This window comes from Serratia sp. 201, from assembly GCF_037027545.1.
Taxonomy (GTDB): domain Bacteria; phylum Pseudomonadota; class Gammaproteobacteria; order Enterobacterales; family Enterobacteriaceae; genus Serratia; species Serratia bockelmannii.
In genome coordinates, this window is sequence record NZ_JAXCHC010000001.1 from 1,231,876 (window position 1) to 1,289,105 (window position 57,230).

Here is a 57,230-nt window from a genome sequence, read left to right on the forward strand (position 1 = left end):
ACCCCGCCGCGGTGCTGCCCCCGCCGCTGGCGCCGTTAAGCACTGGGTACCAGCCGGCGTCATTACCTTGCGGGCATTGCCCGGCGCTGCAGCGCGCCCAGCCGACGAAGTTCATCGGCGCGCCGTTGCCGGCGTTGGCGAGCGCGATACCCACGCCGGTGGCGACGCTGCTGTCGGTGCCGTAGCCGCTGGAGAGCAGGTAACTTACGCCGCCGTTGGCGCTGACTAACCCGAGCCGCTGCGCCGCGACATAGCTTTCATACGGCACCTGCAGGCCGAGGGCGGTATTGTTGCTGCTGACGCCGGACACGGCGGCGTTGTCACATTCGATATTGAGGGTGAACTGCGCCTGTGAGGTTTGCCCGGCGGTCAGCTGGCTGACGGAGAGGGTCGGCAGGATCACCAGCGGCGTGACGTTGCGCGCCACGCAGGTGGCGGTATAGGTCAATGAGGAGATCGGTGCGGTGCCCATGCCCATCGCGTTCCAGCGCCCGGTGCCCCAGGTGGCGTAGTTGGTGGCGGAGTCGCTGCCGATAGGATCCGAGGCGATGCCGGGCCCCTGAAAGGTGACATAGCCGTTCGGCTGCGTGCAGGTATAGTTCGAATTGCCGGTGGTCGATGCCATGCCCACTAGCGGGTTGCCGGCGCTGTAGCCACAGTAGTTGCTGGCGCCCGCACCCGGCAGCGAACTGATGCGGATCAGGTCGGCACGGATGGCGCTGAAGTCTTTCACCCGGATCTGAATTTTGCTGCCGACGGTGGCGTAGCGGGTAATCGGCGCCGACTGCCAGTAGCGGGTAAAAACCTTGCCGGAATCCAGGTGGGTCAGACGGATGCCGACATAGGGGAAATAGGTGGCGTAGTAGTTGGGGTTGCCGTCCTGGGCCCCAAGATCGTAATAGCCGCCGACGCGATCGTCGCCGTTGGTGGCGAAGACTTCATAGATCTGCCCCGCATCGCCGGCGTCGCACTCATACAGCACCTTGTTTGGATCCGGATAGCGCGTGCCGGAGGTCAGATCGAACACGCTGGTGCCGAGCGGCGTACCGACGGGCTGCAGGTAAGTGCTGGTCAGATTGACCCGGCCCAGCGCCGTGCCCACCCCGCAGGGATCGCAACCGGAATCGATCCAGGGGGCGACTCGGGTGCATTGGGCCAGCGCGGCGGGCGCGCCGAACAGCGACAGAGCAAGCAGCGCCAGGGCGGCGATCGGGTAAGCAATACGTTTCATCGTCTCTCCTGAGAATACGTTTAATGGGCTAGCGACATGGGGCGCTGAGCCGCTGAATCGGGCCGTCTTCCCCGGCGGGCAAGCGGTAATGCAGCGTGCACTGCTGGCTGGGCGCGTCGCCCCAGTTCAGCGTCAGCACACCGGCATTCCGGTCGCTGCGCAGATACACCTGATTGGCCTGGCCGACCATGCCCACGCTGTTGCCTGCCGTGTCAAGGACGTTGGCGCCCATCGGGATCGGTGCGTTATCGGGCCGCTGCGCGGTGATCAGCAGCGCCTGGCCGCGCACGGTGTTGAAGTGCAGGCGCACCGTGGCGCCTGCGTACGGGGCGACGCGGCGCTGGCCGTCTTCCAGTTCCGCTTTGTCGTTCATGCCCTCGGGGTTCAGCGCGACGGTGTTGTAGTGATAGGGCACCAGCGACGGCGCCAGGGCGTAGCCGAAGCGATCGACGCGCGCGCCCTGGCCGTCCATCACCCGTGCGCCGCTGGCGCCGGGCGCATCGATCAGGGCGAAGGTATCGCCGACATACGGCCCTAATGTCACGCCGCCGCGGTGCGTCACCACGGCGCCCTGCAGCGACAGTGAGCCTTGTCGGTACTGGCGCGCGGTGGAGAACGAGCCGGTGACGTTGGCGTAAGGCAGGCGGGTTTGCAGGTTGCCGCCCCAGATGCTTTGTTGGCGATCGTCGTCGGTGGTGAAGTTCAGGCCGTAGCTGACCGGCTGCTCGTCGCCGACGCTGCCCGACAGCGCAGCCTGATAGTTGCCGCCCTGACCCTGGCTGTGGTTGGCCAGCAGCGAGACGCTGGGGGCGGATGACGAACGCCCGAGCGGGAAGCTCAGCGACAGGGCGGTGACGGTTTGCGTGTTCTGCGCCAGCGGCGCGCTGTAGACGTTATCCAACGGCCCGTAGCCGCGATAGTCGCCGTTGCTGTAGCCCAGGCTGCGGGTGCGGGTGACGGAGAGGTTAAGCGCCACGCCGTTGCCGAAGGTTTTCCCCCAGCCCAGCTGGAGCTGATTGTCGCGGCCGCGCTGATCGCGGTAGTCCTGGGTCGAGCCGGACATCGTCAAGCTGCCGAATGCCCCCATGCCCTGATTGACGGCCACCTCGAAACGCGAACGCTGGCGGTAGGAGTCGGACTGCCAGCGTTGGCCGGTGACGGCGGCGCGCCGCACGCCGAGCACGTCGCTGAGATCGCGGAAGCCTTCGGTGGAGTAACGGTAGCCGGCGATGGATAAGGTGGTGTCCGTCGGGCTGAAGGTTCGGCTGTAAGAGAGGTGCAGCATCCAGCCGGAGGCACCGCCGTCCGGCAGGCTGGCGTGGGAATAGGTGGTGTCCATGCCGAAGGCGCCCAGCCAGCTGCTGTACACGCCGCCCAGCATCATCGCCTGGTAGCCGTCCGCCAGCTGGTTGCCGAGGTTGAAGGTCAGGGCGTTGGTCAGGCCGTGCTGCCAGGTCACTTCGCTGAACAGATCGTTGTCGCCGACGTAGCGGGAACGGCCGACGATCGCGGAGTAGCGCGACTGGCCGGGGCGGATGGATTCCGGCACCGCGGCGAACGGCACGGTGAAGGTGCTGACGCTGCCGTCGGCTTCCGTCACCACCACGGTGAGATCGCCGGCGTAGTTGGTGGCGTACAGATCGTTGATGGCGAACGGCCCCGGCGCGACGGTGGTTTCATACAGCGTGCTTTTGCCCTGCAGCACCGTCACGCGCGCGTTGCTTTTCGCCACGCCGCGCACCACCGGCGCATAGCCGCGCTGTGAATCCGGCAGCATGCGATCGTCCGAGCTGAGCTGAATGCCGCGAAAGCCCAGGCCGGAGAAGAAGTGCCCGTCGGTAAACCCTTCGCCCAGCAGCATTTCGCTGCGCCAGGGCAAAATTGCGCGCTGCACGTAGCGGCGGCTGGTGTCCAGATGGCCGCCGAACTCCCGATCGTAGCGGTAGCTGGACTGCTGGCGGTAGCGCCATAGCCCGAGGTTGAACCCGCCGTTCAGGTTGGCGTAGGTCGAGTCGAGATCGCGGGTTTGCCCCTGTCGGTAGCTGACGTGGTACTGGTTGAGGTTGTAATTGACGAAGGCCATCGATTCGCCGCTGTCCAGGCTGGCGGGATTGACGCTGCCGCGCGGCTGGCCGTTCAACAGCGCCTGCGGAATGCCCAGATCCAGCCGCAGCCGCGAGATATCGGCGTTCACCGTAATGTCCTTCAAATCCCGGCCGGGTAGCAGGCATGCTGTTTGGGGTATCGGCGGATTTTTCAGCCCGAAGCGCGTCAGCTGCGGCCGATCGAAACAGGGCAGTACCTGCTTGCCTTCACGCACGAAGCGAATTTGATCGCGCTCGAGAAACTGGCCGTTGAGGTACAGATCGATCTGATAGCTGCCGGGGGCGACGGCGTCCTGTTGGTTGAATTGACTCAGGGCGCTGTTGCTTAGCACGCTGCCGCGTAGCAGCGCGGGATCGAAGGTGTAGCCATCGGCGGCGGCGCAGCCCAGCGGCAGCGCCAGCAGCGCGCAATACCAGCGTGCGGGCAGCGGCGTCGCCTTGCGAGCATCGAACATGAAAACCTCCCTGTCTGGTTTCAGCGCGCGACGTTCAGGGTGCGTGTGATTTCCACCCCATAGTCATTGATGACGCGCAGTGCGACCTGCCGCACCTCCCCGTTCACCGGCCAGCTGGCCTGCGAAAACGGCGGGATCAGATCCGCCTGCGGGATCACGGTGCGTTTCGCGCCGCTGAGGATCGCGGCCTGGCTGACGTTGGCGTAGTAGCCGGTCGGGTTGTCGACGTGCAGCGCGTTGCCGGCCTGGCGCAGGCTGAGCCGATCGATAACGTGGTTGGCGTCACCGGCCAGCCCGGCGGGGCGATAGAACACCTTCAGCCGATTGGTGACCACCAGCAGCAGTTTGTTCTTGTCGCTGTCCGTCTGGCGCACCGCGGGCACCTGCAGGAAGTTGAGGTAGAACAGCGATTCGCGATCGCGCGGCAGCGGTTGGCCGACGAACGACAGCCGCACCATCTGCCCGCTGTGCGGATTCATGCGGAAGATTTGCGGCGAGGCGACAAAGGGCGCATCGGCGTTTTCCGGCGTGGATTTGGGGTTATTGATGTCGAGCCAGATTTGCATCAGCGCCGGGGTGCCGTCGTCGTTGGTGAACTGCAGCGTTTTTTCCCGTGCCTCGGCGGGGTAGATCACGCGGTTGCCGAGCAGCGTCACGCTGGCCGACGCGTGGGTAGCGGCAAAACTTATCAGGCAAAGCGACAGGGCGGCCCATCGGCGGGCGGAGCGGGTTATCTGCGGCATAAACGTGAACCGATAAAGGGAGCGAGTCATTCAGCGCCGCCCGGCGAAGGGCGGCGCTGGCATCAACAGGTATGGCGCCTGACGCCGGCTTATTTGTAGCTAATGGCGAACTGTGCGGTGGCGATCACCGAACCGGCCGCCACGCCGGTGTCTTCCGCGTAGTAGCGGGCCACCAGGTTCTGCGAGGTGGAGGTGGCGTCTTTCGCCAGCGTCATCGCAGAGGTAGTGACGGTCGAACCGCTGGCGAACGACAGCGGCGTGGTGGCGTCGCTGTCCAGCAGTTGAATGGACACTTTGGCCGCATCGCCCGCGTTGCCCAGGTTGCCGTTAACTGTCGGGTTGTTGCCCGCCAGCACGGTTTTGATCGCCGTATCGCTGGTTGCCGCCGCACAGCCCGTGACGTTAACGGTAAAGGTGGTGTCGCCGGCGGTGGCGCCTTTGGTGGCGAGCTGGCTGGCGGCGACGGTCGGCAGCAGAACAACCGGGTTGGATTGATTGCCGTTAATATTCACCGAGCAGGTTTGCGTGCTGACTTCGCCTTTAAATTGCACCGTATTGGACGAAGCGGCCGCACAGGCGCCGGAGAGAGCCAGCATGGATAATGCGACTAATTTAACATTCATGTGAAATGCCCTTTAATTTACTTTGGAGAAAAGCTTTCCTGGCAGTAATAAATTACTGTCGTACGGTTGTTGGTTAATCATGTTGCGCAATTGTTTTTTAAACGCGTCGGCAAACATGGATTTTCATCCTAGCAAACTAAGAATTTTCCCTATAGATGTTTTGAATAAGACAATAAGGCGAGGGTGTTGATTGTTACATTTTCTTTCATTTATGCTTATGTCCTGAGAAATAGAAAATAGATCTATATCATTACGTTGCGTTTTTATTGAGTTGTCAGTTTTTGTGAATGAAATAATTTGAAACATTCATGCCTTTTTTGCGTATTAATCAATGCACTGGCTGTTGCGTGATTATTTGAAAAACATGTTATCAAGATGTTTTATATCGGTGTGCTTTGCAGGCGAATTACCCCAAAAAAGAGCAGCGACAAGCCGCCTGAGGTGTGGAAGCATGTTTTCATGCTGATAAGGAGAATTAAAGTGAGAGTGATTTATATCGACGGTTCGTCGTTGTGCCGGTTAGGTATGAAAACTTTATTGGGCGGTGGGGTGATAACCTTATCCTCTCCCAATATTAATATTATTAAAAATATAAGCCCGGCGCCTGATTTAATTATCATGGATTTTCCCCATGAAATTTATCGGTTCGAAGCCTATTTGACGTTTATTCACCTTTGCCGCGCTGAATATAAAAATGTCCGGATATTGTTCTTCGTCGATAAGACTTCGCCGCTGATCCTGGCATTTATCGCGGCGGCGCAGCCGGATGCGATTTTGCACAAACGGGAAGCGTTGCAGGTGGTGCGGGAGACCTGCGCGGCGCTGAGCCGCCGGGAAAAGGCGGGCGAACGGCGCGCGCTGAACAGGCATCAGGCGGCGGCGATCACGCCCGGCGAGGCGGCGGTGCTGTGTGAAACGGCCCGTACGGAAGATATCCGCCTGACCGCGCGGCGACTGAATTTGCACCCGAAAACCGTTTATTCGCACCTCAACAATGCCGGCAAGAAGTTCGGCATCCGCAATCGGGTGGAATTGCTGAAAATGATTGCGCTGCTGTAGATCACAACGAAGGGGCTTGGCCGACGGCCAGCCGCCATTGCGTCATTTCGTCGGCGCCCGGCCCGGCCGCCAGCGCCAGGTTTTGCGCCGGCAGCGATTCGCCGGTCACGGCATCCACCGCGCGCAGGGTGGCGGGGTGGCCGGTTACGCGGTCAACCACGCGCAGCGGCGGCCCGGCCAGCTCGGACAGATTCCATTTGTCGCCAATCTGAATCATCGCCATCACCAGCAGCCCGAGATCTTTTCCCTTCTCCGTCGGCAGATACTCATAACGAGCGGGGCGCGTTTGGTATTGCCGATAAACGCGCGATTGCGCAGAAGGTCACTGCCCTGTATCAGGACTTTTTGCCGCGCTTTTACGTCAACGTGTTCTTCCACGCGCTGCCGCCAGGTTCGGCCTATCTCGGCGGCGAACCGGCCGATGATTTCGTGCGGGTGACCATCGACCATATCGCACGCGCCATGGACAACGACGCAGAGCAGCAGCAATTCCTGGCGGCCTGCACCCGCATCCTGCACCCCTACATCGCCGCCCGCGGGTTGCGCTGGGAACTGCACGTGGACGAAACGCCGTTCTCGCTGTGGACGATTGACGGATTAAAACCGCCGGCGCCGGGGACGGCGGCAGGCGAGAAGTGGCGCAGCGAGAATCGGCCTTCGGCGTGGGAGGGAAGTTGATGGGGGAGCGGCGGCGGCAAAACGCTTTTCGCCACCGCGAACCGTTATCAGCGCTTAACCTTTTCGCTTAAAGACCTTCTGCCGTAACCAGTGTTTGATCTGGCCCCAATACTCTTTGCCCAGCAGGGCGATGGCAATGACAAACAAGGTTTCACCGACCACAACAAGCGTAGAGACAACGACAATCTTGTAGGGGATGTCGAGGAACGGAATGACAGGGAAGGCAAGCCAATACAGCAGAACCACGAAAAGCATGGAAAACCCGGCTTTTTTCCTACCACTCAGATTCTTGCTGCGTGCCAGCAGGCTAGGCAACTTGCGCAGCCAGTTTTCAAGATCGTCAATCAGGGTATAAACGACAGGGATAACCAGCAGGCTCAGCACGGTGGATGTAATCAATCCTCCGATGACGGCCACCGCCATCGGGCTGCGGAAGCTGGGGTCGGCACTGCCGAAACCCAGAGCCACAGGCAACATGCCTGCCCCCATCGCTAACGTGGTCATGATGACGGGGCGGGAACGTTTGTGGCAGGCATCAATCAGCGCTTCCGTTCGGCTCATGGGTTTATTGAGCACTTCGCCATTCGGACCGATGTGGCCGCGACGTGACTCGATCGCATAATCGACCAGCAGTATCGAGTTTTTGGTCGCAATCCCCATCAACATGATTAACCCGATCAGGGATGACATCGAGAAAGACTGCCCCGCCAACAGTAACCCAACGAATGCGCCGCCCAATGACAGTGGGAGCGCGGCCAGGATGGTGATCGGTTGGAAGAAGTCTTTGAACAGCAGAACCAGCACGATATAGATGGCCAGGATCCCGGCGACCATAGCCGTGCCGAAACCGGCAAACAGTTCCTTCATCATTTCGTCATCACCCTGCACAACCTGGTGCACGCCGACCGGCAGATTCTGGATTGACGGCAGCTTCGCCACCTGAGCGGCCAGATCCCCGAGTTGGGTGTCCGACAGTTCTACGTCAAGGGTCACGCTGCGCGTGCGATTGATGCGACTGATCTGCGCCGGTCCACTGCCTTGCTCAATGTTGACGATCTGATTGAGCAGCACCGGGCCTCTGGCACCGGGTACGGTCAAACGTTCCAGTAATCCCATATCCTCACGGATGTCTTTTGACAGCTTGACGACGATCGGGATCTGGCGCTGCTCCACGTTGAATTTTGACAGGAACTGATCGTAGTCGCCTACGGTCGCAATACGCAAAGTATCGGCAATCGCGACGCCCGATACCCCAAGATCGGCCGCTTTGGCGAAATTGGGTTGCAGGAGGATTTCGCTGCGCGCCAGCCCGGCACTGGAGGTAATGTTACCGAGGCCGGGGAGCTGCCGCAGGTCACTTAATACTGAATCGGCCGCCTTAGCCAGCAGCTGAGGGTCATCACCGGCCAGCACCAATTGGTATTTTTCACCTGAGCCGCCAAACCCCACTTTGCTGCGCACCCCCGGAAGTGCTGCCATTGCCGTGCGTATCTCGCCTTCGATGACCTGCTTCTTCGGACGCGCTTGACGCGCATCCAACAACACCGTCAGCGTTGCCATGCGAACATCGGTTTTTCCGTCGGAAGCCATGACATCGCCGCCCGTTGCGCCGCCACCGATGGTGGTATAGATGTTGCGGATATGCGGGATGGGCGCCAGGCGATGCCGAGCGAGTTCTGCCATGGCCTGGGTTTGTTCCAGCGTGCTCCCTGGCGGCAGCTCCAACGTCACCTGCGTCTGGGAGTTGTCATCTGCAGGGAAGAAGCCCTGGGGCAGCAGAGGGATAAGCATCAGAGAGCCAATAAAGAACCCGCCGGCCAGCGCCAGGGTGAGCCCGCGGTGCCGCAGCGTCCACCGGCAGGCGCGCAGGTAGAGCGCCATCCAGACAGGATCGCGCTGAGGGCGCACATGCGGTTTCATCAGGTAGGCAGCCATCATTGGCGTCAGCAAGCGCGCCACAACCAGCGAGGCAAACACCGCCAGCGCCGCCGTCCATCCAAACTGCGTGAAGAATCTTCCGGCAACGCCGGACATGAAGGCCGTCGGCAGGAAAACGGCGATCAAGGCAAATGTCGTGGCGACGACGGCCAGGCCGATTTCCGATGCGGCATCCATCGCGGCCTGGTACGGCGGTTTACCCATGCCGATGTGGCGTTCGATGTTCTCCACTTCGACGATGGCATCATCCACCAACAGGCCAATCACCAGCGACAGCGCCAGCAGCGTGACGATACTGAGCGAAAAGCCCATCATGTCCATACCGATGAAGGCCGGTAAAATCGACAGGGGCAACGCCGCCGCCGAGATCAGCGTCGCCCGGATATCGCGCAGAAACATGAAGACCACCAGGATAGCGAGAATGGCGCCTTCATAGATCATGTGCATGGAGGCGTCGAACTCCTCTTGCACAGGCCGTACAAAGTCGAAGACCTGCGTGATGTGCAAATCAGGCCGCTCCGTGCGCAATTGCGCCAGAACTTTCTCCACCTTGTTGCCGACCTCGACTTCACCGGCGCCTTTGGCGCGCGTGATCTCAAAGCCCACCACCTTCTTGCCGTTGAGTAGCGCAAGTGAACTGCGTTCCGCAATGGTGTCTTTCAGCGTCGCCACGTCGTCCAGGCGAAAACGTTGCCCGCCGGGCAACGACAGTTCCACCGCGGCTAGTTCATCCACGTTCTTGACGCGGGCGACCAAACGCAGCGGCTGTTTTCCCCGCCCCAGATCGACTCGCCCGCCCGTCGCGTCCATCTGTACATCGCGCAACTGGCGGGAAACCTCGGCAGCGGTGGCGCCAATCGCCTCCAGTTTGACCGGATCGAGTTCGACTTGGATCTCGCGGTTCACGCCGCCCACACGGGTGACCGACCCTACGCCGGCGACGCCTCTCAGACGCCGCGACAGGGTATTGTCCACGAACCAGGACAGCTCATTCTCATCCATCTTGCTGGCGCTGATGGAAAAGGCCAGGATAGGTTTGCCCGTGATGTTGAGCTTGCGAACGATAGGATCACGTAAATCCGTCGGCAACTCGGTGCGAATGCTTTGCACGGCTGACCGGACTTCATCCACCGCTTCCTGAACGGGTTTTTCCAGACGAAACTCCGCTGAGATATCGACCAGCCCGTCCTGGATCGTGGTACGCAAGTTCTTCAATCCCTGCACCGAAGAGACGGTGTCCTCCAGCTTGCGCGCCACCTCCGTTTCGAGCTGGGGCGGCGCAGCGCCCGGAAGAGAAGCGGACACGGTCACCGTAGGCACATCCATGTCCGGGAAGCTCTGGATCTTCATCAATTTGAAAGAATAAAAGCCGGCAACGCTCAAGATGACAAAGAGCAAGATAGACGGAATGGGGTTGCGAATGGACCAGGTAGAGATATTCATGATGGGCCTCTTAGCGCGGTTCCGATGAATGGGAAGCATCGGTGGTGTTGGCCAATTGGACTTTATCGCCCTCATTGAGGAATACGCCGCCGCTGGCGACGATGCGTTCCGCGCCTTGAAGACCGGACAGGATCTCCTGCTGGTCATTCACCAGACGGCCTACCGCGACTTTAAGCGGATGTGCACGCATCTCGTCATCTACGGTGAACACCAGGTGAAAACCGTCGCGCGCCACGACGGCGGATTGCGGCACGGTCAGCCCTTGCCGATCGCCGACCGTAATCAGACCGCTGGCATACGTGCCGGGCCGAATCGGCGAGGCGTTCTTCGCTGTCGATGGAAGGATGTCCACATAGGCAATCCCACGGCGCGAGGTTGAATTGACGGTGGGGGCGGCCAGGCGTACGACGCCTTCCCAGGTGTTACCGCCAGGTGAAGCGATCTGCGCTTTTTGCCCCGGTTGGATTTGCTCCAGCTGCTGCGCCGACAATTCCGCTCGCCATTCAAATTTTCCCTGGCGGATCAGGCGGAACATTTCAGTGCTTTGCATAGGAACTGAACCGATCGTGGCCGATCGCGCGGAGATGATGCCGTCGTCGGGGGCGCGCAATATCGTCTGGTCCAGTCGCAACTGCTGGGCCGCCATGCGTGCTTTCGCCGACTCCAGACGCGCCTGCGCCGTCTTTTCCTGGGTTAACAGTTTTTGGATATCCTGTTCACTCAGGCTGCCGACACCGCGCAGCAATCGCGCGCGTTTTCCATCCGCTTGCGCATTCAACGCGACTGCTTTCGCTTCGTTGAGATCGGCTTTCGCCAGCAGCCAGTCATTCATCACGGAGTCGCGTGTAAATTCCGCCAGCGGTTGGCCCTGGCGCACCACATCCCCTTCCTGCACCAACAGTTTTTGCACGCGCAGCCCATTGGCTTCCGGGCTGATGATCGCCTCTTGCCAGGCCGCAACAGAGCCATTGGCCGTGACGGTGCGGGAAAGGGACTGTCTTGCCGGCGTTGTCAGGGTCACTGTCAGCGTCGGTTTATCTGCCGGTGGGGCAACCTTGTCCGCCGGCGTATCGCAGGCCGATAAGGCGGCGGCAATCGGCATCGCCAGCACGGCTGCATGCAGGGTCCGCAAAGACCAAAAGCGGGGACGCGTGTTTTTAGCTATCAGTTGTGTCATCGGGAGAACCCATAAGGTGAATGATTTGTCGAACCTGTCGCCAGCGGCGCGGCGATGTATTGCTCTGTATTGAATTTCAAACGAATACGGCGCTGTCCTGCAGCGGTTCAGCCTGGCGTTGAAGCATTGCTCGCTCTGACGAAGTGAACAGACGCCGTATCCACTTCCGCACTGTCGATCGCACGCGGCTATGATGCTCATGCGGTTCAGCCTGCCAACCCGCCACACTTTCACCGGGATCGGTATCCACGCGCGATAGATCCAACGTCCAGGGAACCGAATGCTTGGTTGTGTGGCGGTTGATCCCGCTTCCATCGGCAGCGGTCTTGCCACGACCGGCGATTTCCTTCTGAGCAGATTGAGACGCCCGGCGAGGGGGCGTTTGTATCGCCCATTCGAAGGATTCAGGCAATGGCGCGCTTTGGGTAGAGAACGCGTGTTGTCGCCGGCAGGTACGCGAGGCGTAATAGAGGGCCGCAGCCTCTGTCGCAACCAGTTTGCGGGCGTCATTCCATAACGCTTGAACGCACTCCAAATTTGCGCGCGCAACTGGCGTTTTTGCTGCGCGCTCATTCTCTACGTGACTGGGCTTGCCGGCCGGAGCGCGCAAGCGCCGGGCGCCGGATTCATTTCGGGCGGGGGGCCATGCATTCCACACAGACACGTGCGCTGAGCCAGGCAGGGAGGCCCGCCATGTTGTTGGAACATGCTGGGTTCCTGACAAACGGTCTGATGCAGGTGCGGTTGCGCAAGCGCAGAGGATCAAAGACACGCTGAGAATAAGAGAAACGAATATGAGTCGGCGGAGCCTTGGATAGGCCCGTGTTCGCAGCATTTTTAGTTTTGAAACGGGTGGCATGATTGTCGTGTCTTTTTAATGCGTGAGTACGCACTCATTATATAATTAAAAAAAGAAGCTAGATGGCTGTATGAACGTCAGGAAGCTCAATGGCTCGCATCATGGCTTCATAACCTGCGCGTTTGTAAATATCCAGCAGGTGAGGTTTTTGAACGGCCATATCGATAACGCCATTGGCCATTACCGTGCAGATCATGCCCTGAAACTCGCTCGACTGCGGTAAATCCAGCCCCTGGACCAACGGAATACCCAGTTGGGAAATATCACCGAACCGTACGCTTCTTTCCCTCTGCGCGCTGGATAACTTGCCGGAGACCATCAATTTGTTTCCTGTCGCATACGCGGCGGGATTGGCGAGCGCCCAGTCAATGTAGGCATCCCAGGCGGCCTGCATGTGATCTTTACCCGGCAAAACGCCCTGTAAGCTTTGCGTCAGCAGGCACTCCATTTCATCAAGCAGGTAGTCGCAGACTGCGCTCAGCAGTACGTCCTTATTTTCAAAGTAGCGGAACAGCGTGCCCTCCGAGACGCCAGCCTTCCTGGCGATGGCCGATGTGGGCGCCGCTAATCCTTGTTCGGCAAAAATGTCGGTGGCGGCCTGCAAGAGCGCCTGCTGCTTTTCTTCACTGCGGGGACGGGCCACTTTGAGGCTCCTTTAATAAGTGAGTAAACACTCATTATAAGACTGCAACGGAAGATGACAAGCTTTTTCCTGTAGGACAAAGTATCAACACGAGAGCCATTTTTCGTGCAGCGATGCGGATAATGCCGTCATGAAGGGCGCAATAAAACGTACGGCGAAGATCGTTCAGTGGGAAAGAACCGGGAGGGTGAGACAGCGTCCTGGTTGCCAAAACGCAGGCCCTGGAGACAAAAAAAATCCACGCCGAAGCGTGGATTTTTCCGTTTCCGGCAGCGGAGAAAAACGCTGCGGGGAAGGAATTAGACGTTGAACAAGAAGTTCATTACGTCGCCGTCTTTGACGATGTAGTCTTTACCTTCGGAGCGCATTTTGCCGGCTTCTTTGGCGCCTTGCTCACCCTTGTAGGTGATGAAATCGTCATAGGAGATGGTTTGGGCGCGGATAAAGCCTTTCTCGAAGTCGGTGTGGATCTTGCCGGCCGCCTGCGGGGCGGTGGCGCCCACCGGGATGGTCCAGGCGCGCACTTCTTTCACGCCGGCGGTGAAGTAGGTTTGCAGGTTCAGCAGTTCATAACCGGCGCGGATCACGCGGTTCAGACCCGGCTCTTCCAGGCCCAGTTCGGCCATGAACTCGTCGCGCTCTTCGTCTTCCAGCTCGGCGATGTCGGATTCCACGGCGGCGCACACGGCAACCACCACGGAGCCTTCGGCGTCGGCGATTTTACGCACGGTGTCCAGGTACGGGTTGTTCTCGAAGCCGTCTTCGTTGACGTTGGCGATGTACATGGTCGGCTTCAGCGTCAGGAAGCTCAGGTATTTGATCGCCGCCTTGTCTTCATCGGTCAGATCCAGTGCGCGCAGCATGCCGGCGTTTTCCAGGTGCGGCAGACATTTCTCCAGCGCCGCCAGCTCGGCTTTGGCGTCTTTGTCGCCGCCTTTGGCTTTCTTCTGCACGCGGTGGATGGCGCGCTCGCAGGTGTCCAGGTCAGACAGCGCCAGCTCGGTGTTGATCACGTCGATGTCTTCGGCCGGATCGACCTTGTTGTTGACGTGGATGATGTTGTCGTTCTCGAAGCAGCGCACCACGTGGCCGATGGCTTCGGTTTCGCGGATGTTGGTCAGGAACTGGTTGCCCAGGCCTTCACCTTTGGACGCGCCTTTCACCAGGCCGGCGATGTCGACGAATTCCATGGTGGTCGGCAGAATGCGCTGCGGCTTGACGATCTCGGCCAGCTTATCCAGACGCGGATCGGGCATCGGCACCACACCGGTGTTCGGTTCAATGGTGCAGAACGGGAAGTTGGCTGCTTCAATGCCCGCTTTGGTCAACGCGTTGAACAGGGTGGATTTGCCTACGTTAGGCAGGCCGACGATACCGCATTTGAATCCCATGTTGTAATCACCTTAAATATCTTAACTATCAGTCGGTTATATTTAACCAACTGCATAAAGGGCAAAATAATGCCGCCATTATACACGTAATGGGCGTTTATCTCGATCAGACTTGCTTGGCTGGGGCGAGTGCAGCGCGGGCGACCGGTTTTTGATTGAGATTTGGATCACATTTACCCATACTGGCCGTTCCGATTAACCGACAGGAAACGCGCCGGATGTATTTCTTGCCTACGCCACCCTGAGCTGTGCCCGCCAGCAGTCTGCCGCCCCTTGCGGTACCCCATACCCGCTACGCGGGGAGATGATGTCATCTGTCATAAGTGAATAATGCATGTTTAACCTGAGTAACGTCAGGATCGCGGACGTTAAAAATGAAGTCCTGGCGGGCTTTGTGGTGGCGGTTTCGATGATCCCCGAGGCGGTCGGCTTTTCGCTGGTCGCCGGTCTTTCGCCGATCGTCGGTTTGCATACCGCGTTTATTATCGGCCTGGTCACGGCGCTGTTCGGCGGCAAGCCGGGCATGGTTTCCGGCGCCGCAGGTTCCATTGTGGTGGTGCTGATGAGCCTGGCGGCGCAGTACGGCATGGGTTACGTACTGTGGGCCACGCTGTTTGCCGGGGGGATTCAAATCCTGATCGGCGCCTTTCGGCTGGGCAAGTTCATTCGTCTGGTGCCGCTGCCGGCGATCCACGGCTTCGTCAACGGCCTGGCGATCGTCATCATGCTGGCGCAGTTGAAGATGATCGCCGGGCAGGGCCCGCTAATGTACGGCCTGGTGGCGCTGGCGATTGCGGTGGTGGTGCTGTTCCCGCGCCTGACCAAAGCCATTCCGTCTTCGCTGGCGGCGCTGCTGGTGGTCTCGGCGTTGGCGATCGGCCTCAATCTGCATACGCTGCGGGTGGGCGATCTGGCGGACATTTCCGGCGCGCTGCCGCACTTCAGCCTGCCGACGGCGCCGTTTACCCTGGAGATGGTGCGGGTGGTGCTACCCTATGCAGTAGTGATTGCCCTGGTCGGTTTGATTGAATCGCTGCTGACCATGACGGTGCTGGATGAAATGGGCGGCAAGAAGGGGAACGGCAACCGCGAGAGTATCGCGCAGGGCGCCGGTAACGCGGTGTGCGGCCTGTTCGGCTGCTTCGCCGGTTGTGCGATGATCGGCCAGTCGATCATCAACTTCACCTCGGGCGGGCGCGGGCGCATCTCCGGCACGGTGGGCGCTATCCTGCTGATTTTATTTGTGGTTAGCCTGTCGCGCTATATCGGCCTGCTGCCAGTGGCGGCGCTGGCCGGGGTGATGCTGGTGGTGTGTTACAACACTTTCGAGTGGAGTTCGCTGCGCCGTTTGCGTCGTATGCCGAAGGCGGACGCGCTGGTGATGATCGCCGTCACGTTGATCACCATCTTTACCGATCTGGCGGTGGCGGTGATCAGCGGGGTGATTATCTCGGCGCTGGTGTTCGCCTGGCAGCAGGCACGCATCCGCGTGCGCCAGCGGCAGGTGACGGGCGACGTGGCGGTGTATCGGCTCGATGGTCCGCTGTTCTTCGGCTCGGCCGCGGCTTTTGCCGAGCTGTTCGAGCCGCAAGGCGATCCGCAGAACGTGGTGCTGGACTTTGCCGGCACCCGGGTGATGGATTCCAGCGGCGTAGAAGCGATCGATAAGCTGACGGCGCGTTATCTGGCGGCGGGGAAAAGCATTCGTCTGCGCCACCTGAGCGGTGACTGCGTGCGCCTGCTCAAGCGCGCCGGGCCGTTCTGCAGCCATGAACTGGACGATCCGCAGTATTACGTGGCGGAGGAGGGGTTCGCCGCCGATGACCGCCGCGTGGGCGAGGAGACCTTCAACCCGCGCGGCTAAAAGCCGGCAGCGGGCAGGGCGCCCGCTGCGGTAAGGTTCAGGCCTGCGCCTTGAAGCTGTGCAGGCGCTGAACGGTTTTTTCCAGCCCGTCCTTCATCAGCATCTCGGTGCAGCGCAGCGACTCGTCGATCGCTTCGTCAATCATCTTCTGCTCGCTGGCCGGCGGCTTGCCGAGCACGAAGCCCACCACCTTGTTCTTGTCGCCCGGATGGCCGATGCCGATGCGTAGGCGGTAGAAGTTCGGGTTATTGCCGAACTTGTTTTGGATGTCTTTCAGGCCGTTGTGGCCGCCGTTGCCGCCGCCGAGCTTGATTTTTGCCACGCCGGGCGGCAGATCCAGCTCGTCGTGCGCCACCAGGATCTCGTTGGGTTCGATGCGGTAGAAATTGGCCATCGCCAGCACCGCTTTGCCGCTCAGGTTCATGAAGGTGGTCGGCACCAGCAGGCGCACGTCGTTGCCCGCCAGATTCAAACGGGCGGTGTAGCCGAAGAACTTGCTCTCTTCTTTCAACTGCTGATTGTGGCGCTGTGCCAGCAGATCGACGTACCAGGCGCCGGCGTTGTGGCGTGTCTGGGCGTATTCCGCGCCCGGGTTGGCCAGGCCGACTATCAATTTAATACTGCTCACTGGGAGATTCACTATGATCAGGGTAATGGAAAGGGCCTTAGTCTACCTGTCGGGGCGGTGAATGACAAAATCCGATCTCTGCCTTCGGCGTTGGTAAGAAAGACGAATGATTCATTAGCTGAATCATTCAATTTGTCTGCTAATTTTCAGTGGCGTGTTAAGAAGTGTCAATAATTCTTTACCATTTGTGATCGCCTCCGCAATCCCCTTGCCATAACAAGGACTATACTTAACTTATCAAAGTGGGTTAACAAGTTGCAGCGTTATCCCGGTTGGCACATGGCAATCATGGAGGTGGCATATGAAACGTAGAAGCGCGGACAGAATGGGCAACTTTTTTATGGGGCTGGGGCTGGTCGTGATGATCGGCGGCGTTGGATACTCCATTATTGCTGAAGTTTCCCAGTTCAATTTACCGCAATTTTTCGCCCACGGCGCCATCATGAGTATCTTCGTCGGCGCGCTGTTATGGCTGGTGGGCGCGCGTATAGGCGGCCGCGAGCAGGTGGCGGATCGCTACTGGTGGGTAAAACACTTTGATAAACGGTGCCGTAACGACCAACATCGTTCGTCGCATTGATTAAAAAATCAGAAGGGAAGCAAGAGCAGGGCAAGGGAATATCTGCCGTGCATTAAGGTCTGAGGTCATGTTGGACTACGAGTAGAAAACCCGTTGTTGCTCACGCACCAACGGGTTTTTCTTTTTCTGCTGTCGGGCTCGCTATCTTTCCGGCACGGTGGGCGCCGCACCGGAAAGACGACGAATCAATGCTCGAACATCGCAGAGATCGACTCTTCGTTGCTGATGCGGCGGATGGCTTCAGCCAGCATGCCGGACAGGGTCAGAGTGCGAACGTTTTTCAGTGCCTTGATTTCCGGCGACAGCGGAATGGTATCGCAGACGATCACTTCATCAATCACCGAGTTCTTGATGTTGTCCACGGCGTTGCCGGAGAAGATCGGGTGCGTCGCGTAGGCGAATACGCGCTTGGCACCGCGTTCTTTCAACGCTTCAGCCGCTTTACACAAGGTACCGCCGGTGTCGATCATGTCGTCGACCAGCACGCAGTCGCGGCCTGCCACGTCACCGATGATGTGCATCACCTGAGAAACGTTCGCGCGCGGGCGGCGTTTGTCGATGATGGCCATGTCGGTGTCGTTCAGCAGTTTGGCGATGGCGCGAGCACGCACTACGCCGCCGATGTCCGGGGAAACCACGATCGGGTTTTCCAGGTTCTGCTGCAGCATGTCTTCCAGCAGGATCGGGCTGCCGAACACGTTGTCTACCGGTACGTCGAAGAAGCCTTGAATCTGCTCAGCATGCAGATCCACCGTCAGAACGCGGTCAACCCCTACGCTGGAGAGGAAATCGGCAACCACCTTGGCGGTGATGGGTACACGCGCGGAACGCACGCGGCGATCCTGGCGGGCATAGCCGAAGTAAGGGATAACGGCGGTAATACGACCTGCGGAGGCGCGACGCAGGGCGTCGACCATCACAACCAGTTCCATCAGGTTGTCGTTGGTCGGGGCACAGGTGGACTGGATGATGAAAATATCACCGCCGCGTACATTTTCGTTGATTTGCACGCTCACTTCGCCGTCGCTAAAACGACCTACAGCGGCGTCACCAAGGCTGGTGTACAAACGGTTGGCAATACGTTGTGCTAGTTCCGGGGTGGCGTTACCAGCAAAAAGCTTCATATCAGGCACGAGAAGAACCTCAGGCTTGCGTCCAGAGAAGATATTGTCATACGACATCGCCAAGGGGCAGTTGGCGACGCCGGCGCAATATACATACGGGTATGTAAAACTAAAATTGAGACCGCAGGCAGCGCAGGGATAACAGGGCCAGGTGTGCATGACCCTGCGCAGCGAAACGTTGAGCTACGACTCAAACCGCCCGGAACGAATGCGATGTAGTGGGGAGACGTTAACGCCGCGCGCTACAAAACCACACAACCACTCCGGGGCTTGATTTAACACCTGACGGGCGGCGATTTCTGTGTCGAATTCAGCAAACACACAAGCACCTGTGCCAGTCAGGCGTGACGGGGCGTATTCTAACAGCCATGAAAGAAGCTGTTCAACCTCGCGAAAACGTTTTCTTGCGATCGGTTCGCAATCATTTGCGTACGGCGCCTGCAACAGCTCACTTAAGGAGCGAACCGGGGTGTTTCTTTTTAATTCGGGGTCGCCGAAGATAACCGGCGTCGGGATGCCGACGCCAGGATGCGCCACCAGATACCATTTTTCCTGCGGCTCGGCCGGCTGCAGGCGCTCGCCGATGCCTTCGGCGAAGGCGGCGTGGCCGCGCACGAACACCGGCACGTCGGCGCCGAGGCTAAGCCCCAACTCTGCCAGTTGGTCGTCGCCAAGACCGCAGCGCCACAGTTCGTTCAGCGCCACCAGCACGGTGGCGGCGTTGGAGGAGCCGCCGCCCAGGCCGCCGCCCATCGGCAGGCGCTTGTCGATGCTGATGTCGGCGCCGCGCGGCGCGGTCTGCAGGCCGCGCTCATCGCAATAGCGCTGCAGCAGGCGGGCGGCGCGCACGATCAGGTTCTGCTCGTCCGGCACGCCGTCGACCGGCGTCAGCAGATGAATGCGGTCGTCCTGGCGCGGGTCGATGGTCAGGGTGTCGCCGTAGTCCAAAAACTGGAACAGCGTCTGCAACAGGTGATAGCCGTCTTCACGACGGCCGGTGATGTACAAAAACAGGTTGAGTTTCGCGGGGGAGGGCCACTGGCGGATCATTTGAGCGTCCAGTTATCCATCTTCAGCTTGATGCGCTGGTCACCCTGCTGTAGCTCCAGACGGTTCGGCAGCGTCGGCTGCACGTCGTTGCTGTAGCCCTGGTAATCCACCTTCCAGGTCTGGCCGCCTTGCTGATAGGTCAGCTTGTTCAGGCGATATTGATCGTCCAGCGCAAAATCGTTGGCTTCGCCCGGCAGGCCGAGCATCCATTGGCGCAGGTTGTTCAACGGGATCGCCATGCCGGTCAGCTTGCGGATCATCTCTTCCGGGTTGTCGCTGACGTAGCGTTTGCCCTGGTTGTCGGTCAGCTGCACCACGTTTTTCTGCACGTTGAGATCCATTTCCGTGCTGCCCAGCGGGTTGGTCAGCAGCAGGCGGTAGCGCTCCGGCGAGAACTGCTGCCAGAAGAAGCGGGCGTAGACTTTTTTCTGATCAGACAAGTAGGCGAAGGAGCCGCGGGTCTGATAGGTGCTGAGCTGTTGCACCGCCTGCTCATGGGCGCGCCACTGCGGTGAAGTCGGGCTGGTGGCCGGGCCGGTCGGCTTGGTGGTGGTACAGGCGGCCAGCACCAGGCTGGCCAGCGGGATCAGACGGAGCAAACTAACTTTGCGTATTGGCATAACTTTCTCTTGTCCTTTTGTCCTTGCGGGCATGCGCGATGAAACCCGGATTCAGCGCTCACGCTAACGGGGCGGCGGCGGCGCGTCAATTTTTTGCTGCATCGCGTTGAATCTTTCCGCTTTTGCCGGCGCAATGCCAACCCGGTACGCGCGTCGGGGTCGCCATTAAGCGTAACACAATCGCCTAAAGGCGGGGAGGCGCGCCCGATAAGCGGTGCCGGAGTTGCGCAAACGCCGCCGTTGCGTACGCCGAATAGCGTGCGCGTTATCGCAAACTGCGCTAAAATTTAAGCAATCAACCTAGCCTATGACTATTTATCCCGCTGTATTTATTGCTTATTCATTAATTGATGTCATCTATGACAGCGATTGAACGGAAGATGCGGTTGTTACTTTTATTGATCCCGCGCATCAAGTAGAATGCCGTTCAACGAGAACCCGTACCAAGATAAGTATTACTCGAAGCAATGACCCTGCTGGCGTTAGGTATAAATCACAAAACCGCTCCGGTTTCTCTGCGTGAAAGGGTGACCTTCTCGCCAGAGTCCATCGATGAGGCGCTGACCAGCTTGCTCCAACAACCGTTGGTGCAGGGCGGTGTCGTGTTGTCCACCTGCAACCGCACCGAGCTGTACCTCAGCGTAGAGCAACAGGAACACATGCACGAGCAGCTGGTCGCCTGGCTGTGCGCATATCACAACCTGCGCCCGGAAGAGGTGAAGAAAAGCCTGTACTGGCATCAGGGCAACGACGCGGTCAGCCATCTGATGCGGGTGGCCAGCGGGTTGGACTCACTGGTATTGGGCGAACCGCAGATCCTCGGCCAGGTGAAAAAGGCCTTCGCCGAGTCGCAACGCGGCCAGTCGCTGTCCGGCGAGCTGGAGCGTCTGTTCCAGAAATCCTTCTCCGTCGCCAAGCGCGTGCGCACCGAAACCGAAATCGGCGCCAGCGCGGTCTCCGTAGCGTTTGCTGCCTGTACCCTAGCGCGGCAGATCTTCGAATCGCTGGCCGATCTCAACGTCTTGCTGGTGGGCGCCGGTGAAACCATCGAGCTGGTGGCGCGCCACCTGCGCGAACACAAAGTGCGGCACATGATCATCGCCAACCGCACCCGCGAGCGCGCGCAGCTGCTGGCGGACGAGGTGGGCGCAGAAGTGATCACCCTGCCGGAGATCGACGAACGCCTGGCGGACGCCGACATCATCATCAGCTCCACCGCCAGCCCGCTGCCGATCATCGGTAAGGGGATGGTGGAGCGCGCGCTGAAGGCGCGCCGCAACCAGCCGATGCTGCTGGTGGATATCGCCGTACCGCGCGATATCGAGCCGGAAGTCGGCAAACTGGCCAACGCCTATCTGTACAGCGTGGACGATCTGCACGCCATCATTCAAAGCAACCTGGCGCAGCGCAAAGCGGCGGCGGTGCAGGCGGAGTCGATCGTGCAGCAGGAAAGCATCAACTTCATGGCCTGGCTGCGTTCGCAGGGCGCGGTGGAAACCATCCGCGACTACCGTTCGCAGGCTGACCAAATTCGCGCGGAAATGGAGGCCAAAGCGCTGGCCGCCATCGCGCAGGGCGCCAACGTGGAGCAGGTTATTCACGAGCTGGCCCATAAACTGACCAACCGTCTTATTCATGCCCCTACCAAATCCCTCCAGCAGGCCGCCGGCGACGGCGACGTGGAGCGGTTGCAGTTATTACGCGACAGCCTCGGGCTGGATCAGCATTAGTTTTCTCTATTAACAGGGTTTATTACCACGCATGAAGCCTTCTATTGTTGCCAAACTGGAAGCGTTACAAGAGCGCCATGAAGAAGTGCAGGCGCTGCTCGGCGATGCCGGCGTCATCGCCGAGCAAGACCGGTTCCGCGCGCTGTCGCGAGAATACGCGCAGCTGACCGACGTCAGCCGCTGCTTCCTGGAATGGCGTCAGGTGCAGGAGGATCTGGAGACGGCGGAAATGATGCTGGACGATCCGGAAATGCGCGAGATGGCGCAGGAAGAGCTGAAACAGGCGCGGGCGACCAGCGAAGCGCTGGAGCAGCAGCTGCAGGTGTTGCTGCTGCCGAAAGATCCGGACGATGAGCGCAGCTGCTTCCTCGAAGTGCGCGCCGGCACCGGCGGCGATGAGGCGGCGATCTTTGCCGGCGATCTGTTCCGCATGTACAGCCGCTATGCGGAAAGCCGCCGCTGGCGTGTCGAGGTGATGAGCGCCAACGAAGGCGAACACGGCGGTTTCAAAGAAGTGATTGCCAAAGTTTCCGGCGACGGCGTGTACGGTCAGCTGAAGTTTGAATCCGGCGGGCACCGCGTGCAGCGCGTGCCGGAAACCGAATCCCAGGGGCGCATCCACACCTCCGCCTGTACCGTGGCGGTGATGCCGGAAGTGCCGGAAGCCGAGCTGCCGGACATCAACCCGGGCGATCTGAAAATCGACACCTTCCGCTCCTCCGGCGCCGGCGGCCAGCACGTTAACACCACCGACTCGGCGATCCGCATCACCCACCTGCCGACCGGCATCGTGGTGGAGTGCCAGGACGAACGTTCGCAGCACAAAAACAAAGCCAAGGCGATGTCGGTGCTGGGCGCGCGCATTCGCGCCGCCGAGATGGCCAAGCGCCAGCAGGCCGAGGCGTCCACTCGCCGCAACCTGCTGGGCAGCGGCGATCGTTCCGACCGCAACCGCACCTACAACTTCCCGCAGGGGCGGGTAACCGACCACCGCATCAACCTGACGCTCTACCGTCTGGACGAAGTGATGGAAGGCAAACTGGACATGCTGATCCAGCCGATCGTGCAGGAGTATCAGGCCGATCAGCTGGCTGCGCTGTCCGCCGAGCAAGAGTGATGGATTATCAATACTGGCTGAAAGCCGCCGCCGCGCGTTTGACCCACAGCGACAGCGCCCGGCGCGACGCGGAAATCCTGTTGGGTTTCGTGACCGGCAAGGCCAGAACCTTCCTGATGGCGTTCGGGGAAACCCTGCTGACGCCGCCGCAGCAACAGCAGCTGGAGACGCTGCTGGCGCGCCGCGAACGCGGTGAGCCGGTGGCCTATCTGGTGGGCGAGCGCGAGTTTTGGTCGCTGCCGCTGTCGGTCTCGCCGGCGACGCTGATCCCACGCCCTGATACCGAATGCCTGGTGGAACTGGCGCTGACGCGCCTGCCGCCGCAACCCTGCCATTTCCTCGATCTTGGCACCGGCACCGGCGCCATCGCGCTGGCGCTGGCCAGTGAGCGCCCGGATTGTTCGGCTATCGGCATCGATGTGCAGCCGGAGGCGGTTGCGCTGGCGCAGCACAATGCGCACAAGCTGAAGATCGACAACGTCCGATTTCTACAGGGCAGCTGGTTTGCGCCGGTGGCGGGGCAACGCTTCGCGCTGATCGCCAGCAATCCGCCCTATATCGACGCCGCCGATCCGCATTTGTCGCAGGGCGACGTGCGCTTTGAACCCGGTAGCGCGCTGGTTGCCGCCGAGCACGGGCTGGCGGATCTGGCCGCCATCGTGCGCCAGGCGCCGCATTATTTGCAGCCGCAGGGCTGGCTGCTGTTGGAACATGGTTGGCAGCAGGGCGAGAGCGTGCGCGCGCTGCTGCAGGCCGCCGGATTTTCCGCTGTCGCCACCCACCGTGATTACGGCGACAACGACCGCGTGACGCTCGGCCAATGGCCGGGATAAGCGCCCCTCATAATAACGACGCCCGGGCCATTTAAGGGAGCATCATGACTGCATACACCGCGTTGAAACATTTCCATTTGCTGACGGTCGCCATCAGTATTACCTTGTTTGTGCTGCGTTTCTTTTGGCAGTGGCGCCGCTCGCCGATCATGGGGCGCCGCTGGGTCAAGGTAGCGCCGCACCTGAACGACACGCTGCTGTTCGTCAGCGGCATCGCGCTGGTGGTGACGTTCGGGTTTTATCCGCTGCTGGGTATGGACTCATGGCTGACCGAGAAGCTGTTTGGCGTTATTATCTATATCCTGCTTGGCTACGTCGCATTGGGCAAGAAGACCAAAAGTCAGCGGCTGCGAACCGTGGCGTTCGTGCTGGCGTTGGGCTGTCTGTATCTGATAATTAAACTTGCCACGACGAAAATACCGTTTCTGATGGGATACCTATGAGTAGCATTGCTGATTTTGAATTTAACACCTCGCCGCTGAGCGAAGGGGTGATCCTGGTGTCGCAGTCGGTGCGGCGCGATTTTCCCGCTGCCGACGTGGAGCGCAAGCTGCAACAGCTGGTGGATGAAGCGCGTGCGGCGGTGCCGGTCGATATCACTCAGGAGCAGCAACTGGATGCGCTCATCGAACTGTTCTACAAAACCTGGGGATTCGGCGGCGCCAGCGGCGTTTACCGCCTGTCGGACGCCATCTGGCTGGACAAGGTGCTGGAAGGGCGGCAGGGCACGCCGGTCTCGCTAGGCACCATTTTCCTGCACATCGCCAACGCGCTGGATCTGCCGCTGTTGCCGGTGATTTTCCCCACTCAGCTGATCCTGCGCGCCGATTGGCTGGACGAAGAGCTGTGGCTGATCAACCCGCTGAACGGCGAAACCCTGAGCGAGCACCAGCTGGAAGTGTGGATCAAGGGCAACTTGGGGCTGGGTGCCGAACTGGAAGACGACGACCTCGACGAGTCGGAGAACATCATGGTGGTGCGCAAGATGTTGGATACGCTGAAGGCCGCCCTGATGGAAGAAAAGCAGCTGGAAATGGCGCTGCGCACCAGCGAAACGGTGCTGTGCTTCGATCCGGAAGATCCGTACGAGATCCGCGACCGCGGGCTGATTTATGCCCAGCTGGAGTGCAACCACATCGCGATTTCCGATCTCAACTATTTTGTCGAGCAGTGTCCTGAAGACCCGGTCAGCGAAGTGATCAAAGTACAGATCCACTCGATTGAGCCGAAACAGGTGACGCTGCATTAATTCAATGACTCCGTGCAGTTTGCAAGGCGACGGTTACAACCTTAACAAAGGCGAAAGCATGAAACAGAAAGTGGTTAGCATTGGCGACATCGACGTAGCAAACGACCTGCCGTTTGTGCTGTTTGGCGGTATGAACGTGCTGGAATCGCGCGATCTGGCGATGAGCATCTGCGAGCACTACGTCACCGTGACGCAAAAACTGGGCATTCCTTACGTATTCAAAGCCTCTTTCGACAAAGCCAACCGTTCTTCCATCCACTCGTACCGCGGTCCGGGCCTGGAAGAAGGGATGAAGATCTTCGAAGAGCTGAAGAAAACCTTCGGCGTGAAAATCATCACCGACGTGCATGAAGTGGCGCAGGCGCAGCCGGTTTCTGAAGTGGTTGACGTGATCCAACTGCCGGCCTTCCTGGCGCGTCAGACCGATCTGGTGGAAGCGATGGCGAAAACCGGCGCGGTGATCAACGTCAAGAAGCCACAGTTCGTCAGCCCGGGGCAGATGGGCAACATCGTCGACAAATTCAAAGAAGGCGGCAACGACCAGGTGATCCTGTGCGATCGCGGCAGCAACTTTGGTTATGACAACCTGGTGGTCGACATGCTGGGCATCAACGTGATGAAGAACGTGACCGGCGGCCATCCGGTGATCTTCGACGTGACCCACGCGCTGCAGACCCGCGATCCGTTCGGCGCCGCGTCCGGCGGCCGCCGCGCTCAGGTGGCCGAGTTGGCGCGCGCCGGCATGGCGGTTGGCCTGGCCGGCCTGTTCCTCGAAGCGCACCCGGATCCGAACAACGCCAAGTGCGACGGTCCTTCCGCGCTGCCGTTGGACAAGCTGGAGCCGTTCCTGGCGCAGATGAAAGCCATCGACGACCTGGTGAAGAGCTTCCCGGACCTGGATACCAGCAACTAAGCGTTCATCGCCAAAAAAAGCCCGACTTGTCGGGCTTTTTTACGTTTAGGCGCCGGTGGCCGCCAGCGCTTCCGGCAGCGTCGGATAGAACTGCAAGCGGCCCTCGATCGGCTGCACCCGCGCGCGCGCCAGGGTTTTCAGCGGCTGGAACGGCACGTCGGTGATCACCAGTTTCTTGTCCGCCGGCAGCACGTCGATAAAGCGACGCAGGGCGCTCAGACCGCCGGCGTCGAGCACCGGCACCGCATCCCATTGCAGCACGATCGTGCGATAACTTTCGCTGCGCGTCAGCAGTTCGGTAAAGATGCGCTCGGCGGCGGCGAAGAACAGCGGGCCATTCACTCGCAGCACCAGGCGGCCGTCATCGGCGCTCAGTTCGCTTAGCCGCGTCATGCGGGCGATGCGGCGCATAAACAGCAGCGACGCCAACACGATGCCCACGGTAATGGCGATCACCATGTCGAACAGCACCGTCAGCGACATGCACAGCAGCAGTACCAGAATGTCGTCCTTCGGCGCCCGGCGCAGCAGGTAAACCACCTTGTGGGCCTCGCTCATGTTCCAGGCGACCATCAACAGCAGCGCCGCCATCGCCGCCAGCGGCAGATAAGAGAGCCACGGCGCCAGCACCAGCAGCGCCAACAGCACCAGCAGCGCGTGGATGATGGCGGACACTGGCGAGGTGGCGCCGGCGCGCACGTTGGCCGCTGAACGGGCAATTGCGGCGGTCGCGGTGATGCCGCCGAAGAACGGCGCGATGATGTTGCCCGCGCCTTGGCCGATCAGTTCGCTGTTCGAGTTATGCTTCTTACCGGTCATGCCGTCGAGCACCACGGCGCACAGCAGCGACTCGATCGCGCCGAGCATTGCCATCGAAAATGCCGCCGGCAACAGGGCGGAAACGGTTTGCCAGCTCAGGGTGAACGGCTGCCCGCCGCCGCCCGGCAGATCCCAGGGCAGCAGCAGCTGCGGCAGGATCGGCGGAATGCCCTGGCCGCTGCTGCCATCGGCCAGCAGGTAGCTGAAGCGGGAACCGATGGTCGCCACCGGGTGGTCAAACAGCGTCAGCAGCCCCATCAGCGCGGTGCCCGCCAGCAGCGCCGGCAGGTGGCCGGGCACCCGCAGGCCGAGCTTGGGCCAGAAGATCAGGATCAGCAGCGTCACGGCGCCGATCAGGGTATCGCCGAGATCCAGCGTTGGCAGCGCCTGCAGCAGGGCGTACAGCTTGCCAACGTAATTTTCCGGCGTGTGCGCCAGCTGCAGGCCGAAAAAGTCCTTGATCTGCATGGTGGCGATGGTGATGGCAATGCCGGAGGTAAAGCCCAGCGTCACCGGCAGCGGAATGTATTCGATCAGCCGGCCAAAGCGCGCCAGCCCCATCAGCAGCAGAAATACCCCGGAGATCAGCGTGGCGACCAGCAGGCCGGCCAGGCCAAACTGCTGCGAGACCGGATAGAGGATCACCACGAAGGCGGCGGTGGGGCCGGAGACGCTGTAGCGCGAACCGCCGCTGACGGCGATGACGATGCCGGCGATGGCGGCGGTATACAGGCCGTACTGCGGCGGCACGCCGCTGGCGATCGCCAGCGCCATCGCCAGCGGAATGGCGATAATACCGACCGTCACCCCGGCGATAGCGTCTTTCAGCAACCGCGCCAGGCTATAAGGTTCCCGCCAGCAGGCATCTATCAGCGCGCTGAAGGGGCGAATTTTGTTTATTTCATGCGTTTTCATCTACGGTGCGTACCAAATCTTCAAAAGTGAAAGGAATGGCGGGCCCGATGAGGTCCGTCTTGTCACGTGACAGATACCATACGCCTTTTGTTCAGCGGATTACCAGACCTGTGTCAATTTGGCACAGGAAATCAGAGAGTCGTCGTTTTATCCGGCGCTAAATGCCGTTAACAGGTAAGTCAGCCGCAGATTCTGCGGCTGAAAAGAAAGGAATAATCAAGGTTTTGACGGTTAGTGCAGAGCGGGTAGGGATAAGCCAAGAAAGTGGGCTAAAGTGCTTACCAACAGCTGGTGATCTTCCTTCTGCGGCGCGCCGGAAATGCTGATGCTGCCGACGCAGCCGAGGCCGGTCAGGGTGAGCGGGAAGGCGCCACCGTGCACCGAATAGTCGCGCACGCTCAGCCCGTAACGCTCCTCTAGCGACGTTTGCCGCTGCTGCAGACGCAGGCCGATGGCGTAAGAACTTTTGTGAAAATGGTTCACCAGATTGCGCTTGCGCCGCACCCAGTCGGCGATGTCCGGCGTGGCGCCCGGCATGGCGTAATAAAACAGCGTCTGCCCGGCCAGTTGGATTTCGATGGCGATGCTCAGGCCGCGTCGCTCGGCGGCGGTTTTCAGCGCCGCGCCCAGCTCCCAGGCGGTGGTGGCGTCAAAATGGGTAAAGGCCAGCGTCGCTTCCTGTTCGCTGAGCGCCTGCAGTTCATCGTCGATATTCATGCGTTTCTCCCCCGATATACAAAGGACAGAGTAGCCTGAAGCGAGCATCGTGAGATAGACGGCTTGGCGATAAGATAGAACTGCTACTCTATTAATAGACTGTGTAAAATGGCCGCCGCCGAAGCGGAGACGACAGGGATGCGTTATTCAACGTCTTTACATTACCCCTGGCGATCCCGAGGAGCGCGCTGACTATTTATGACTTACATTGCGTCCATTTCCACCCTTTACAGCGACGCTTGCATCACCTATGCCACGCTGTCGGTAAGCTATTTCGTTCTCAGCAAGAATGCCCCGTTTTCCTACCGTTCCGCACTGTGGAAGCGCGTCGTGTTCGGCCTGCTGGCCGGGGTGGCGGTGCTGTATTTGAGTCAGGATCGGCTGGTGTTGACCGATAAGGTACATTACAGCTTTGCGATGATCCCGATGATACTGGTGACGTTCTTCGGCGGCGGCGTCAGCGGACTGGTGAGTTTTCTGTTCGCCATGGCGCTGACCGGCGGTTTCACCGTCGATAACCTGTTCATCGCCTCGATCATCGCGCCGCTGCTGCTGTCGCAGGTGTGGCTGAAAAAATCCCACCGGACGTTTTACCTGACGATCGGCATTATCGCGCTGTATCGCATCGCGGTGGTGTGGCTGCTGGTGGACATGAGCGGGCTGTGGCCGGATGTGTTGCTGTACCAGGCGGTCTCCGCGCTCTGTCTGGCGATTTGCTATCATGCGCTGAATTTCAAAGAGCGCCACATCTACGCCTATTTTGCGATGCGTGCGCGTGCCACGACCGACAGTGTGACCCACATCAACAACCGCGCCAGCGTCGATTATCAGCTGATGCTGCAGCGTGCCGAGCGCCGCCCGTGCGGGTTGATGATCCTCGATTTGGATAACTTTAAAAGCATCAACGATACCTACGGTCATCCGGCCGGTGACGTGCTGCTGGCCAGCGTCGGCCGGCTGCTGCAAAACAGCGTGCGTAACGAGGACTTCGTCGGGCGCTACGGTGGCGAGGAGTTTATGGTGATCACCGCCAGCTACGATCCGCAGGTCATCGGCGGGGTGGCGGAGCGCATTCGCAGCGCGGTGGAAAGTTCGACGTTCTTGCTGAATGCACACGACGAAGCGCACATCACGATGTCCATCGGCGTGTCGCTGTATCTGCCCGGCATGACGTTGGACAAGGCAATCGCCATGACCGACGAAGCGTTGTACGAGGCGAAGCGCAGCGGCAAAAACCGGGTGGTGACCAGCCGCGTGATGCAGCTGGCGCCGCTGGGCGCCGGTTTTCCGCGCGGATAAGCCGCCCCCGTTGTAGCGACGGGGGCGTTGCCTTAGGCCGCCAGCGTGTGTTCGCGGAAGGCGTTCAGCAGCTCTTCGGTGAACGTCAGGCGTTTCTGGCGATCGGCCAGATCGAGCGTGAACTTCAGCTTGCTCGGGCCGTCCAGGCGGTAAACCTGCGGATTGCCCTGCAACAGGCCGATCAGATAACCTGGGTCAACGCGGTTGTTGTCGCCGAACTCGATAAAGCCGCCGCGCTCGTTGCTCTCGATGCGTTTGATCCCCAGCCTCTGCGCATGCAGGCGCAGCGCCGCGCATTGCAACAGGTTGCGCGCCGCATCCGGCAGCTGGCCGAAGCGGTCGATCAGTTCGACCTTCAACTCGTCAAGCTCACCGTCGTTCTTCGCGCTGGCGATACGCTTATACAGTGACAGACGGGTATTGACGTCGGGAATGAAGTCTTCCGGCAGCAGCGTCGGCATGCGCAGTTCTACCTCGGTCTGGCTGCTGGTGAGATCTTCCAACGACGGTTCGCGGCCGTTTTTCAACGCGTCGACGGCGCTTTCCAGCAGTTCCATATAGAGCGAGAAACCGACGGTGGTCATTTGGCCGCTCTGGTCTTCACCCAGCAGTTCACCGGCGCCGCGGATCTCCAGATCGTGGGTTGCCAGCGCGAACCCGGCGCCGAGATCTTCCAGCGACGCGATGGCCTCGAGCCGTTTATGGGCGTCGGTGCCCATGGCTTTCGGGTTTGGCGTCAGCAGATAGGCGTAAGCCTGGTGGTGCGAACGCCCGACGCGGCCGCGCAATTGATGCAGCTGCGCCAGGCCGAAGCGATCGGCCCGCTCGATGATGATGGTGTTGGCGCTGGGGATATCGATGCCGGTTTCGATGATGGTGGTGCACACCAGCACGTTGAAGCGCTGGTGGTGGAAATCGTTCATCACCCGCTCCAGATCGCGTTCACGCATCTGGCCGTGGCCGATGGCGATGCGCGCTTCAGGCACCAGCTCAGCCAGGCGCTGCGCCGCTTTCTCGATATTTTCCACGTCGTTGTAAAGGTAGTAAACCTGGCCGCCGCGCAGCACTTCGCGCAGGATCGCCTCGCGCACCACCAGGCTGTCGTATTCGCGCACGAAGGTCTTCACCGCCAAGCGGCGCGCCGGCGGAGTGGCGATGATCGACAGATCGCGCATGCCGCTCATCGCCATGTTCAGCGTCCGCGGGATTGGCGTGGCGGTCAGCGTCAGGATATCGACATCGGCGCGCATCGCCTTGATGCGCTCCTTGTGGCGCACGCCAAAACGGTGCTCTTCATCGACGATCAGCAGCCCCAAATCCTTCCAGCGCAGATCGCTCTGCAGCAGTTTGTGGGTGCCGATGATGATGTCCACTTTGCCTTCGGCCGCGTCGTCCAGCACCTGTTGCTGCTCTTTGGCGCTGCGGAAGCGCGACATCATCTCGATGCGGATCGGCCAGGTGGCGAAGCGATCGCGGAAGTTGTCGAAGTGCTGCTGCGCCAGCAGCGTCGTCGGCACCAGCACCGCCACCTGCTTGCCGTTTTCCACCGCCAGGAAGGCGGCGCGCATCGCCACTTCGGTTTTGCCGAAGCCGACGTCGCCGCACACCAGGCGGTCCATCGCCAGCGGCTGGCACATGTCGCTCAGCACCGCGTTGATCGCCTGTTCCTGATCCGGCGTGGTTTCGAACGGGAAGCTCTGGCAGAACAGCTGGTACTGCTCGCGGTTGTGTTTGAAGGCGAAACCGGCCTTGGCGGCGCGCTGGGCGTAAATATCCAGCAGCTCGGCCGCCACGTCGCGCACCCGCTCGGCGGCTTTCTGCCGCGCGCGCGTCCAGGCGTCGCCGCCCAGTTTGTGCAGCGGGGCGTTTTCGTCCGCGCCGCCGGCGTAGCGGCTGATCAGATGCAGCGATGACACCGGCACGTACAGCTTGTCCTCACCGGCGTAGGAGAGGATCAGGTACTCGGCCTTGATGCCGCCGGCCTCCAGCGTGGTCAGGCCGACATAGCGGCCGACGCCGTGCTCCAGGTGCACCACCGGCTGGCCGGGATGCAGCTCCGCCAGGTTGCGGATCAGGGTATCGGTGTTGATGGTGCGCCGGTTGTCCTGCCGGCGGCGGCTGACGCGCTCGCCGAGCAGATCGCTTTCGCAGATCAGCGCCCGCCGGCGCAGGCCGTCGAGGAAGCCGTGTTCGGCGGCGCCGACCATCATGTAACGGCCCGCGGTTTCCGCCTGATCGAGTCGTTGGATCAAGGCAGGCGCCAGCTTGATGCGGCCGAGCAGATCCTGCAGCGTTTCACGCCGCCCCTCGCTCTCGACGGAGAAGATCACGCTGCCGTCGAAGCCTTCGATAAAGCGCCGCAGATTATCCAGCGGGGATTTATGCTGCGCCTGCACCGCCAGATCGGGCAGGGCATGGTAATCCAGATTGGTATTGCCGGCTTTGGCCGGCAGCTCATCGGTTTTCAGCGCGATGCGCGGCCAGGCTTTCAGCTCGCCGAACAGCGCGTCAACGCGCAGCCACAGCGTATCCGGCGCCAGCAGCGGGCGCATCGGATCGACGCGGCGGCTTTCGTAACGCTGGTTGACGTCCTGCCAGAAGCGCTCGGCGGCGCCCTCCAGATCGCCGGTGTTGACGATCAGCGTGTTGGCCGGCAGGTAGCTGAACAGCGACGGCAGCGGTTGGCTGAAGAACAGCGGCTGCCAGTATTCGATGCCGGCCGGCCAGGCGCTTTTGCTGACCTGCTGATAGATATGCTCGGCGTCGCGGCGCACCTCAAACTGCTCGCGCCACTGGCTGCGGAACAGCTCGATGGCGTTCTTGTCGGTGGGGAACTCGTGGGCCGGCAACAGATTGATGGCCTCAACTTCGCTCAGCGTGCGCTGGGTATCGACGTCGAAGATGCGCAGACTGTCGATTTCGTCATCGAAAAAGTCGATGCGGTAAGGCTCATCGCTGCCCATTGGGTAAAGATCGAGCAGCGCGCCGCGGGTGGCGAATTCGCCGTGCTCCATCACCTGATCGACGCTGCGGTAGCCGGCCTGTTCCAACTGCGCGCGCAGCTTGTCGCGCGACAGGCGCTGGCCTTTCTTCATCACCAGCGCGTGGCCGTGCAGGAATTCGTGCGGGCAGACGCGCTGCATCAGGGTGTTGACCGGCAGAATGATCACACCACGCGCCATGGTCGGCAGGTGATACAGGCTCGACAAACGATCTGAGATGATTTCCTGGTGCGGCGAGAAGCTGTCGTACGGCAGGGTTTCCCAGTCGGACAGCGTAGTCACCATCTGGTCAGTGAACTGCTGGATCTCGTCGCGCAGCCGCAGGGCGTTTTGCATATCCGGCGCGATCAGCATCACCGGGCCAGGGTGGCGTTCTACGATCTCGGCGCATTCCACGGCACAGGCCGCGCCGGTCAGTTGCCCCAGTTGGCGCAGATCGCCCGCGCGATCGGGCAGAGAATAACGAGGGGATGAAGAACGGTTACGGCTATCGGAAGTGCTCATTCAGGTATCTTTAATCAATGTGTTGGATGGCGTCCCGGCACGGATAACCCAGCGCCTTTATGCTGTTTATAGTAGCCCAGCGGCCGGCAAACTGACACAGCAAAAAGCGCTGCTCATCAATTTTCTGCCGGTTATTTAACCGGTTAATGCCGTCTGTTTTTTGCGGCTGAGGATAAATAACGCGCGAAGCTGCCGCCGTCTCCCTCTTCGCCGCCACGCAATAAAAGGCCGTCGGGTGTTCCCTAAACGAGGGAGAGCCTTTATTATCCATGATCACTTTGCTTAAGCCACGGCTATCAAACGGATTTCATGTATCAACCTGTCGCGTTATTCATTGGCCTGCGCTACATGCGCGGGCGAGCCTCAGACCGCTTCGGGCGGTTTGTTTCCTGGCTTTCCACCATCGGCATTACGCTGGGGGTGATGGCGTTGGTCACCGTGCTGTCGGTGATGAACGGTTTCGAAAAGGATCTGGAGAACAACATCCTCGGCCTGATGCCGCAGGCGTTGGTCACCAGTCCACAGGGATCGGTCAACCCGCAGCAGCTGCCGGCCTCCGAGGTGCAGAAGCTGCAGGGCGTCACGCGCGTTGCGCCGCTGACCACCGGTGACGTGGTGCTGCAAAGCGCCCGCAGCGTGGCGGTTGGGGTGATGCTTGGCGTCAATCCCGACGAGGCCGATCCGCTAACCCCCTATCTGGTCAACGTCAAGCAGCAACAGCTGCAGCCGGGCCAATACAACATCATCATCGGCGAACAGCTGGCGGGGCAACTGGGCGTCAAGCGCGGCGATTCGCTGCGCGTGATGGTGCCGAGCGCCAGCCAGTTCACACCGATGGGCCGCATCCCCAGCCAGCGCCTGTTCACCCTCATCGGCACCTTCCATGCCAATAGCGAGGTGGACGGCTATCAGCTGTTGGTCAACCAACAGGATGCCTCGCGCCTGATGCGTTACCCGGCCGGCAACATCACCGGCTGGCGCCTGTTCCTGCAACAGCCGCTGACGGTCGATACCCTCAGCCAACAGGCGCTGCCGGCGGGCACCGTCTGGAAAGACTGGCGCGATCGCAAGGGCGAGCTGTTCCAGGCGGTGCGCATGGAGAAGAACATGATGGGGCTGCTGCTCAGCCTGATCGTGGCGGTGGCGGCGTTTAACATCATTACGTCGCTCGGCCTGCTGGTGATGGAGAAGCAGGGCGAGGTTGCCATTCTGCAGACCCAGGGGCTGACCCGCCGCCAGATCATGTCGGTATTCATGGTGCAGGGCGCCAGCGCCGGCATCATCGGTTCGCTGCTCGGCACGCTGCTCGGCGTGCTGCTGGCCACCAACCTGAATAACCTGATGCCGATCCTCGGCGCCTTGATCGACGGCGCTTCGCTGCCGGTGGCGGTCGATCCGCTGCAGGTGACGATCATCGCCGTGGTGGCGATGGCGGTTTCCCTGTTGTCCACGCTTTATCCTTCATGGCGCGCTGCCGCCGTACAACCCGCTGAGGCTTTACGTTATGAGTAACCATCTTTTGTTGCAGTGTGACAACCTGTGCAAGACCTATCAGGAAGGCAACCTGCACACCGACGTGCTGCGCAACGTCAGCTTTGCTATGCAGCAGGGCGAGATGATGGCGATCGTCGGCAGCTCGGGTTCCGGCAAGAGCACCCTGTTGCACCTGCTGGGCGGGTTGGACTCACCGACCTCCGGCGAGGTGATTTTCAAGGGCGAATCGCTGAACGCCATGTCTTCGGCGGCCAAGGCTGAGCTGCGCAACCGCCAGTTGGGCTTCATCTATCAGTTCCACCACCTGTTGCCGGACTTCACCGCGCTGGAAAACGCCGCCATGCCGCTGCTGATCGGCGGCGCCAAACCGGCGCAGGCGCAGGAGAAAGCGCGGGAGATGCTGGCGGCGGTCGGGCTGGAAAAGCGCAGCAAACACCGTCCGTCCGAGCTTTCCGGCGGCGAGCGTCAGCGCGTAGCGATCGCCCGCGCGCTGGTCAACAACCCGGCGCTGGTGCTGGCGGACGAACCGACCGGTAACCTGGATAAACGCACCGCGGACAGCATCTTCGATCTGCTGGGCGAGCTGAACGTGCGTCAGGGCACCGCGTTCCTGGTGGTGACGCACGATCTGCAGCTGGCCAAGCGTCTGAGCCGCCAGCTGGAAATGGCCGACGGCCACCTGCAGGCGCAGCTGACCCTGATGGGGGCCGAGTAATGGCGGGAGCCTCACTGTCCTTCCTGACGGCCCTGCGTTTCAGCCGCGGCCGTAAACGCGGCGGCATGGTGTCGCTGATCTCGGTTATCTCCACCATTGGCATTGCGTTGGGGGTGGCGGTGCTGATCGTCGGCCTGAGCGCGATGAACGGCTTTGAGCGCGAGCTGAAGAACCGCATTCTGGCGGTGGTGCCGCATGGCGAACTCGAACCGGTCAATCAGCCGTTCAGCGGCTGGCCGTCGATTCTGCAACGGGTGGAAAAGGTGCCGGGCATTGTGGCCGCCGCACCGTACATCAACTTTACCGGCCTGATGGAAAACGGCGCGCAGCTGCGCGCGGTGGAAGTCAAAGGCGTTGATCCGCAGCAGGAGAGCCGGCTGAGCGCGCTGCCGCAGTATGTGCAGGGCGACGCCTGGGCCAACTTCAAGCCCGGCGAGCAGCAGGTGATCCTCGGCAAGGGCGTGGCCGACGCGCTGGGCGTCAAGCAGGGCGCCTATGTCACGGTGATGATCCCCAACAGCGACCCGGAAATGAAGCTGCTGCAGCCGAAGCGCATTCGCCTGCATGTGACCGGCATTTTGCAGCTCAGCGGCCAACTCGATCACAGCCTGGCGCTGGTGCCGTTGGCCGATGCGCAGCAGTATCTCGACATGGGTGACAGCGTCACGGGCATCGCCCTCAAGATGAACGACGTGTTCGCCGCCAACAAACTGGTGCGCGACGCCGGCGAAGTGACCAATTCTTATATCTACATCAAAAGCTGGATCGGCAAGTACGGCTATATGTATCGCGACATCCAGATGATCCGCGCCATCATGTACCTGGCGATGGTGCTGGTGATCGGCGTAGCCTGCTTCAACATTGTCTCCACGCTGGTGATGGCGGTGAAAGACAAAAGCGCCGACATCGCAGTGCTGCGTACCCTGGGCGCCAAAGACGGTTTTATCCGCGCCATCTTCATCTGGTACGGGCTGCTGGCCGGGCTGCTGGGCAGCCTGAGCGGCGTGGTGATCGGGGTGATCGCCTCGCTGCAGCTGACCAACATCATCCGGGGCATCGAGAAACTGGTCGGCCATTCCTTCCTGTCGGGCGATATCTACTTCATCGACTTCCTGCCTTCCGAGCTGCACTGGCTGGATGTGCTGATCGTGCTGGCGACCGCCATCGTGCTGAGCCTGCTGGCCAGTTGGTATCCGGCGAGGCGCGCCAGCCGCATCGATCCGGCGCGGGTGCTGAGCGGACAATAAAACCCACGGGGAGGCAGCGATGCCGCCCCGTTTTTTTAGCCTGGGGATGGGTTATGTACTACGGTTTCGATATGGGCGGCACCAAGATTGAGCTGGGGGTGTTCGACGACAACCTGCGGCGCATTTGGCAAAAGCGGGTGCCGACGCCGCGCGACGATTATCGGCAACTGCTGGCCACGCTGTGCGATCTGACCCTGGAGGCGGATGCGTTTTGCGGCCGGCGCGGCAGCGTCGGCATCGGTATTCCGGGCCTGCCCAACGACGATGACGGCACGCTGTTTACCGCCAACGTGCCGGCGGCGATGGGGCGTCCGCTGCCGCGCGATCTGGCGGCGCTGATCGGGCGCGAGGTGCGGGTCGATAACGACGCCAACTGCTTTGCGCTGTCGGAAGCCTGGGACGACGAGTTCCGCCGCTACCCGACGGTGCTGGGCATCATCCTCGGCACCGGCGTAGGCGGCGGCCTGATCGTCGACGGCAAGACGGTGCCTGGGCGCAACTATATCGCCGGCGAGTTCGGCCATTTGCGCCTGCCGGTGGACGCGCTCGAGGTGCTGGGGCGTGATGTGCCTCGCGTTGCCTGCGGGTGCGGCCATCAGGGTTGCATCGAAAATTACATATCGGGCCGCGGTTTCGAATGGATGTACGCCCATTTCTATGGCCGGCGCTTGCCTGCCACCGAGATCATTGCGCATTATCAGGCGGGTGAGCCGCAGGCGGTGGCCCACGTCGACCGCTTTATGGACGTGCTGGCGATCTGCCTGGGCAACCTGCTGACGGTGCTGGATCCGCATTTGGTGGTGATCGGCGGCGGGTTGTCGAACTTCGACGCCATTTATCAGGCGTTGCCGCAGCGGCTGCCGGCTCACCTGCTGCGGGTGGCCCGGCTACCGCGCATCGAGAAAGCGCGCTATGGCGACGCCGGCGGCGTGCGCGGCGCAGCGTTTCTCAATTTGGCTCGCCCAACGTAATGGGCGTTGCGGCCAGGCGTGAATATATGCAGCCAACAACGCCGCAACGTCCAGTAAGAAGGGTAAACAGGGAAAAGTAAGGAGAGAGTTAATGCACACTCGCCATCGGCTGTGTCAGTTTCGCAAGAGTAAGCATGTGCTGCATCAGCGCTTTCGTTCACGTATTTTTCACCGTGACACCATGGCGGCGGCAGAGCTGAAAAAGCCGTTTGTGGTGGTGTTGACCGGGGCCGGCATTTCGGCCGAGTCGGGCATTCGCACCTTCCGCGCCGCGGATGGGCTGTGGGAAGAGCACCGGGTGGAGGACGTCGCCACGCCGGAAGGTTTCCAGCGCGATCCGGCGCTGGTGCAGGCGTTTTACAACGAACGCCGCCGTCAGCTGCAGACGGAGGAGATCGTTCCGAACGCCGCGCACCGCGCGCTGGCGGATCTGGAAGAGTGGCTGGGAGACAACTTCCTGCTGGTCACGCAAAACATCGATAACCTGCATGAGCGCGCCGGCAGCAAGCGGGTGTTGCATATGCACGGCGAATTGCTGAAGGTGCGCTGCACCCAGTCGGGGCAGGTGTTCGAATGGCCCGGCGATCTCAGCGTCGACGATCGTTGCCATTGCTGCCAGTTCCCGGCGCCGCTGCGGCCGCACGTGGTGTGGTTCGGCGAGATGCCGCTGGGCATGGACGACATCTACCAGGCGCTGAGCAAGGCCGATTTCTTCGTCGCCATCGGCACTTCCGGCCACGTCTATCCGGCGGCCGGGTTCGTGCATGAGGCGCGGCTGGGCGGCGCCTATGCGATGGAGCTGAACCTGGAGCCGAGTCAGGTGGAAAGCCAGTTCGACGAGAAACACTACGGTCTGGCCAGTGAAGTGGTGCCGCGTTTTGTGCACAAGTTTCTGGTGGGCAAGGTGGCGCGGGCCGACAGGCCCTGAGAAAGGCATCAGGGCGCACTGCGCGCCCTGATGGGATGGCGGGGCGTATTAGCGCCCGGCTTTCAACTTTTGGAAGTAGCTTTCGTACAGCGTGCTGGCGTCGCCGACGTCGTTTTGCCACTCGCCGTGCTCAATCACCGCCTTATCCGGATAGAGTGATAGGTCGTTGGCGATCTCCGGCGACAGCAGCTTCTTCGCCGCCAGGTTCGGCGTCGGGTAACCGATGGTCTCCGCCACCTGCACCGCGATTTCCGGCCGCAGCAGGAAGTCGATCAGCTTCAGCGCCCCTTCGACGTTGCGCGCGTTGGCCGGAATGGCCAGGCTGTCCATCCAGAAGATCCCGCCTTCCTTCGGCCAGACGATCTCCAGCGGCGTGCCGGCCTGGCGCGCCACAAAGGCCGAACCGTTCCACACCATGCCGACGTTGACTTCCCCTTCCATAAACGGGTTGCCCGGGTTGTCGGAGTTGAAGGCCAGCACGTTTGGCATCAATTTTTGCAGTTCGTGGTAGGCAGCTTCGATCTCCTTCGGATCGGTGGTGTTACCGGAATAGCCCAGCTTGAGCAGCGCCATTTGGAACACTTCGCGTGCGTCGTCAGTCAACAGCAGGCGGCCCTTGTACTGCGGTTGCCACAGATCGGCCCAGGCGGTAACGGTAGAGGGATCTTGCGCGTCGCTGTTAACGCCGATGGCAGTAGCGCCCCAGATGTAAGGAATGGAATAGTCGTTGTTGGGATCGAACGGCTTGTTCAGCAGGGTGGGATCGAGATCCTTGAAGTGGCTGAGCTTGCTCTTGTCGATTTTTTGCAGCATGCCTTCCTTGCTCATCTTGGCGATGAAGTAAGTGGAAGGCACCACCAGATCGTACGCGCCGTCTTTGTAGGTTTTCAGCTTGGCGTACATGCTTTCGTTGGATTCATAGGTGGAATAGATCACCTTGATGCCGGTTTCCTTGGTGAACTGCTCCAGCAGCCCCGGCGGGACGTATTCAGTCCAGTTATAGAAGTACAGTGTCTTGCCGTCAGAGGCGTTTGCAGAGCAGAAACTCAGCGCCATCATCCCGGCTGCGAGCAGATGTGACCACTTTTTCATGCAGCGTATCCTTCAGCAGTAGTGAGCCGAACCCGTATGGGCTGCCGTTTTCGGCCGCGCCATACCCCAGAAAGGGGCCATTATAGGGGCCGGGGCGGGGTGGGTAAAGGCGGTTATCCCGTTGGCAAATCAAGGGGTTCGGCGGCTTAAAGCGCATCACAATTTGTGTGTCTCGCGCTGGACAGGCGGTGAAGCGCGTGCGAAACAATAATTTTGGCGAATAAACGAGGGCGGCGATGAATTTCAAACAGGTCTTCAGCCAGGCGGAGCTCAGCAAGACGGATCTGACGATTTTGCACTGCATTCTCGACAACCCGGACGCCTGCATCGACGACGGCATCCGCGCGGTGTCCGCACGCTGCTACAGTTCCCCCTCGACGCTGGTGCGGCTGGCTAAAAAGCTGGGCTTTCGCGGCTATCTCGAACTGGTCTATTTCATCAAGTTCAACCTGACGATGGCGCCGGCCTACCAGGTGGAACGCCCTACGTCGGCGGCACCGCCGGCCCAGCAGGCGCAGTTTCTCGATCTGCTCGACAGCGGCAAGATCCTGATCCACGGCAGCGGTTTTTCACAGCTGGTGGCGCAGTATATGTACAACAAGTTTATGACGCTGGGCGTAGACAGTTACCTGTCGCTGTGGCCGGATTTCGACATTCTTGACCGCGAGACGCGCTTTCGCTTCGACATGGTGATCGTGATTTCAAAGTCGGGCAACAGCGGCTCGGCGCTGAGCTGGAGCGAGGCGGTGAAGCGTAATCACATTCTGCTGGCGGCCTTCTGCGGCGACGGCGACAGCCCGCTGGCGCAGCAGGCCGATATGACCTTTCTGTTTGAGGATCGGCAAAAATACGATCACGATATCTACTATCCCAACCCATTTTTCGGCCACTGTCTGTTGGGATTCGAGAATGTGATCACCGCCTGGTTTGAACGACGCGGCCGCTGACGGCCGCATCGCACCGTTTAGCGCCAGTGCCTGGCATACTGACGGTGGGCCAGCAGGTACTCCTCCACCAGCGTTTTCGCCAGCGAGTAGGAGTTGACCAGCGGGTGCACCATCAGCGCCTTGATGGCCAGTTGGCGGTTGCCGGTCAGGATCGCCGCCACCGCCAGCCGTTCGTACTCTTTCACCTGCGAAATCAGGTTTTTCTGGGTGTCGGGAATATCGCGCATTTTGACCGGCTGAATCCCGGCGCTGCTCAATTCGCAGCTGATTTCGATCACGTCTTCCGGGTGCAGAAAATCGAGCGTGTCGCGGTTTTGCATCGATACCACTACGCGTTTTTGCCGGCCGCTGTTGACCGCCTCCAGAATGTCGATCGCCACCCCGGCATAGCCGCCGCTGTCCGGCTGCTCGATAAACTGTTGCAGCGTCAGCATCTCACGTTTTTTCACCTTGCCCTGGTTGGACTCGCGCTGCATGTAGGAGTTTTCGCGCTGCAGATAATGGCTGAAGTAGACAGAGAAGGCGTGTTCCAACTGGTGGGGGATGTCCAGCTCGCCTAACTCTGACAGCATTTGGCGGTTGATCGCCGCGATTTGTTCGCCGCGGGTCTCGCCGCCCGCGACGATGGCGGCGATCGCCTGCTCACGGTAGTAGTAATAGTAGAGATACTCGTTGAGCATCAAATTGTCTGACAGCGCCACCAGCTCCGGCGAGAAGTATTTCATGCAGGTATCGCGATACAGGCGCGGATCCGCCAGCAACCGTTCCGTGACCGGCTCGCCGTTGACGCGCGCATTGCGGAACCAGGAAAGATGGTTGAGGCCGAAGCAGTCGACGCTCAGTTGGTCTTCGCGGCAGTCCAGCAGCTCGGCCAGTTCGCGGATAAACTCGCTGGGGGCGTCGCAGATGCCGTAGACCCGGCGCTGGAAGCCGGATTTGATGATCGCCTCGGTCACCATGCCGGAAGGATTGGTGAAGTTGAACAGGACCGCGTCCGGCGAGGAAACCTGCTCGATCAGGCGGCAATAGTCGAGGATCGCCGGAATTGAACGCATCGCCATGGCGAAGCCGCCGGCGCCGGTGGTTTCTTGCCCGAGCAACTGGTGATTGAGCGCGATGCGCTCGTCATGGATGCGGCCTTCCTCGCCGCCGATGCGCAGGGTGGTGATGATGTAATCGGCGTCTTGCAGCGCCTGGCGCGGATCGCTGCTGAGGCTGAAAGCAATGTCGCCGCGAATGCGCTGGAATACGCCCTGTGCGAGGGCGCCGTAGATCGCCAGATGGCGCTCATCGGTATCCATAAACACCACTTCGGTAATGCCGATGCGATGGGCGTTATAGGCGATGGATTTGGCGAGGAACGGGGAACGCACGCCGCCGCCGCCGAGAACGGTTAATTTCATTCGATATCTCCCATTAATAAAGCGTTAGAGTGCCGCTAAATATTTCTCTACCTGATTTTTGACCTTGCCGACCGTGACGCCGTAAATCACCTGCACTTCACGGCGATTCTTCACCACGCCTTTGGCGCCGGTACTTTTCAACGCGGCCTCATCCACCCGCGCCATATCCTTTAATTCCACCCGCAGCCGGGTAAAGCAGTTATCGACGGAAATAATGTTTTCCTTGCCACCCAGCGCGCGAATAATGATGCCGCTTGGCTCGTCCGGGGTATTTTTACGGTTCCGGTAATCCTGTTTGGAATAGAGTTTGACGTCCTGATCATCTTCACGGCCCGGCGTTTTCAGATTGAGCTTCAGCACCAGCGTTTTGAACACCAGGTAATACACCGCAAACTGCACCAGCCCGATGACCACATACAGCGGCCAGCGGGTGAGAGAGACCGGCAGCGGCAGGTTGTAGGCCAGGAACTCGACCAGCCCGCTGGCGCCCCAGGGGCGCACCTGGAACAGGTTGCAGGCTACCTGCGAGAGCGCGGTCAACACGGCGTGGATCACCCACAACAGCGGAGAGATAAACAGGAAGGTGAACTCTATCGGCTCGGTGATGCCGACCAGGATCGAGGTGGTGATGGCCGGGATCAGAATCGCCTTGGCCAGCATTTTCTTTTCCGGTTTGGCGGTGTGATAGAAAGCCAATGCCGCGCCCGACAGGCCGAAGATGGTCACCATCCCTTGCTGCGAGAAACGCAGCGCCTCGTTCATCAGCGGCGAGATGCTTGGGTCGCGCATGTAGGCCAGGAAAATCGCCTGCGAGCCGGAGACGGTCTGGCCGTCTTGTACGATCGAACCGCCGATACTGGTGAGCTGGAACGGCGACCAGATAAAGTGGTGCAGCCCGGTGGGGATCAGAAATTTCTCGAAGAAGCCGTAGACGAATACCCCGAGCGAGCCGGCGCTTTTCATAAAGCCGGTAAGCGCGATCAGGCCCTGTGAGATAGCCGGCCACAGGTAGCTGAAGGCGACGGCGTACAGCATGATGATCGGCGTCATGGCAATCAGCACCAGCTTGGCGCCGCCGTAGACCGAGAACACGCCGTTGAGTTCGACGTTGCACAGGCGGTTATGCACCCAGGCAATCGTGACGCCGAGGATAAGACCGAGGAAAATGCCCATATCTACCACGGTAAATCCCAGCAGTTCCGTTTGCCCGGTGCCGTAATACTCACCGTTGATCTTGGCCGCGACGTGGCCGCTGAATTGCAGATAAGACGAATTGGCGCCGAGGAACATGATAAAGCACATCACCGCGACCAGCGCCGCTTCGCTTTTCTTGTCTTTGGCCAGGCCGTAGGTAATACCGATACAGAAAATCAGCCCGAGATTGCCGAATAACGGCCAGAAGGTATCGCCGATCATTTTACCGATAGAGAAGACGGCGGAATGTTCATTGATTAATGTGGCATTGGTAAGAATAGAACTGAGCGCCAGAATCAGACCGATTACCGGCAGGAAAAATATCGGCCCCATCATGGCTTTGGAGAAAAGCTGCAGCTTGTTTAAGATATTATCGATAATACCTTTCATGGCAGTTCCTTTTTATATTTTAATGGATGACGACGTTGCTGAATAAACTCCCTGAAAGCGAGAAAAATAAGGCACCTTGCCTGGATTCAGTTATAGGGGGAAGTTTTCGCCGCTGCAATCGGCGGGGCGGAAATAGGCACCGATGCTCACTGAGTGACAACCGGTGCCGGTTGTGAAGGGGATCACAACCGGGCGCGGCAGCGCCCGGCGGGAAGGATTATTCTGCCTTGGGCGAGCGATCGCGCATCACCCACTGGCTGGCGATCACCAGCACCAGCGACAGCAGCAGCAAAATGGTGGCCAGCGCGTTGACCTCCGGCGAGACGCCGACTTTCACCATCGAGTAGATCTTCAGCGGCAAAATCTCGTAGCTCGGCCCGGTGACAAAGGAGGAGACGACCACGTCGTCCATCGACAGGGTAAAGCTCAGCAGCCAACCGGCCGCCACCGCCGGCATCGCCAGCGGCAGGATGATTTTGCGCAGGATGGTAAACTCGCTTGCGCCGAGGTCGCGCGCGGCTTCCAGCATCTTCACGTCGAAGCCTTTCAGGCGCGCGTAGACGGTCACTACCACGAACGGCAGGCAGAAGGTGATGTGCGAGAACAGCAGCGACCAGAAGCCGAGCGAAATGCCCAGCAGCATGAACAGCACCAGCAGCGAGATGGCCATTACGATGTCCGGCGACATCATCACCACGAACAGCATGCCGCCGACGAACGGCTTGCCGCGGAAGCGGTAGCGGTACAGCGCCACCGCGGTCAGCGAGCCGATCAGGGTGGCGAAGGTAGCGGAGAGCACCGCCATGGTCAGCGAGTGCCCCGCGGCCTGCAGCAGGCTGTCGTTATTCAGCAGCGTGGCGTACCACTTGGTGGTGAATCCTTGCCAGTTGATGCCAAAGCGCGAAGCGTTGAAGGAGTTGACGATCAGGATGACGATCGGGATATACAGATAGGCGTATACCAGCGTCATAAAGCCGCCGCGTAGCAGACGTCCGATCATGCCAGATCCTCCTTCTTGTTCAGCAGGCGGGCGGCCCGGTAATAGACCAGCAGCAACAGCCCCATCACCAGCGTCAGGCAGATGCTGGTGGCCGCGCCGAACGGCCAGTCGCGGATATTGAGGAACTGGCTTTTAATCACGTTGCCGATCAATAGATTCTTGGCGCCGCCCATCAGATCGGCGACGAAGAACAGCCCCATCGCCGGCAGCACCACCAGCAGGCAGCCGGCGATAATGCCCGGCATGGTCAGCGGCACGATGATGCGGATAAAGGTCTGCAGCTTGCTGGCGCCGAGATCGCGCGCCGCCTCCAGGCAGGATTTATCGAGCTTTTCGATGCTGGAGTAGAGCGGCATCACCATAAACGGCAGCAGAATATACACCAGGCCGAGGATCACCGCTTCCGAGGTGTACATGATGCGCAGCGGCTTGTCGATGACGCCGATCCACAGCAGCGCGTCGTTGAGATAGCCGCGGGTGCTGAGAAACAGCTTCAGGCCGTAGATGCGGATCAGCGAGTTGGTCCAGAAGGGCACGATCAGCAGAAACAGCAGCAGCGGCCGCACCTTCTGCGGCAAGCGCGCCAGGATAAAGGCGAACGGATAGCCGATCACCAGGCAGCACACGGTGGCGATCAGCGCCATGTTCAGCGAGTGCAGCAGCACCTGGGCGTACAACGGGTCGAACAAGCGCCGGTAGTTATCCAGCGTGAACACCATCTGCACCAGGTTGGCGTCGTCGCGGGTCAGGAAGCTGGTGCCGATGATCATCAGGTTCGGCATGAACACGAACAACAGCAGCCAGGCGACGACGCCGACGATCACCACATTCTGGAAGACTTTACGCGATTTCTTCATCGGCCAGCACCACCTCCCAGCTTTCGACCCAGGTCACCGCCATCTTCTGGTTGAGCGAGTGATCGACGTCCGGATCGTCTTCGTTGAAGAACTCGCTGACCATCACCGTTTTGCCGTTCTCCAGCTCGACCACCGACTCCAGCGTCATGCCTTTGTAGTTGCGCTCACGCACGTAACCGATCAGCCCGTCGTGCTGCGCGCTGTCGTTCACTTCTTCCACCCGCAGATCTTCCGGGCGCAGCAGCACCTTCAGCTTTTGGCCCGGCTCCACCGGCAGATCGGCATAGATGTCGCACTCGCGGCCTTCGACGTTGGCGCGCACCCGCTGTGGATCGAGGCGCTCCAAAACCACCGCGTCGAAGATGTTAATCTCGCCGATGAAGCTGGCGACGAACAGATTCTTCGGCTCTTCGTAGATCTCACGCGGCGTGCCGTCCTGCTCGATGCGGCCTTCGCGCATCACCACGATGCGGTCCGACATGGTCAGCGCTTCTTCCTGATCGTGGGTGACGAACACGAAGGTGATGCCCAGCTTGCGCTGCAGCGCCTTCAGCTCGTTCTGCATCTGCTTGCGCAGCTTGTAGTCCAGCGCCGACAGCGATTCGTCCAGCAGCAGCACCTTCGGCTTGTTGACCACCGCGCGGGCGATGGCCACGCGCTGCTGTTGGCCGCCGGAGAGCTGGCCCGGCCGGCGCTTGGCGAACGTATCCAGCTGCACCATGCGCAGCGCCTCTTCGACGCGCGGCGTCAGTTCCGCCGCCGGCACCTTTTGCATGCGCAGGCCGAAGGCAACGTTGTCGAACACCGACATGTGCGGAAACAGAGCGTAGCTCTGAAACACGGTGTTGACGTGGCGATGCTCGGCCGCAATGGCGGTGATGTCCTGGCCGTCGAGCGCGATGCGGCCCCGATCGGCGTCTTCCAGACCGGCGATCAGGCGCAGCACCGTGGTTTTGCCACAGCCGGAGGGGCCGAGAATGGTGAGGAATTCGCCGTGATTAATCGTCAGATCCAGATCGGCAATGATGGTTTTGCCATCGAACGCTTTGCTCAGGGCATGCAGTTCAACAAGGGGAGTCGGAGAGGATGTCTCAGTCATTTATCGTATTACTCTATCCCGTGGGCTAATGCAGATAGAACCGCAACTGGAAAAGACTGCCGGAGCTTGCGGGATGCCCGCTGATCAAATGAAGCTCAAACCAGTTACGCCAATGGAAATTTTTCGAGCGCGCATGATAGACGCTGAATGCCGGAATTGAAAGCCGATCCGGCCCAGATGCCGCGTTTTTCATCATGATAGCGACAAATGACCCTGTGATGACAGCATTATTCCTCTCAGAAATCATCACAAAGATTAATGATATTGGCGAATTCTGGTTAAAAATGACCTGACGCAATATTTGATCCTGATCGGTTCCGCATAATGAAACGCGATATTCTGAGGGGCCGCTACCATGGACAAATTACTTGACCGCTTTTTCAACTACGTCTCTTTCGACACCCAGTCCAAAGCGAACGTAAAGCATGTGCCGAGCACCGACGGGCAGTTGAAGCTGGCGCGTGCGTTGCAGCAGGAAATGATCGCGCTCGGCTTCGAGCGGGTGTCGCTCAGCGAACACGGCTGCGTGATGGGCACCTGGCCGGGTAACGTCGCCTGGCCGGTGCCGGCGGTCGGTTTTATCGCCCATCTGGATACTTCGCCGGATTTCAGCGGCAAACACGTCAATCCGCAGATCGTCGAGAACTATCGCGGCGGCGACATTGCGCTCGGCATCGGTGATGAAGTGCTGTCGCCGGTGATGTTCCCGATCCTGCACCAGATGCTGGGGCAGACGCTGATCACCACCGATGGCAAAACGCTGCTGGGCGCCGACGACAAGGCCGGCATCGCCGAGATCCTCACCGCCATGGTGCGCCTGCGCGCGCGCAAAATCCCGCACGGCGACATCCGTGTGGCCTTCACCCCGGACGAGGAGGTGGGCAAAGGGGCGCAGCTGTTCGACGTGGCGGCCTTCAATGCCGAATGGGCTTACACCGTGGACGGCGGCGGCGTCGGCGAGTTGGAGTGCGAGAACTTCAACGCCGCCTCGGTGACGATCAAAATCCTCGGTAACAGCGTGCACCCCGGCAGCGCCAAGGGCGTGATGGTCAACGCGCTGTCGCTGGCCACCCGCATTCATCAGGCGCTGCCGGCGGACGAAGCGCCGGAGACCACCGAAGGCTACCAGGGCTTTTATCACCTCAGCAGCATCAAGGGCAGCGTAGAGCGCGCCGAAATGCACTATATCCTGCGCGACTTCGAGCGCGAGGGGTTCGAGGCGCGCAAACGCAAAATGGTGGACATCGCCCACGAGGTCGGCAAAGGCTTGCCGCGCGATTGCTATATCGAAGTGAGCATCGAAGACAGCTATTACAACATGCGCGAACAGGTGGCGGAGCACCCGCACGTGATCGCGCTGGCGCAGCAGGCGATGCGCGACTGCGACATCGAACCGGTGATGAAACCGATCCGCGGCGGCACCGACGGCGCGCAGCTGTCGTTCCGCGGCCTGCCGTGCCCGAACCTGTTCACCGGCGGCTACAACTACCACGGCAAGCACGAGTTCGTGACGCTGGAAGGCATGGAGCAAGCGGTGGCGGTGATCATGCGCATCGCGGCGCTGGCCGCCGAGCGGGCGCGGTAAACGGGACGCTTGCGATCGGCATAATCGCTTGCCGCAACAAGGCGTTGCTCATAGTGTGGAGGTACATTCCCCACGCATAAGGACCGCATGATGAGCACCGAATACCGTATCGCCAGCCCGCATTTGGCGCAGTTCGTTCAGGCGATTTGGCGCCAGGCCGGCAGTACGGCGCGCGAAGCCGAGCTGGTGGCCGATCATCTGGTGCAGGCCAATCTGGCCGGGCACGATTCGCACGGCGTCGGCATGATCCCCAGCTACATGGCGTCGTTGGCGCAGGGGCAATTACAGCTCAATCAGCACGCCGAAGTGGTGCGCGACGCTGGCGCGGTGCTGACGCTCGACGGCGCGCGCGGCTTCGGTCAGGTGGTGGCCAGCGAAGCGATGGCGCTGGGCATTGAACGCGCCGGCAAGCTGGGCCTGGCAGCGGTGGCGCTGCACAATGCGCACCATATCGGCCGCATCGGCCATTGGGCGGAGCAGTGCGCCCGCGCCGGTTTTATCTCGATTCACTTCGTCAACGTGGTGGGCGATCCGATGGTGGCGCCGTTCGGCGGCAGCGATCGCCGCTTCGGCACCAACCCGTTCTGCGCCATTTTCCCGCGGCCGGGCCGAACGCCGCTGCTGTTGGATTTCGCCACCAGCGGCATCGCCTTCGGCAAGACCCGGGTGGCCTATAACAAAGGGCTGTCGGTGGCGCCGGGCTATCTGATCGACGAACACGGGCAACCCACCACCGAACCGAAGGTGATGCACGAAGCGCCGTTCGGGTCACTGTTGCCGTTCGGCTTGCACAAAGGCTATGCGCTGGCGGCGATGTGCGAGATCCTCGGCGGCGCGCTCTCCGGCGGCCGCACCACCCACGACGCTACGCTGAAAGCCGACAGCGACGCCATCTTCAACTGCATGACGACCCTGATCCTCGATCCTCAGGCCTTCGACGCCCCGCAAATGCAGGCCGAGGCCGAAGCGTTTATCGGCTGGGTGAAGGCGTCGCCGCCGAGCGGCGAACAGCCGATCGCGGTGCCGGGAGAATGGGAAGAGGCCAACCGCGCGACGCGGCTGGAGCAGGGCATACCGATAGACGCCAATACCTGGCGGCAGATTTGCGCGGCGGCAGAGCAGGCGGGCATGGCGAATGAAGCGCTGGCCGGCTTTCGCGCGCAGGCGCGGCAGGCATAAAAAAAGCCACCCGGCAGGGTGGCTTGTTCGCGTACTCGCAATCAGTCGTTAAAGTACCAATAGCCGCTGTTGACCAGCGCGGTCAGCAGCGCCAGGAATGACGGATCGTCCACCGCGTCGCCGAGCAGGGCGGCGTCGACGCTGAAGTTTTGGCACAGGGCGTCTGCGGCCTGCAGTTGGTCGGTGTCGATCAGTTCGCCGTTGACGAAGCAGCGATCGCCGACCCGCAGCACGCGCAACCCGCCCAGGCGCTGCAGCGCTTCACCCTGTTGCAGCAGTTCGTAGATTTCCCCGGCCTGATACGGTGGCTCCGGCGGCGCCAGATCCAGCTCGTGGCGCGATTGGGAGATAAACTCGCCGAACCAGTGCTGGAAGTGTTCCGGCTGTTGCACCAGATCCAGCATCATCTGCCGTAAGGCGTCCACTTCCTGCGGCAGGATCTCCGCCGGGTGTTCGCGCAGTTTAACGTCCGGATCGCCGTAGCGTTTGCTGCCCAGCTCGCGTGCCAGCACGTAATCGGCGAAGCCGCTCACTAGCTCGCGGCCGTTCGGCGCGCGGAAGCCCACCGAGTAATTGAGCGCGTTTTCCAGCGCGTAGCCTTCATGCGGGAAGCCCGGCGGAATGTAGAGAATGTCGCCCGGCTCCATCTCTTCGTCGATGATGGCGTCGAACGGTTCGACCTGCAGCAGATCCGGGTGCGGGCAGTGCTGTTTCAGCGGCGTTTTTTCCCCGACGCGCCAGCGGCGGCGGCCAGTGCCCTGAATGATGAACACGTCGTACTGATCGAGGTGCGGGCCGACGCCGCCACCCGGCACCGAGAAGGAGATCATCAGGTCATCCATCCGCCAGTCCGGCAACTGGCGGAACGGGCGCATCAGCGCGGCGGAAGGCTCATGCCAGTGGTCCACCGCCTGCACCAGCAGCGACCAGTTGTTTTCGCTCAGGTGATCGAAGCTCTCGAAGGGGCCGTGCGCAACCTGCCAACGGCCGTCCTGGTGGCTGACCAGGCGGCTGTCCACTTCGTTTTCCATCGCCAGCCCGGCCAGCTCATCCGGGGAGATCGGATCGATAAAGTTTTTGAAGCCGCGCTTCAGAATCACCGGACGCTTTTGCCAATAGCGTTGCAAAAAATCGTTCCAGTCCAGATCTAATTGATAATCCATGTTCTATTCCAGGATAGAGGAGTGAGCCTGAGTGCGATTATAACGGAAGTTTGGCCCCGTGGATCGGGGCCGCAGCGGCATAATTTACTCGTTGTGGTGGGTGTCGTGCTGGCGGGCGAAGGTGACCTGCATGCGCGCGCCGCCGAGCGGACTGTCGCTGATGACGATTTCGCCGTCGTATTGCTCGATGATCTCCGCCGCCACCGACAGGCCAAGGCCCTGGCCGGGGCGCAGGGTATCCACCCGCTGGCCGCGCTGGAAGATCAGCTGGCGCTTGCTTTCCGGGATGCCCGGGCCGTCGTCGTCGATGACGATGGTGAGATTTTTCTCTGAGTGCAGCGAGGTGATTTCCACGAACTCCAGGCAGTATTTGCAGGCGTTTTCCAACACGTTGCCCATCACTTCCATAAAGTCGTTCTTCTCGCCCATAAAGGTCACTTCCGGCGAGATATCCAGCGTGATCACCACCCCTTTGCGCTGGTAAACCTTGTTCAGCGCCACCACCAGGCTGTCGAGCAGCGCCGGCACCGAGTGGATCTCGCGCGTCAGCACCGTCTGGCCGGAGTTGATGCTGGCCCGGTGCAGGTAGTAACCGATTTGCTGAGAGATGCGCCCGATCTGATCCAGCATGATCGGCTCGGCTTCTTCGATGGTGGTCTGCTTGCCGCTGCGCAGCGAGCGCAGGGTGCTTTGCAGCACCGCCAGCGGCGTTTTCAGGCTGTGGGTCAGATCCGACAGGGTGGTGCGATATTTGGTGTAGCGCTGGCGCTCGTTGCGCACCAGAATGTTCAGATTGCGCACCAGCCCGCGCAGCTCGCTGGGCGGATTCTCATCCAGCTGATCGCGCTCGCCGTTCTCCAGTTCGCCCACCTGATTGACCAGCGCCTTGATCGGCCGTAGGCTCCAGTAGGCCGCCAGCCACAGCAGTGGCACCACCAGCAGCAGGTTGGCCAGCAGCACGTAGCTGAACCACTCCCACACCACGTCTGAGCGCTGCAGCTCCTGCGGAATGCTGTCGACCACCACGATGGTCAACGCCGGCAGCCGCGCCGTGGCGGCATAGGTGTTGACCGCCACCGAGTGCGTCAGCGCGTTCTGATCGGTATCGTCATAATTCTTCAGCTGATCCTGCGCTTTGGGGTTATCCCCCAGCACTTCGCTACTGATGCGGGTATCGGTGTCAATTTCGTAGAAGCCGGACTCTTCCAGCCATTCCTTGTTGATCAGCTTCTCCAGCTCCGGCACTTTGCGCTGGCTCCAGAGCAGGTTGCCCTTATCGTCGTAGATAAAGACCAGCGTCGGGAAGTTGAGATCGATATCGGGGGGGATGGCGATGGTGAGCTTGTTGTCTTTCCACTGCGCCAGGCTGAAGAACAGGTTGCTCTCGCCGCGCAGCAGGCGGAAGGCGGTCTTGTCGAAGCTGACGATGTAGCCGACGACCGCCACCAAACCGTAAGAGAGCGACAGCGCCAGGATCACCCCGGCGGTCGCCATCAGGAAGCGGGCGCGCAGCGAAAACGGTTTTTTATTCTTGTTGAACATCATGTTCACTTCGCGTCAAAACGATAACCCTGGCCACGTACCGTGGTGATCACTTCATGCGGGTATTCCGCCTGCACCTTTTTACGCAAACGTCCCATCAGCACGTCGATGGTATGGCTTTCGCGCAGCTCGGCGTCCGGGTAGAGCTGCAGCATCAACGAATCCTTGCTCACCACCTTGCCGGCGTTGCGGATCAGGGTCTCGATGATGGTGTATTCAAAAGCGGTCAGCTTGATCTGCCGATCGTTGACGCTCAGTTCGCGGCGCGACAGATCGATCTGGAACGGGGGCAGCACGATCACCTGCGAAGCCAGGCCGCTGTTGCGGCGCATCAGCGCCTGCATGCGGGCGATCACTTCTTCCAGGTGGAACGGCTTGGTGACATAGTCGTCGGCACCGGCTTCCAGCACCGCCACTTTGTCCTGCCAGCTTTCGCGGGCGGTCAGCACCAGGATCGGCAGTTTGGTCTGGTGCGCGCGCCAACGGCGGATCAGGCTCAGGCCGTCTTCGCCCGGCAGGCCGAGATCGACGATGGCAATATCCGGCGCGTGTTCCTGCAGGAAATAATCGGCTTCCTTGGCGTCTTCGGCCGCGTCGACCTGATGGCCCATCTCGCGCATCTGAACGGAAAGGTGGTGGCGCAGCAAACCATTATCTTCAACAACCAGTACTCGCATGGCGAACTCCTGTGACTGTGCGGGTGAACGTCCTGTCACCCACGCGATAAAAGGGAACACGCTCTGCGGCGTGTCAGGGGATAACGCGGCCACCTGAACCATTTTGACAAAAAGTGCTGAGGCTATGGTAGGTATAACCCGCCCGGCTCGCAAGAGAACCGAAGCAATGTATTAAAATAAGCGTTATCAATTTGTTCGCCGACATTATCGACAAGTTCTGATAAACGTCGGATAAACAGCGACGGGGCAACGTTAAACGCAACTTAAACGCGCCAGGCATTGTCGCGAAAGCAAAATGTGAACCGGGGCGCTTGATAAGCTTTAAAGGTACTAATAAGGTATTATCGAGGTATCGGCATATTTTCTCAGGAGCGACGGATGAAGCAGTTAACCCAGGCAGAACGCATAGCGGGCGCACTTTACGGACAGATGCTGGGCGACGCGCTCGGCATGCCTTCCGAGCTGTGGCCGCGCGAGCGGGTTAAGCGCCATTTCGGTTGGATAGACGGTTTCCTTGATGGGCCGGCGGAGAACTCGGCCGCCTGCTACTTCAAGGCCGGGCAATATACCGACGATACCGCGATGGCGTTAGCGCTGGCCGATGCGCTGCGGGAAGCGAAAGGCGAGGTGGTGCCAGAGTTGATCGCCCGCAATGTGATCCGCTGGGTGGACAGTTTTGACGCCTTCAACAAGAACATTCTCGGCCCCAGTTCCAAACTGGCGCTGAGCGAGCAGAAAGCGGGAACGCCAATCGCCGAGTTGGAAAACAACGGCATCACCAACGGTGCGGCGATGCGCATTTCGCCTTTAGGCTGCGTGCTGCCGTCTGCGCCGCTGGAGGAGTTCTGTCAGCAGGTGTGGCTGGCCTCCAGCCCGACGCACAAATCTGACATCGCCGTCGCCGGGGCCGTCGCGATCGCTTGGGCGGTTGCGCGGGCGGTGGAGGGCGCGGACTGGGCCTCGATTCGCCTGGCGCTGCCGGGCGTGGCGGAGTATGCCCAGCGCCGTCAGGAGACGACGTTCAGCCCCTCGTTGGCGGCGCGTATCGAGCTGGCGTTTCAGGTGGTGGATGAAGCCAGCGATCCCGAGCAGGCCTCCGAGCGGGTGTATCAACTGATCGGCGCCGGGGTCAGCACCATCGAGTCGGTGCCGGCGGCGCTGGCGATGGTGCAGCTGGCGCAAACCGACCCTACCCGGTGCGCCGTGCTGTGCGCCAACCTGGGCGGCGATACCGACACCATCGGTGCGATGGCCACTGCGATTTGCGGCGCGCTGCATGGCGCTGAAGCGATCGAAGCCGGGTTGCTGGCGGAGTTAAAACGGATGAATCCGCTGGATATCGAGGCTTACGTTCAGGCGTTCGTGCGCTTTCGCCGCCGCCGGCAGGGCGAGGCATAACGGATCAGCTTTCGCTGGTAAACTCGTACATGTCGCTGCGGCAGAAGCTTTCGCTGTATTCGATCGGCTTCTTGCTGTGGTCGAACAGCGTTTGACGCACGATCAGCAGCGGCATCGGTTCTGATAATTGCAGCGCCCGGCGGATGTCGTCGTCGGCCATCGCCGCGCTGACCTGACTGCGCAGCGATCCCATTTCGACGTTATTGCGCCGGAAGTAGTCGTACAGCGAGATGCCGATCTCGTCGACGTTGGCAATCGCCGCCACCACCACGTAGGACACCGCCACCGACATCGGCCGCCGATCGATCAAGTGAATGCGTTTGAGTGTGTAGATCGGCGTTCCGGCCGCCAGCTGCAGCTTTTCAGCCAGTTCGGCGCTGGCGGGTACCCGCTCGCGGCTGATCCATTGCGTATCTGGCCGGCGCCCCTGCTGTAACACCTCGCTCGAGAATCCTTTGACGTCTGCCAAAGAATAGAACAGCTTCGGTTCGGGCCGTTGCAGTTGGATAAAGGTGCCGTAACCGCGTGAACGGCCGATGAGGCCGTCCTGCTCGAGGCAGGCCAACGCTTTGCGTACCGTGATGCGCGAGATGCCGAGCCGTTCGGTGAACAGGCGCTCGCTGGGCAAAAAATCCCACGCATTCAGCAATCCTTGATCGATAGCCTGGCGCACCGAGGCGTTGAAGCGCAAATACAGCGGCATCGCGCCCACGCTGGCCAGATCCTGCTGCAGTTTGTCCAGCAGACGCTGGTTGGTCTCCTTGCTCATAGCCGACGGAAATCCTGTAGCCGCATTGCGATGGCTTATTTAAGGGGATTTCGCCGGGCAGCGCAACTGCCGCCGCCAAGAGGGGAAATGGGGTAGAGTAGTGTGCAATCGCCTTAAGCTCGGAGAAACAGACTGCCCATGAGTGATCACCCACCCTACGCGGATGACGCGGCAATCCTGGCCGCCTTCGCGCAGCAGCGGCAACAAGGCCTGACCCGGCGCTCGGCGCTGCATCAGGCTCTGTTGCAACTGATTGCCGCCGGAGAACTGCCCTGGCGGGCGAAGCTGCCGCCGAGCCGTGCGTTGGCGGCCCGGCTGACGGTGGCGCGCGACACGGTGGAACAGACCTACGCGCGGCTGGAGGCTGAGGGGTTCATCAGCCGAACGGTGGGGCGCGGCAGCTTTGTGCGTTATCGTAGTGACACGCTGCTCGGCCGTGAACTGCTGACGACGGCGACGGGGCAAGAGGCGCGGCTGGCGGAGCGCGAGCTGAGCGATCGCGGCCGGGCGCTGCTGGCGGTCAGCCATACGCCGCACACCTGCCGCCAGGCTTCGCTGACGCCTTCGCTGGCGGACCTGCGGGCGTTCCCCATCGAGCAATGGCTGCAGCAGGAAAAGCAGGCGCTGCGGCGGCACGGCGAGCGATTATTGGGGTATGCCGATCCGCAAGGGCTGCCGGAGCTGCGCGCGGAGATCGCGCACTATCTGCAGCGGGAGCGGGGCGTCAAGGCGACGGCGGAACAGGTGATCGTGGTCACCAGCTCTCAGCAGGCGTTGGCGCTGTGTACGCAGGTGCTGTTCGATCCCGGCGATGCGGTATTCGTCGAAGAGCCGGGTTACCAGGGGGCAAAAAAACTGGTGCAGTCGGCGGGGCTGCAGGCGCGGCCGATCGGCATCGATGAACAAGGGCTGGACGTCGGGCAGTTGATGCAGGCTTCGGGCGGCGGGCGGGGCGTTTACATCACGCCGTCCCATCATTACCCGCTGGGGTATTCGCTGAGCCTCGAGCGGCGGCTGGCGCTGTTGCAGTGGGCGCAGCGCTGCCGGGCCTGGATCATCGAAGACGACTACGACGCCGAGTTCAACTACGACCGGCAAACCAAGGCGGCGCTGCAGGGACTGGACAGCGGCGGGCGTACGCTGTACATCGGCACCTTCAGCAAGACGCTGTTTCCGGGGCTGCGCATCGGTTTCATGATCGCGCCGCCTCAGTTGGTGCGGCCCTTGGTCGCCGCCAGGCAGTTTCAGGACGGCTACACGTCGGCGCTGGCGCAGATGACGCTGTTCCACTTCCTGCACGAGGGCGGCTACGCTGAGCATCTGCGCAATATGCGCACGCTGTACAAAGCGCGGCTGGACGTGCTGTACGACGCGGTGCATCGTCACCTTGCTGCCTGGACGCGTCCGGCGCTGCCGCAGGGCGGGCTGCAGCTGGTTTGCCCGTTGGCGGATGCGGCGACGGAGCGGCGGCTGGTGGTGGCGGCCGCCGAAAGGGGGATACGGCTGTACGGCCTGGCGGACTTCTACACCGGCACACCGCAGCGCGGGGCGTTGGTGCTCGGCTTCTCGGCCTATACGCCGGATGAGATCGTGCGCTTTATCGCCACGCTGGCGCAGGTGTTCAACGCGCTGCCGGTGGAAAGCGATGGCTAAAATTGGTCTGCTCTGTGTTTCAGATTGGTCCGTATTGTACCGCCGCCATGCGGTGTATTCTGCCGCTATCCGATTATTTCCCTAATGGAAATAATATCTTACACCGTGAGGCGCTATGAACCCATCAAACCCTGAAGTGACTATCCGCAGAATCAATGGCGACGACAAAGCGCAATGGCTGGCGCTCTGGCAGGGCTATCTCGACTTTTACCGCGCCGATGTGGCGCCGCAGGTGACCGATCGCACCTTCGAACGCCTGGGGCAGGATGAACAGGTGTACGGGCTGGTGGCGGAGGATGCCGACGGCCAGCTACTGGGGCTGATGAACCTGGTGTTCCACCCGTCCACCTGGAGCGCAGTCGGCTATTGTTATATCGAAGATCTCTATGTGTCGCCGCAGGCGCGCGGCCATAAGGTGTCGGAAAAGCTGTTCGAACAGGCGTACCGATTGGCAGAGACGCGCGGCAGCGATCGGGTCTACTGGATGACCCAGGAGTACAACGCGCCGGCGCGCTCGCTGTACGACAAAATCGGCAGAAGAAGCTCGTTTATCGTTTATACCCGTTAACCGCAGGAGGCGTGTATGGCAATGAATCGTTATGGTCAGCCGATTGGCGA

Annotated in this window: 51 protein-coding genes (2 of these 51 only partly in view); 23 read left to right on the forward strand and 28 right to left on the reverse strand. The window is 60.7% G+C overall.

Annotated elements, in window-relative coordinates:
• The 4 genes in view from WA302_RS06380 to WA302_RS06395 are tightly spaced (at most 59 nt apart) and all read right to left on the reverse strand, a layout consistent with a single transcriptional unit that may run on beyond the window.
• Positions 1-1,231, reverse strand: partial view of a fimbrial protein gene (locus tag WA302_RS06380; protein WP_142590490.1) — the 5' portion only. Its footprint begins 110 nt before the window's first position; the window shows 1,231 of its 1,341 coding nt (coding positions 1-1,231); its start codon is at positions 1,229-1,231; its stop codon lies off the left edge, out of view.
• 28 nt (positions 1,232-1,259) lie between these two features.
• A complete protein-coding gene (locus WA302_RS06385) occupies positions 1,260-3,791 on the reverse strand; it encodes a fimbria/pilus outer membrane usher protein (protein ID WP_261456303.1) in 2,532 nt (843 codons plus the stop codon).
• Between the two features lie 20 nt (positions 3,792-3,811).
• A complete protein-coding gene (locus WA302_RS06390; RefSeq protein ID WP_225735568.1) occupies positions 3,812-4,564 on the reverse strand; it encodes a fimbrial biogenesis chaperone in 753 nt (250 codons plus the stop codon).
• 59 nt (positions 4,565-4,623) lie between these two features.
• A complete protein-coding gene (locus tag WA302_RS06395) occupies positions 4,624-5,157 on the reverse strand; it encodes a fimbrial protein (RefSeq protein ID WP_043141548.1) in 534 nt (177 codons plus the stop codon).
• A gap of 375 nt (positions 5,158-5,532) precedes the next feature.
• On the opposite strand from WA302_RS06395, the gene WA302_RS06400 reads away from it, so the two are divergent.
• A complete protein-coding gene (locus tag WA302_RS06400; RefSeq protein WP_230203365.1) occupies positions 5,533-6,216 on the forward strand; it encodes a helix-turn-helix transcriptional regulator in 684 nt (227 codons plus the stop codon).
• A 1-nt stretch (position 6,217) separates the two neighbouring features.
• Here WA302_RS06400 and WA302_RS06405 read toward each other — a convergent pair whose 3' ends face one another.
• Positions 6,218-6,433: a hypothetical protein gene (locus tag WA302_RS06405; protein WP_261456304.1), complete on the reverse strand. Its 216-nt coding sequence runs from the start codon at positions 6,431-6,433 to the stop codon at positions 6,218-6,220.
• 92 nt (positions 6,434-6,525) lie between these two features.
• On the opposite strand from WA302_RS06405, the gene WA302_RS06410 reads away from it, so the two are divergent.
• Positions 6,526-6,894: a tautomerase family protein gene (locus WA302_RS06410; protein WP_261456512.1), complete on the forward strand. Its 369-nt coding sequence runs from the start codon at positions 6,526-6,528 to the stop codon at positions 6,892-6,894.
• A 54-nt stretch (positions 6,895-6,948) separates the two neighbouring features.
• On the opposite strand, the gene WA302_RS06415 is transcribed toward WA302_RS06410, so the two are convergent.
• From WA302_RS06415 to ychF, 4 genes are all read right to left on the reverse strand, one after another.
• Entirely contained in the window at positions 6,949-10,275 is a 3,327-nt protein-coding gene (locus WA302_RS06415; RefSeq protein ID WP_025302486.1) for an efflux RND transporter permease subunit, read from the reverse strand.
• A gap of 10 nt (positions 10,276-10,285) precedes the next feature.
• A complete protein-coding gene (locus WA302_RS06420; protein ID WP_233494390.1) occupies positions 10,286-11,452 on the reverse strand; it encodes an efflux RND transporter periplasmic adaptor subunit in 1,167 nt (388 codons plus the stop codon).
• 917 nt (positions 11,453-12,369) lie between these two features.
• On the reverse strand, positions 12,370-12,954 hold the full coding sequence (locus WA302_RS06425) for a TetR/AcrR family transcriptional regulator (protein WP_025302488.1): 585 nt from the start codon (positions 12,952-12,954) through the stop codon (positions 12,370-12,372).
• Between the two features lie 299 nt (positions 12,955-13,253).
• Complete coding sequence (gene ychF / locus WA302_RS06430; RefSeq protein ID WP_025302489.1) at positions 13,254-14,345, reverse strand: redox-regulated ATPase YchF; 1,092 nt, start codon at positions 14,343-14,345, stop codon at positions 13,254-13,256.
• Between the two features lie 334 nt (positions 14,346-14,679).
• On the opposite strand from ychF, the gene WA302_RS06435 reads away from it, so the two are divergent.
• On the forward strand, positions 14,680-16,209 hold the full coding sequence (locus WA302_RS06435; protein ID WP_025302490.1) for a SulP family inorganic anion transporter: 1,530 nt from the start codon (positions 14,680-14,682) through the stop codon (positions 16,207-16,209).
• Between the two features lie 37 nt (positions 16,210-16,246).
• Here WA302_RS06435 and pth read toward each other — a convergent pair whose 3' ends face one another.
• Positions 16,247-16,837, reverse strand: coding sequence for an aminoacyl-tRNA hydrolase (gene pth / locus WA302_RS06440; RefSeq protein ID WP_004941053.1), 591 nt, complete (start codon positions 16,835-16,837; stop codon positions 16,247-16,249).
• 301 nt (positions 16,838-17,138) lie between these two features.
• Between pth and ychH the strand changes: the two genes are divergently transcribed.
• Entirely contained in the window at positions 17,139-17,417 is a 279-nt protein-coding gene (ychH, locus tag WA302_RS06445; RefSeq protein WP_025302491.1) for a stress-induced protein YchH, read from the forward strand.
• Positions 17,418-17,602: 185 nt separating this feature from the next.
• Here ychH and prs read toward each other — a convergent pair whose 3' ends face one another.
• The 3 genes from prs to lolB all read right to left on the reverse strand — a co-directional run bounded on the left by prs (position 17,603) and on the right by lolB (position 20,211).
• On the reverse strand, positions 17,603-18,550 hold the full coding sequence (gene prs, locus WA302_RS06450; protein ID WP_004941061.1) for a ribose-phosphate diphosphokinase: 948 nt from the start codon (positions 18,548-18,550) through the stop codon (positions 17,603-17,605).
• Between the two features lie 174 nt (positions 18,551-18,724).
• Positions 18,725-19,591 carry a 4-(cytidine 5'-diphospho)-2-C-methyl-D-erythritol kinase gene (ispE, locus tag WA302_RS06455; RefSeq protein WP_043141536.1) on the reverse strand — a complete coding sequence of 289 codons (867 nt, stop codon included), beginning with the start codon at positions 19,589-19,591 and terminating at the stop codon, positions 18,725-18,727.
• Positions 19,588-20,211: a lipoprotein insertase outer membrane protein LolB gene (gene lolB, locus WA302_RS06460; RefSeq protein ID WP_043141534.1), complete on the reverse strand. Its 624-nt coding sequence runs from the start codon at positions 20,209-20,211 to the stop codon at positions 19,588-19,590. The genes ispE and lolB overlap by 4 nt, the downstream gene beginning before the upstream one ends.
• Before the next feature lie 467 nt (positions 20,212-20,678).
• On the opposite strand from lolB, the gene hemA reads away from it, so the two are divergent.
• From hemA to kdsA, 6 genes are read left to right on the forward strand one after another with little or no spacing between them, the layout of a single operon-like run.
• A complete protein-coding gene (gene hemA, locus WA302_RS06465) occupies positions 20,679-21,941 on the forward strand; it encodes a glutamyl-tRNA reductase (RefSeq protein WP_025302494.1) in 1,263 nt (420 codons plus the stop codon).
• Positions 21,942-21,972: 31 nt separating this feature from the next.
• Positions 21,973-23,058 carry a peptide chain release factor 1 gene (gene prfA / locus WA302_RS06470; RefSeq protein WP_016928099.1) on the forward strand — a complete coding sequence of 362 codons (1,086 nt, stop codon included), beginning with the start codon at positions 21,973-21,975 and terminating at the stop codon, positions 23,056-23,058.
• Entirely contained in the window at positions 23,058-23,891 is an 834-nt protein-coding gene (prmC, locus tag WA302_RS06475) for a peptide chain release factor N(5)-glutamine methyltransferase (RefSeq protein WP_043141530.1), read from the forward strand. The genes prfA and prmC overlap by 1 nt, the downstream gene beginning before the upstream one ends.
• 41 nt (positions 23,892-23,932) lie before the next feature.
• Positions 23,933-24,334 carry a SirB2 family protein gene (locus WA302_RS06480; protein WP_170310367.1) on the forward strand — a complete coding sequence of 134 codons (402 nt, stop codon included), beginning with the start codon at positions 23,933-23,935 and terminating at the stop codon, positions 24,332-24,334.
• Positions 24,331-25,140: an invasion regulator SirB1 gene (gene sirB1 / locus WA302_RS06485; RefSeq protein ID WP_016928096.1), complete on the forward strand. Its 810-nt coding sequence runs from the start codon at positions 24,331-24,333 to the stop codon at positions 25,138-25,140. Before WA302_RS06480 ends, sirB1 begins: the two co-directional genes overlap by 4 nt.
• A gap of 58 nt (positions 25,141-25,198) precedes the next feature.
• Positions 25,199-26,053: a 3-deoxy-8-phosphooctulonate synthase gene (gene kdsA / locus WA302_RS06490; protein WP_043141843.1), complete on the forward strand. Its 855-nt coding sequence runs from the start codon at positions 25,199-25,201 to the stop codon at positions 26,051-26,053.
• A 45-nt stretch (positions 26,054-26,098) separates the two neighbouring features.
• Here the strand turns inward: kdsA and dauA are convergent, their stop codons facing one another.
• Together dauA and WA302_RS06500 are read right to left on the reverse strand one after the other, a co-directional pair.
• Entirely contained in the window at positions 26,099-27,787 is a 1,689-nt protein-coding gene (gene dauA / locus WA302_RS06495; RefSeq protein WP_043141525.1) for a C4-dicarboxylic acid transporter DauA, read from the reverse strand.
• A 231-nt stretch (positions 27,788-28,018) separates the two neighbouring features.
• Positions 28,019-28,504, reverse strand: a complete 486-nt coding sequence (locus WA302_RS06500) for a heme-degrading domain-containing protein (protein ID WP_025302499.1) — start codon at positions 28,502-28,504, stop codon at positions 28,019-28,021.
• Between the two features lie 198 nt (positions 28,505-28,702).
• On the opposite strand from WA302_RS06500, the gene WA302_RS06505 reads away from it, so the two are divergent.
• Positions 28,703-29,803, forward strand: coding sequence for a GGDEF domain-containing protein (locus WA302_RS06505; protein ID WP_043141520.1), 1,101 nt, complete (start codon positions 28,703-28,705; stop codon positions 29,801-29,803).
• A 32-nt stretch (positions 29,804-29,835) separates the two neighbouring features.
• Here the strand turns inward: WA302_RS06505 and mfd are convergent, their stop codons facing one another.
• Both mfd and WA302_RS06515 read right to left on the reverse strand, forming a co-directional pair.
• Entirely contained in the window at positions 29,836-33,309 is a 3,474-nt protein-coding gene (gene mfd / locus WA302_RS06510; RefSeq protein ID WP_043141515.1) for a transcription-repair coupling factor, read from the reverse strand.
• Positions 33,310-33,319: 10 nt separating this feature from the next.
• Positions 33,320-33,580 carry a hypothetical protein gene (locus WA302_RS06515; protein WP_016928090.1) on the reverse strand — a complete coding sequence of 87 codons (261 nt, stop codon included), beginning with the start codon at positions 33,578-33,580 and terminating at the stop codon, positions 33,320-33,322.
• Between the two features lie 38 nt (positions 33,581-33,618).
• On the opposite strand from WA302_RS06515, the gene lolC reads away from it, so the two are divergent.
• The 5 genes from lolC to cobB all read left to right on the forward strand — a co-directional run bounded on the left by lolC (position 33,619) and on the right by cobB (position 38,664).
• Entirely contained in the window at positions 33,619-34,821 is a 1,203-nt protein-coding gene (gene lolC / locus WA302_RS06520; protein ID WP_004941116.1) for a lipoprotein-releasing ABC transporter permease subunit LolC, read from the forward strand.
• Positions 34,814-35,518, forward strand: coding sequence for a lipoprotein-releasing ABC transporter ATP-binding protein LolD (lolD, locus tag WA302_RS06525; protein WP_004941120.1), 705 nt, complete (start codon positions 34,814-34,816; stop codon positions 35,516-35,518). Before lolC ends, lolD begins: the two co-directional genes overlap by 8 nt.
• A complete protein-coding gene (gene lolE, locus WA302_RS06530) occupies positions 35,518-36,765 on the forward strand; it encodes a lipoprotein-releasing ABC transporter permease subunit LolE (protein WP_025302503.1) in 1,248 nt (415 codons plus the stop codon). The genes lolD and lolE overlap by 1 nt, the downstream gene beginning before the upstream one ends.
• Before the next feature lie 53 nt (positions 36,766-36,818).
• On the forward strand, positions 36,819-37,736 hold the full coding sequence (gene nagK, locus WA302_RS06535; RefSeq protein WP_043141509.1) for an N-acetylglucosamine kinase: 918 nt from the start codon (positions 36,819-36,821) through the stop codon (positions 37,734-37,736).
• Between the two features lie 91 nt (positions 37,737-37,827).
• Positions 37,828-38,664: a Sir2 family NAD+-dependent deacetylase gene (cobB, locus tag WA302_RS06540; RefSeq protein ID WP_016928086.1), complete on the forward strand. Its 837-nt coding sequence runs from the start codon at positions 37,828-37,830 to the stop codon at positions 38,662-38,664.
• Between the two features lie 48 nt (positions 38,665-38,712).
• Here the strand turns inward: cobB and potD are convergent, their stop codons facing one another.
• Positions 38,713-39,756, reverse strand: a complete 1,044-nt coding sequence (gene potD / locus WA302_RS06545; protein ID WP_164062590.1) for a spermidine/putrescine ABC transporter substrate-binding protein PotD — start codon at positions 39,754-39,756, stop codon at positions 38,713-38,715.
• A gap of 236 nt (positions 39,757-39,992) precedes the next feature.
• Here potD and WA302_RS06550 point away from each other — a divergent pair, with 236 nt between their 5' ends.
• Positions 39,993-40,703 (forward strand): MurR/RpiR family transcriptional regulator, encoded by a 711-nt coding sequence (locus WA302_RS06550; protein WP_025302506.1) that lies wholly within the window; start codon positions 39,993-39,995, stop codon positions 40,701-40,703.
• 17 nt (positions 40,704-40,720) lie between these two features.
• Here WA302_RS06550 and WA302_RS06555 read toward each other — a convergent pair whose 3' ends face one another.
• The 6 genes from WA302_RS06555 to WA302_RS06580 form a co-directional block, all read right to left on the reverse strand.
• Positions 40,721-42,106, reverse strand: a complete 1,386-nt coding sequence (locus WA302_RS06555) for a family 4 glycosyl hydrolase (RefSeq protein WP_025302507.1) — start codon at positions 42,104-42,106, stop codon at positions 40,721-40,723.
• Positions 42,107-42,130: 24 nt separating this feature from the next.
• Positions 42,131-43,690 carry a PTS transporter subunit EIIC gene (locus WA302_RS06560; protein WP_025302508.1) on the reverse strand — a complete coding sequence of 520 codons (1,560 nt, stop codon included), beginning with the start codon at positions 43,688-43,690 and terminating at the stop codon, positions 42,131-42,133.
• A 217-nt stretch (positions 43,691-43,907) separates the two neighbouring features.
• Positions 43,908-44,690, reverse strand: coding sequence for a spermidine/putrescine ABC transporter permease PotC (gene potC, locus WA302_RS06565; RefSeq protein ID WP_043141506.1), 783 nt, complete (start codon positions 44,688-44,690; stop codon positions 43,908-43,910).
• On the reverse strand, positions 44,687-45,547 hold the full coding sequence (gene potB / locus WA302_RS06570; RefSeq protein ID WP_043141503.1) for a spermidine/putrescine ABC transporter permease PotB: 861 nt from the start codon (positions 45,545-45,547) through the stop codon (positions 44,687-44,689). Before potB ends, potC begins: the two co-directional genes overlap by 4 nt.
• A complete protein-coding gene (gene potA / locus WA302_RS06575; RefSeq protein WP_049207153.1) occupies positions 45,531-46,646 on the reverse strand; it encodes a spermidine/putrescine ABC transporter ATP-binding protein PotA in 1,116 nt (371 codons plus the stop codon). Before potA ends, potB begins: the two co-directional genes overlap by 17 nt.
• A 25-nt stretch (positions 46,647-46,671) precedes the next feature.
• Positions 46,672-46,944, reverse strand: a complete 273-nt coding sequence (locus tag WA302_RS06580; RefSeq protein ID WP_141997848.1) for a hypothetical protein — start codon at positions 46,942-46,944, stop codon at positions 46,672-46,674.
• Positions 46,945-47,001: 57 nt separating this feature from the next.
• Between WA302_RS06580 and pepT the strand changes: the two genes are divergently transcribed.
• A complete protein-coding gene (pepT, locus tag WA302_RS06585) occupies positions 47,002-48,231 on the forward strand; it encodes a peptidase T (RefSeq protein WP_060447277.1) in 1,230 nt (409 codons plus the stop codon).
• 90 nt (positions 48,232-48,321) lie between these two features.
• Positions 48,322-49,410, forward strand: coding sequence for a malate/lactate/ureidoglycolate dehydrogenase (locus tag WA302_RS06590; protein ID WP_043141499.1), 1,089 nt, complete (start codon positions 48,322-48,324; stop codon positions 49,408-49,410).
• A gap of 41 nt (positions 49,411-49,451) precedes the next feature.
• On the opposite strand, the gene WA302_RS06595 is transcribed toward WA302_RS06590, so the two are convergent.
• The 3 genes from WA302_RS06595 to phoP form a co-directional block, all read right to left on the reverse strand.
• The gene (locus WA302_RS06595; protein ID WP_033638200.1) at positions 49,452-50,573 is read right to left on the reverse strand and encodes a ribosomal protein uL16 3-hydroxylase; all 1,122 of its coding nucleotides are present in this window, start codon (positions 50,571-50,573) and stop codon (positions 49,452-49,454) included.
• An 84-nt stretch (positions 50,574-50,657) separates the two neighbouring features.
• Positions 50,658-52,115, reverse strand: coding sequence for a two-component system sensor histidine kinase PhoQ (gene phoQ, locus WA302_RS06600; RefSeq protein ID WP_025160271.1), 1,458 nt, complete (start codon positions 52,113-52,115; stop codon positions 50,658-50,660).
• 5 nt (positions 52,116-52,120) lie between these two features.
• On the reverse strand, positions 52,121-52,792 hold the full coding sequence (gene phoP, locus WA302_RS06605) for a two-component system response regulator PhoP (RefSeq protein ID WP_025302513.1): 672 nt from the start codon (positions 52,790-52,792) through the stop codon (positions 52,121-52,123).
• Positions 52,793-53,170: 378 nt separating this feature from the next.
• Between phoP and WA302_RS06610 the strand changes: the two genes are divergently transcribed.
• A complete protein-coding gene (locus WA302_RS06610) occupies positions 53,171-54,190 on the forward strand; it encodes an ADP-ribosylglycohydrolase family protein (protein ID WP_025302514.1) in 1,020 nt (339 codons plus the stop codon).
• Between the two features lie 4 nt (positions 54,191-54,194).
• Here the strand turns inward: WA302_RS06610 and WA302_RS06615 are convergent, their stop codons facing one another.
• Positions 54,195-54,959 (reverse strand): GntR family transcriptional regulator, encoded by a 765-nt coding sequence (locus WA302_RS06615; RefSeq protein WP_261456306.1) that lies wholly within the window; start codon positions 54,957-54,959, stop codon positions 54,195-54,197.
• Between the two features lie 138 nt (positions 54,960-55,097).
• Here WA302_RS06615 and pdxR point away from each other — a divergent pair, with 138 nt between their 5' ends.
• The 3 genes from pdxR to WA302_RS06630 form a co-directional block, all read left to right on the forward strand.
• A complete protein-coding gene (pdxR, locus tag WA302_RS06620; protein WP_043141493.1) occupies positions 55,098-56,612 on the forward strand; it encodes a MocR-like pyridoxine biosynthesis transcription factor PdxR in 1,515 nt (504 codons plus the stop codon).
• A gap of 115 nt (positions 56,613-56,727) precedes the next feature.
• Positions 56,728-57,180, forward strand: a complete 453-nt coding sequence (locus WA302_RS06625; RefSeq protein WP_043141490.1) for a GNAT family N-acetyltransferase — start codon at positions 56,728-56,730, stop codon at positions 57,178-57,180.
• 15 nt (positions 57,181-57,195) lie between these two features.
• On the forward strand, positions 57,196-57,230 hold the 5' end (the start) of the coding sequence (locus WA302_RS06630) for a GNAT family N-acetyltransferase (protein ID WP_025302521.1). The gene runs 670 nt beyond the window's last position; only the first 35 of its 705 coding nucleotides appear in the window; it begins with the start codon at positions 57,196-57,198; its stop codon lies beyond the right edge, outside the window.

What these genes read in the sequence shown, in the direction of transcription:
- WA302_RS06405 (WP_261456304.1), bottom strand. Translation starts at nt 6,433, where the DNA reads ATGATTCAGATTGGCGACAAATGGAATCTGTCCGAGCTGGCCGGGCCG.
- WA302_RS06505 (WP_043141520.1), top strand. Translation starts at nt 28,703, where the DNA reads ATGACTTACATTGCGTCCATTTCCACCCTTTACAGCGACGCTTGCATC.
- phoQ (WP_025160271.1), bottom strand. Translation starts at nt 52,115, where the DNA reads ATGTTCAACAAGAATAAAAAACCGTTTTCGCTGCGCGCCCGCTTCCTG.
- nagK (WP_043141509.1), top strand. Translation starts at nt 36,819, where the DNA reads ATGTACTACGGTTTCGATATGGGCGGCACCAAGATTGAGCTGGGGGTG.
- dauA (WP_043141525.1), bottom strand. Translation starts at nt 27,787, where the DNA reads ATGAAAACGCATGAAATAAACAAAATTCGCCCCTTCAGCGCGCTGATA.
- WA302_RS06395 (WP_043141548.1), bottom strand. Translation starts at nt 5,157, where the DNA reads ATGAATGTTAAATTAGTCGCATTATCCATGCTGGCTCTCTCCGGCGCC.
- WA302_RS06590 (WP_043141499.1), top strand. Translation starts at nt 48,322, where the DNA reads ATGAGCACCGAATACCGTATCGCCAGCCCGCATTTGGCGCAGTTCGTT.
- WA302_RS06500 (WP_025302499.1), bottom strand. Translation starts at nt 28,504, where the DNA reads ATGAATATCGACGATGAACTGCAGGCGCTCAGCGAACAGGAAGCGACG.
- ychF (WP_025302489.1), bottom strand. Translation starts at nt 14,345, where the DNA reads ATGGGATTCAAATGCGGTATCGTCGGCCTGCCTAACGTAGGCAAATCC.
- potC (WP_043141506.1), bottom strand. Translation starts at nt 44,690, where the DNA reads ATGATCGGACGTCTGCTACGCGGCGGCTTTATGACGCTGGTATACGCC.
- WA302_RS06595 (WP_033638200.1), bottom strand. Translation starts at nt 50,573, where the DNA reads ATGGATTATCAATTAGATCTGGACTGGAACGATTTTTTGCAACGCTAT.
- potD (WP_164062590.1), bottom strand. Translation starts at nt 39,756, where the DNA reads ATGAAAAAGTGGTCACATCTGCTCGCAGCCGGGATGATGGCGCTGAGT.
- WA302_RS06415 (WP_025302486.1), bottom strand. Translation starts at nt 10,275, where the DNA reads ATGAATATCTCTACCTGGTCCATTCGCAACCCCATTCCGTCTATCTTG.
- cobB (WP_016928086.1), top strand. Translation starts at nt 37,828, where the DNA reads ATGCACACTCGCCATCGGCTGTGTCAGTTTCGCAAGAGTAAGCATGTG.
- WA302_RS06560 (WP_025302508.1), bottom strand. Translation starts at nt 43,690, where the DNA reads ATGAAAGGTATTATCGATAATATCTTAAACAAGCTGCAGCTTTTCTCC.
- sirB1 (WP_016928096.1), top strand. Translation starts at nt 24,331, where the DNA reads ATGAGTAGCATTGCTGATTTTGAATTTAACACCTCGCCGCTGAGCGAA.
- WA302_RS06420 (WP_233494390.1), bottom strand. Translation starts at nt 11,452, where the DNA reads ATGACACAACTGATAGCTAAAAACACGCGTCCCCGCTTTTGGTCTTTG.
- WA302_RS06610 (WP_025302514.1), top strand. Translation starts at nt 53,171, where the DNA reads ATGAAGCAGTTAACCCAGGCAGAACGCATAGCGGGCGCACTTTACGGA.
- hemA (WP_025302494.1), top strand. Translation starts at nt 20,679, where the DNA reads ATGACCCTGCTGGCGTTAGGTATAAATCACAAAACCGCTCCGGTTTCT.
- WA302_RS06625 (WP_043141490.1), top strand. Translation starts at nt 56,728, where the DNA reads ATGAACCCATCAAACCCTGAAGTGACTATCCGCAGAATCAATGGCGAC.
- pepT (WP_060447277.1), top strand. Translation starts at nt 47,002, where the DNA reads ATGGACAAATTACTTGACCGCTTTTTCAACTACGTCTCTTTCGACACC.
- ispE (WP_043141536.1), bottom strand. Translation starts at nt 19,591, where the DNA reads ATGATCCGCCAGTGGCCCTCCCCCGCGAAACTCAACCTGTTTTTGTAC.
- WA302_RS06615 (WP_261456306.1), bottom strand. Translation starts at nt 54,959, where the DNA reads ATGAGCAAGGAGACCAACCAGCGTCTGCTGGACAAACTGCAGCAGGAT.
- WA302_RS06385 (WP_261456303.1), bottom strand. Translation starts at nt 3,791, where the DNA reads ATGTTCGATGCTCGCAAGGCGACGCCGCTGCCCGCACGCTGGTATTGC.
- WA302_RS06555 (WP_025302507.1), bottom strand. Translation starts at nt 42,106, where the DNA reads ATGAAATTAACCGTTCTCGGCGGCGGCGGCGTGCGTTCCCCGTTCCTC.
- mfd (WP_043141515.1), bottom strand. Translation starts at nt 33,309, where the DNA reads ATGAGCACTTCCGATAGCCGTAACCGTTCTTCATCCCCTCGTTATTCT.
- lolC (WP_004941116.1), top strand. Translation starts at nt 33,619, where the DNA reads ATGTATCAACCTGTCGCGTTATTCATTGGCCTGCGCTACATGCGCGGG.
- lolB (WP_043141534.1), bottom strand. Translation starts at nt 20,211, where the DNA reads ATGCCAATACGCAAAGTTAGTTTGCTCCGTCTGATCCCGCTGGCCAGC.
- WA302_RS06435 (WP_025302490.1), top strand. Translation starts at nt 14,680, where the DNA reads ATGTTTAACCTGAGTAACGTCAGGATCGCGGACGTTAAAAATGAAGTC.
- lolE (WP_025302503.1), top strand. Translation starts at nt 35,518, where the DNA reads ATGGCGGGAGCCTCACTGTCCTTCCTGACGGCCCTGCGTTTCAGCCGC.
- prmC (WP_043141530.1), top strand. Translation starts at nt 23,058, where the DNA reads ATGGATTATCAATACTGGCTGAAAGCCGCCGCCGCGCGTTTGACCCAC.
- lolD (WP_004941120.1), top strand. Translation starts at nt 34,814, where the DNA reads ATGAGTAACCATCTTTTGTTGCAGTGTGACAACCTGTGCAAGACCTAT.
- WA302_RS06515 (WP_016928090.1), bottom strand. Translation starts at nt 33,580, where the DNA reads ATGGATAATAAAGGCTCTCCCTCGTTTAGGGAACACCCGACGGCCTTT.
- kdsA (WP_043141843.1), top strand. Translation starts at nt 25,199, where the DNA reads ATGAAACAGAAAGTGGTTAGCATTGGCGACATCGACGTAGCAAACGAC.
- pdxR (WP_043141493.1), top strand. Translation starts at nt 55,098, where the DNA reads ATGAGTGATCACCCACCCTACGCGGATGACGCGGCAATCCTGGCCGCC.
- potA (WP_049207153.1), bottom strand. Translation starts at nt 46,646, where the DNA reads ATGACTGAGACATCCTCTCCGACTCCCCTTGTTGAACTGCATGCCCTG.
- WA302_RS06550 (WP_025302506.1), top strand. Translation starts at nt 39,993, where the DNA reads ATGAATTTCAAACAGGTCTTCAGCCAGGCGGAGCTCAGCAAGACGGAT.
- WA302_RS06400 (WP_230203365.1), top strand. Translation starts at nt 5,533, where the DNA reads ATGTTTTATATCGGTGTGCTTTGCAGGCGAATTACCCCAAAAAAGAGC.
- ychH (WP_025302491.1), top strand. Translation starts at nt 17,139, where the DNA reads ATGAAACGTAGAAGCGCGGACAGAATGGGCAACTTTTTTATGGGGCTG.
- phoP (WP_025302513.1), bottom strand. Translation starts at nt 52,792, where the DNA reads ATGCGAGTACTGGTTGTTGAAGATAATGGTTTGCTGCGCCACCACCTT.
- WA302_RS06390 (WP_225735568.1), bottom strand. Translation starts at nt 4,564, where the DNA reads ATGACTCGCTCCCTTTATCGGTTCACGTTTATGCCGCAGATAACCCGC.
- prfA (WP_016928099.1), top strand. Translation starts at nt 21,973, where the DNA reads ATGAAGCCTTCTATTGTTGCCAAACTGGAAGCGTTACAAGAGCGCCAT.
- potB (WP_043141503.1), bottom strand. Translation starts at nt 45,547, where the DNA reads ATGAAGAAATCGCGTAAAGTCTTCCAGAATGTGGTGATCGTCGGCGTC.